Raw genomic sequence first — 57,671 nt, forward strand, 5'->3', positions numbered from 1 at the left:
AACGCCCCCTTCACCGAGGTCCAGAAGGTCCTCTCCGTCTTCTCAACCGTCACCGCACCGGTCACCGCCGGCGCCTCGGTCTACGCGACGGCCCGGTAAGGTGTGCGCCCCGATGCGGACGTGCCGCGTCTGCGACTCACGCCCGCGCCGAAGGTCCCCCTTGCGTTCTGGCGCGGCATCGCGCACGGGTCGCCCAGGCCCGAGCGATGCCGGGAGGCACCGGGCCGTGGACCCGGTGCACGCGCCGAACCTTGGCGGCTGGCCGATCCGCCTCTATCTGTAAGCGAGGTCGACCGAGGCGTGAGACGGGGCGGGATGAGGTTCAGACGCGCGGCCCGGCGCTTTGGGCGCGCCGGCGGCTTGGCTGGCAGCCTGGTCCTCGCCGCCGCGATCCTCGGCGCCGCACCGGCCCGGGCCGACGTGGTGATCGGCGTCGCCGTCCCGCGCTCGGGCGCCTACGTGGCCGTCGGCGAGCAGGTCCTGCGCGGGGTCCAGGCCGCGGCCCGCGATGCCAATGCCAAGGGCGGGCTCGACGGTCAGACCATCGTGCTCGACGTGCAGGACGATGCCTGCGATTCCAACAAGGCCGTGGCGGTGGCCAACCACTACGCGACCCAGGGCGTGCGGCTCGTGGTCGGCCACGTCTGCTCGAACGCATCGCTGGCGGCCTCCGAGGTCTACGCCGCCAACGGCACGGTGATGATCACCGCCGCCTCCGTGGCCGCCAAGCTCACCGATCGGGGTCTGCCGACGATCTTCCGGGTCTGCGGGCGCGACGACGATCAGGCCAAGCTCTCGGCCACCGTACTGGCCGAGCGATTCCGCGAGAAGAAGATCGCCATCCTCAACGACCTGACGCCGGGTTCGCGCAACCTCGCCGCCGCCACGAAGGAAAACCTCAACCGGATCGGCATCAACGAGGCCATCGCCACCGCCTTCGCGGCGGGCGATGCCGATGATGCGGCCCTCGCCGACCGGCTGAAGGAGGCCGGGATCGCGGTGGCGTATTACGGCGGGGACGCCCGCGAGATGGGCCGCCTCGTGCGGATCTCCGCGGAGCGTGGCTTCAAGCCGCAATGGTTCGGGACCTCGGCCATCGCCACCCAGGAATTCGCCACCATCGCCGGGCCGGCCAGCAACGGCGTGCTGATGACCTTCTACCTCGATCCCCGCCGCAAGCCGGAGGCCGCTGCCGTGGTCGCGGCCTTCAAGGCCGAGGGGGTCGAGCCCGAAGGATCGACGATCTACGGCTACGCCGCCCTCCAGGCCCTCGTGGCGGCCGGCAACTTCGCGCACACGGCGGACTCGAAGCGGATCGCCGCCACCCTGCACGCGGAGCGCTTCGATCTCGTGCTCGGCCCGGTGGGGTTCGACGGCAAGGGGGACGTCACCGCTCAGGGCTATGTCCTCTACGTCTGGAACGACGGCGCCTTCACGTACGCCAAGTAACGGGCGCCCGATCGGGCGCAGCCCCCCTGGGCTTGCGCGCCGTCCGGTCCGCCGGCGCGGGGCCTCCGCCCGTTTCGGGATCGTTTCCGGCCCTTCGCCGTTCGTGAACGGCGGACCTTCGGGCCGCGGGTCGGCCGCGACGCGCCGCAACAGGACGATTCGAGATCTCTCAGCGAGGCGTCATGCCCCCATCCTCCGCGCGCCCGACCACCGGGCGCCGTGCTCTCCTCTCCGCGGGCCTCGGTGGCGCGGCGACCCTCCTGGCGCGCCCCGCCCGGGCCGAGGCGACGCCTGATCTGCGCTGGCGACTGGCTTGCGCCTTCCCCAAGAACCTCGACATCCTGTTCGGCGCGACCGACCAGCTCGCCCGCATCGTCGCGGAGGCCACCGACGGCCGTTTCCAGATCCAGCCCTCGGGGCCCGGCGAGCCGGTGCCCGCCGAGGGCCTCCTCGATGCCGTGGCCGCCGGCACCGTCGAGATGGGCTACGGACCGGCGACCCTGGGGCTCGCCAAGGATCCGACCTTCGCCCTGGCCACCGCCCTGCCCTTCGGCCTGAACGCGCGCGGCCAGAGTGCCTGGTGGCTCCAGGGCGGTGCCGCCGACCTGTTCGGGGAGATCTTCGCCAGGCACGGGCTCGTCGCCCTGCCGGCCGGCAATACCGGCGCGCAGATGGGCGGCTGGTTCCGTCGCGAGATCAAGGCGCAGGCGGACCTCCAGGGCCTGAAGATGCGGATCGGTGGCCTCGGCGGGCAGGTTCTGGCCAAGCTCGGGGTGGTACCGCAGGCCACCCCGGGACCGGACCTCTACGCCGCCCTCGAGGCCAAGGCGATCGACGCCGCCGAGTGGATCGGCCCCTACGACGACGAGAAGCTCGGGCTGCAGAAGGTGGCCCCGACGTATCACTACCCCGGCTTCTGGGAGGGCGCCTCGACGCTGCACCTCTGGATCCAGGCCGAGGCCTGGAAGGGACTGCCCAAGAGCTACCGGGCAGTCCTCCAGGCGGCCGCCGCCCAGGTCCATGCCGACGTGCAGGCCAAGTACGATGCGCGCAACCCCCGCGCCCTGCGCCGCCTCGTGGCGGCCGGTGCGCAGCTGCGTCCGTTCCCGCAGGAGGTGATGGAGCTGGCCCTGAAGGCCGCCAACGACGTCTATGCCGAGATCGGCGCCAAGAACGCCGACTTCAAGCGCATCCACGAGGCGATGAAGACGTTCCGGAACGAGGAATACCTCTGGTTCCAGGTGGCGGAGTACACCTACGACAACTTCATGATCCGGGCCCGTGCGCGTGGCTAGGACGGTCGGGACAGAAAAAAGGCCGCTCCGAAGAGCGGCCCGAAGTCTAGGGAGGAAACGCCCAAGGAGGGCAGCGGGACCGCGACGCCATCGCGGTCCCGCAATGCACAATCTGATCCTCCCACGCGGAATTGCAAGGCGGATAGGGCAGTATCCGTGTCGCTTTTCGTGCTCCGGAACACATTGCCCGATTTCTGTATCCAAAATGACGCACCCGAGACGCCGCAAATTCTCATGACCCCGGGAGGGGGAAGACTCAAGTGAAGCGACATTAAAGGGCTGTTCGAATTCAGTTTTCGCACGGCCCTATGCCGCATTCTCCGGGGTCGATTCGGTCGGGGCGGCCCTTTCTGCCTGGGGCGTCGCGATGGGCGGCGGCCCGATCTTTCGTGACGAGCACCAGGAGGCGATGAGCGACGATGGCGATTCAGGCGGGACGGATTCGGATCCTGAAGGAGGCCGAGCCTCGGGCGGCGGGGCGCTACGTGCTCTACCTGCTGCAGCAGGCGAATCGGGCCCACGGGAATCCGGCGCTCGAGCTTGCGATCGAGGAGGCCAACCGGCTCGGCCTGCCGGTGCTCGCCGGCTTCGGGCTGCTCGACGGCAAGAACGGCTTTCCGGAAGCCAATGCCCGGCACTACGCCTTCCTGCTCCAGGGACTCGCCGATGCGGCGTCCGGTCTCGAGGCCCGTGGCATCGGCTTCTGCCTGCGCAAGGCCTCCCCCGCCCGGGTCGCCATCGATCTGGCCAGGGACGCCGCCCTCCTGGTCCTCGACCGGGGCTACCTCGCGATCCAGAAGCGCTGGTACGACGAGATCGTCGCGGCCGTCGACACCCGGATCGTGCAGGTGGAGGGGGACGTCGTGGTGCCGGTGGAGGTCACCTCGCCCAAGCACGAATACGCCGCCCGCACCCTGCGCCCGAAGCTGCACAAGCACCTCGACGACTACGTCGCGCCCCTGACCGCCCGGAGGGTGAAGCATCCGGCCGGGCGCGGCCTGCCGACATCGGAGGTCGACATCGCCGACCCGGCCAAGGTGCTGGCCGGCATGAGCCTCGACCGTGCGGTCGGACCGGTGCGGCGCTTCACCGGGGGGGAGACCGAGGCGCGCCGGCGCCTCAAGGCCTATCTCGCGGGCCCGTTCGCCGATTACGGCAGCGACCGCAACCGGCCGGAGGCCGGGGCGGCCTCCCACATGAGCCCCTACCTGCATTTCGGGCAGATCTCGCCGGTGGAGATCGTGCTGGCGGTTCGGGCCGCCAAGGCGGGCGGGGCCGAGGACAAGGCGTCCTACGTCGAGGAGGTCGTCATCCGCCGGGAACTGGCGATGAACCACGTCCACTACACGGACGGCTACGACCGCTACGAGCGCGCCGTTCCCGAATGGGCCCGCAAGGTCCTGGCCGAACATGCCGACGACGCCCGGCCGAAGACCTATACCGAGACCGAGCTCGCGGAGGGACGGACGCACGACGTCTACTGGAACGCCGCCCAGGCCGAGATGCGCGAGACCGGCTACATGCACAATCACCTGCGCATGTACTGGGGCAAGAAGATCCTCGAATGGTCGCCCACCCCCGAGGAGGGCTTCGCTCGCACGTTGCGGCTCAACAACCGCTACTTCCTCGACGGACGCGACCCGAACTCCTTCACCAACGTCGCCTGGGTCTACGGCCTGCACGACCGGCCCTGGGCCCGTCGCAAGATCTTCGGGACGGTGCGCTACCAGAGCGAGAATTCCCTGCGGAAATTCGACGCCAAGGCCTATCTCCGGACCGTCGAAGACCTCTGCCGGGCGGAGGCGGGGGACAAGGCTTAGGGCCCCGCGGGGTACGCGCCTTGCCTGAGCTCCTCCCGACCCCCCGCCCCTGACCCGCCCGCCCGCCCGAGCCCCGGATCGCATGCCCCGAACCCGTCCTGCCCAGGTGCTGCGCGTGAAGGTGCTGCACGCCAAGGTCCGGTCCGGGGTGGCCCCGCGCATGCGGCGCCTGCGCGGGGCCACCCGCGACGCGTTCGGGCTGTGGCGCCACCGCCTCCTGTTCCTCGTCGGCGGCATCGGCGTCGGGCTCGCCGCCGTCCTGATGGCGGGTCTCGCCGATGCCGCCCAGGGCGCGTTCCGGCAGGTGCTAAGCGTCTCGCCCCTGGTGGCCCTCGCCCTGACGCCCTTCGGCTTCGCCCTCTGCGCCTGGCTCGCCCGCGAGGTCTTCCCGAACGCCCAGGGATCCGGCATCCCCCAGGTGATCGCGGCGCGCCAGACCGGCCATCTCGCCCTGCGCCGGGCCCTCGTCTCCCTCCGGGTCGCGGCGGGCAAGATCGTGGTGATGAGCCTCGGCCTGCTGTTCGGCGCCTCCACCGGGCGCGAGGGGCCGACGGTGCAGGTCGGGGCCGCGATCATGGCGGCCGCCGGCCACCTCACGCCGGAACGCGTGCCGGGGCTGATCCTCGCCGGCGGTGCGGCCGGGGTGGCGGCGGCCTTCAACACGCCGCTCGCCGGCATCGTGTTCGGGATCGAGGAACTCGGCCGGGCCTACGAGGCCCGCACCGGCGGACTGATCGTCGCCGCCATCGTGGCGGCCGGGCTCACCGCCATGGCGCTCACCGGCAACTACACCTATTTCGGCACGTCGAGCGCCACCCTGCCGTTCGGGCCGGGCTGGATCGCCGTGCCGGTGATCGGGGCGCTGGGGGGGCTGGCCGGCGGCGGGTTCGCCCGTATCGTGATCCTGTTCGCCCGCGGCCTGCCCGGGCGTCTCGGGGCCGCCATCGCCGCCCGTCCCGTCGCCTTCGCGGCGGCCTGCGGCCTCGGGGTCGCCCTGTGCGGCCTCGCCTCGGGCGGAACGATCTACGGCACCGGCTACGAGGAGGCGCGCGCCCTCCTGCACGGCACCGCGGCGTCCCATCCGGACTTCGCGCCCCTCAAGTTCGCCGCGTCGCTGCTCTCGGCGATCAGCGGCATTCCCGGCGGCCTGTTCGCGCCCTCCCTCAGCGTCGGGGCCGGCCTCGGCGCCGCCCTGCAGGGCTGGTTCTCCGGCGTGCCGGTGGCCGCCCTCGTGCTCCTCGGCATGGTCGCCTACCTGACGGGAGCCCTGCAGGCACCGATCACCGCCTTCGTCATCGTCACCGAGATGACCCAGGACCACGCCCTGATGATCCCCCTCATGGTGGCGGCGCTCATCGCCGACGCCGTCTCGAAGGCGGTCTGCCGCGAGGGGCTCTATCATGCCCTGGCGCACATCCTCCTGGAGCGTGCCGTAACCGAGGCCCGCCCGGCCGGGCCGGCGCCCCCCGGACACGCCGCGCAAAACAGCCGAGCTTGAGCGGAACGCTTGCGTCCCCAGGTGGTTATCGGTCGGTTCCGCGAGCTGGAGTGTTGCGCATGACCCTGTTGAAATGGGCCCTCATCTGTTTCGTGATCTCCCTCATCGCGGGCGGCCTCGGCTTCACCGGAATCGCTTCGGGCGCCGGCTCCCTGGCCCGGATCCTGTTCGGCCTGTTCTTGGTTGTGGCCATCGTCATCGTGGTCGTCGCCTTCGCCATCGGGCAGGCGGTGTTCTAGGGCGGCGTCCGTGACCGGCCGGATCGCCCTCGTCACCGGCGCCACCTCCGGGATCGGCACCGAGACAGCGCTCGGGCTGGCCCGGGCGGGGTTCCGGGTCGGGCTCGTGGGCCGGGATGCCGGCCGCACCGGCCGCACGGCCGAGCAGATCCGTGGAGCGGTGCCGGGAGCCCGGGTCGACGGCTTCGTCGCCGACCTGTCGAGCCAGGCCGAGATCCGCCGCCTCGCCGCGGAGGTCCGGGCGCTCTATCCGCGCCTCGACGTGCTGGTGAACAACGCCGGGGCGATCTTCGACCGCTACGCCACCACGACGGATGGCATCGAGCGGACCTGGGCGCTGGATCACCTCGCCTATCTCCAGCTCAGCCTCGCCCTCCTCGATCACCTGAAGGCCGGTGCGCCGGCCCGCATCGTCAACGTGGCCTCGACGGCGCATCGGCGTGGTCGCATCGCCTTCGACGATATCGGCCATGCGCGGCGCTACAGCGCGATCGCCGCCTATTCCCAGGCCAAACTCGGCAACGTGCTGTTCAGTGCGGCCCTGGCACGGCGGCTCGCAGGCACCGGCGTCACCAGCAACGCTCTCCATCCCGGCGTCATCGCCAGCGGCTTCGCGTCGGAGACCGGCGGTTGGTTCGGCCTCGGCTGGCGTCTGATCCGCCCGTTCATGACGAAGCCCGCGGACGGCGCGGCGACTTCCCTGTACCTCGCCACCGCGCCCGCGGTCGAAGGCCGCACGGGTCTCTATTTCGACCGGTGCGCGCCGGTGGCGCCCTCGGCCCGAGGCCGGGACACGGCGCTTCAGGAACAGGTCTGGGCCTTCAGCCTGGCGCAGCTCGGCCTGGAGGATCCGACCGGCAGCTGACGGCGAAGGCCGCCCTCACTCCCGACGACAGGAGTGTCTGAAATCGTTTTCATGCACTGGGCGCATGCCCGCTCCCTCACGGAAGCAATTGCATGGTGCGGTGCGAGATGGCATCTGATCGCCATGCACCGCGGCGATGGCGTCGCCGCGGTGTGCCCTTCTTGGGCGTTTCCTCCCTAGACTTCGGGCCGCTCCCTCACCGGGGCGGCCTTTTTTTCTGTCCAGTGGAAGGGCGTTCTATCCGCCCCGGGACGCGCCGACAAGCACAATTGTGCGCAATCGCACCTCGAGACGCAGACATTATTCTGCGCCGCTCCCGGGAGACGACGCAGGATCGTCCGCGTCAGGCGGCCGGGGCGTCTGCCAGGAAGGCGCCGGACAGGGCCTGGGCGATCAGCGCCCGCGTCTCGGCGACTCCGTAGAGGGCGATGAACGAGCCGAATCGCGGGCCGCGCGCCTCACCGAACAGCACGTTGTAGATCGTGGTGAACCAGGCCTGCGACACGCCGGGGCGCCCGTCCGGGCTCTTGGCCTTGCCCGACAGGTCGGGAAAGTGTCGGCGCCCGACCTCGTAGACCACCGCCTGCAGGCCCTCCGGATCGACGGAGCCCTCGTGCGCCGCGAGGGTCTGCGCGAGATCCTCCAGGGCCGCCCGCTCCGCCTCGGTGGCCGCCCGGTAGGTCTTGGCCGGGCGCACCAGGTCCCGGAAGTAGGCCAGCGCGTGGCCGACGAGGCGGGCGAGGACGGGGTGGGTCTCCGGCCCCACATCCGGGTCGTAGCGGCGGATGAAGCCCCACAGCACGGCCGGGTCCTCGGTGTTGGCCACCGCCGCGAGGTTGAGGAGCATGGCGAAGGTGAGGGCCCCCCCCTTGCCGACCGCCTCGGCCGCCGGCGGATGCCCGGCATGCAGGTGCCAGACCGGGTTGCCGAGCTTCTGGGCCGGCTCCTGGCCCGGGAACTTCTCCAGGAAGCTCAGATAGTCGTCGACTTGGCGCGGGATCATCTCGACGAACAGGCGCTTGGCCTCGCGCGGCTTGTTGTACATGAACAGCGCCAGGCTGTCGGCCGTGCCGTAGACGAGCCACTCGTCGATCGAGAGGCCGTTGCCCTTCGACTTCGAGATCTTCTTGCCGTCCTTGTCGAGGAAGAGTTCGTAGTTGAACCCCTCCGGCGGTTCGCCGCCCAACGCCCTGGCGATCTCGCCGGAGAGCTTGACGGAATCGATCAGGTCCTTGCCGGCCATCTCGTAGTCGATGCCGAGGGCCACCCACCGCATCGCCCAGTCGGGCTTCCACTGCAGCTTGGCGTGCCCGCCGGTCACCGGAGTCTCGTACCCCTCGCCGGTCTTGGGGTCGCGCCAGACCAGGGTCCCGGCCGAGACCCGGACCTCGTCGATGGCCACCTGCATCACCTCCCCCGTCACCGGGTGGATGGGCAGGAACGGCGAGTAGCTCGCGGAGCGCTCGGCCCGCAGCGACGGCAGCATGATCGCCATCACGGCGTCGTAGCGCTCCAGCACCGTGAGGAGGGCCGTGTCGAACACGCCCGAACGGTAGCATTCGGTCGCCGAGCGGAACTCGTAGTCGAAGCCGAAGGCGTCGAGGAAGCGGCGCAACTCGGCGTTGTTGTGCGCGCCGAAGCTGTCATGGGTGCCGAACGGGTCCGGGACGCGGGTCAGGGGCTGGTTCAGGGCACCGATCAGCAGGGGCTTGTTCGGCACGTTGTCCGGCACCTTCCGCAGGCCGTCCATGTCGTCCGAGAAGGCGATCAGCCGGGTCGGCACGCTGTCGTTGGTGAGGACCCGGAAGGCGTGGCGCACCATCGAGGTCCGCGCGACCTCACCGAAGGTGCCGATATGCGGCAGGCCCGAGGGTCCGTAGCCGGTCTCGAAGAGGACTTCCGATTTCGGGCGGCGTTCCAGCCGCGCCACGAGCTTGCGCGCCTCCTCGAAGGGCCAGGCCGCGGCGGTGGCGGCCGCCGCGATGAGATCGGGGTCGGAGGGAAGCGGGGACGGCATGGGGACAGCGTCAGTTCTGCAAGGATGGGGGAACGGAAGATCGCGAAGGCCGGCACCGTAGGGAGGGCGACCCGGAGGGTCAACGCGGATCGATCGACTGGCATCCGGCCCTGGAAACGTGGTCGAAACCGTGTGCGGTCTGACGGCGCTCCGCCGGATTCCGGTCCCGAGCGTCTCATGCCGCGCCCGTGTCCCCTCGGGCTTGCCGTGCTGTCGCACCTGACGCCCTCCCCCCTCCCGGCCGGAGCTGCGTCGACGCGAACCTCGATGCCGGCAGCGGCATTCCGACGGACTCGAGACGGGCACCCGACGGCGGGCGCTGACGACCGCGGTGGCGACAGGATCCCGCAGGTCCTGCGCCTTCGTTCCCGCCGGGCCGCGCAACGGCGGTGGCGGGCGCAGCGGCCGATGCACCGGCCGCGGGTCTGACGTGTTCCCGGCGCCGTCCGGCTTCACACCATCGCCGCGGGTGTCTGCGAGACACCGTCCCGTTCCGTTGCACGGCCCCGTCCGGCGCACCCGAAAGGCTCCATGTCGGTCCGCTCCATGCCCGCGCGCTCCATGTCTCCCCGTTCCCTGTCCGCACGCTCCGTCCCGGCGAGATCGAAGATCACGCGGGCCGCACCCGCCGCGCTTCGCGCGATCGCGCGGGCGGCCCGCCCCGCCGAGACGCGCGCCACCCGGCTCCTGTTCCTCATCGTCGGCTTCGGCGTCGCGGCCTGGGCGCCCCTGGTGCCCCTCGTGAAGGCGCGAGCGAGCCTCGATGACGGTACGCTGGGCCTGCTCCTCCTCTGCCTCGGCATCGGCTCCCTGGCCACCATGCCGGTGGCGGGCGCCCTGGCGGGTCGCTTCGGCACCCGCCCCGTGCTGGCGGTCGCTGTGTTCGTCACCGGAACGGCCCTGATGGTGCTCTCCCGCGCCCCCGGCCTGCCTGTCCTCGCCGCCGCCCTCACCGGCCTCGGCATCGGCCTCGGCCTGCTCGACTGCCTCATGAACCTTCAGGCGGTGGCGGTGGAGCGCCGGGCGGAGCGCCCGATGATGTCGGGCTTCCACGGCCTCTACAGCCTCGGCTGCATCCTGGGGGCCGCCGGCTTCAGCGCGCTCTTGAGCCTCGGCCTGACGCCGGCGGCCGCGACCCTGGGGGTGGTCACCGGCATCGCGGCCGCCTTCCTCGTGGCCCTGCCCGGCATCCTGCCGGCGGTGGCGGAGGGGCCCGGCGGCCCGGCCTTCGCCCTGCCGCGCGGCCCCGTGCTCGGCATCGGGCTCCTGTGCTTCGTGGTCTTCCTCACGGAGGGCTCGGCCCTCGACTGGAGCGGCGTCTTCCTGATCCAGGAGCGCGGCCTCGATCCGGCCTGGGCCGGCCTCGGCTACGCGGCCTTCTCGCTGACCATGACGGCGGGCCGCCTCACCGGCGACGCCCTCGTGCGCCGGATCGGCCGCCGCCGCATCGTCGTCCTGGGCGCGCTCCTAGCCGCCGCCGGGCTCGGCCTCGCGACGGCGGTGCCGCTCTGGCCGGCGACGCTCCTCGGCTACGCCCTGGTGGGGGCGGGCTGCGCCAACATCGTGCCGGTGCTGTTCACCGCCGCCGGCCGGCAGGAGACCGTGCCCGCCGCCCTCGCGATCCCGGCCGTGACCACGCTGGGCTATGCCGGGGTGCTCGCCGGCCCCGCCGCGATCGGGCTCCTCGCCCATGCCACCAGCCTGACCCTGGCCTTCCTCGCGGTGGCCGCCCTCCTGCTCGCGGTCGCGGCCGGTGCCGGGCGCCTGCGCCTCTGAGGGGCGATCACCCGGGGACGGGTTCGGCCAGGGGGGCCGGCCAGGAGAAGCGGACGTTGCCGTCGCGCAGGCCGGCGAGCACGACCTCGATGCCGCCCGACCGGATCATCCAATCGAGGCGATGGTCGCGGTATTCGCGGCGGCGTCCGCCGGAAGTGTAGATGTCGGGGGCCTCGGCCATCTGGGCGGCGGCCGCGTCGAACTCGGCGAAGGTCGCCGCCACCGCGGGGCGCGCACTCACCCGGGCGTGCCAGCGGGCGAGCGGGGTCCCCGGCGCCGGCCCGAGGCCGTAATGCACCGAGCGGTTGACCATCGGGGCCGCCGCCGCGTCGGCCCAGCCGAAGCCCGCACCGCCGAACCACGCGGCCGCGCCGAGGCGCTCCGACAGCCAGCCCTGGAGCACCGCCGTCTGCGCCGCCGCCTGGGCGCGCAGGTGCGCGGCGAGGTCTCCGGTGGCCCGGCGGAACCACAGCACCTCGCCGAACCCCCAGTTCACCGCCTCGTACTGGGTGTCGCAGACCTCCTCGGTGAGCCGTGCGAAGGCCCGCGCCGCGGGCTCGGCCGGCAGCAGGGGCGGCTCCGGCCAGCGCTCCTCGACGTATTCGAGGATCACCGTGGATTCGAACAGCGTCACGTCCCCGTCGAGGAGCACCGGCACCTCGGTGCGGGGATTGGCGGCCGCGAAGGGCCCCGCGTCCCGTCCCGTGCCGAAGCTCTCGGGAAGCTCCGCCGTGAACGGCACGCCCTTCTCGCGCAGCGCGATCTTGATCTTCTGGGCGTAGGACGAGAGCGGGTGCTCGTAGAGCAGCATGGTGGAAGGCTCCTCGGTGCGCGGGATGCGGCCCGCCTCAACGCCCGGTCGCCTCGGGCAGAGGGCCGGGCTGCGGGATCGGCGCGCCGGTTCCTAGAACGGGCTCACCGGGAAGAACCGCAGGTACAGCTCGGCGTATTTCCCCTCGTCCCAGAGGCGCTGGAGCGCGTCGTCGAGCGCCCGCGACAGGGCCGGGTCGTCGGAGCGGGTGACGAGGCCGATGCCCTCGCCGAAGTAGCGGTTCTCGAGGTAGTCGCCGCCCGTGAAGGCGCAGCAGCCCGCGGCCTCGACGCCGCCGATCCAGAGGGCGAGGTTGAGGCCGTCGGCGAAGACGTAGTCGACCTCGCCCCGGCGCAGGGCGCCCTCGGCGGTGGCGAGGTCGGTGAAGTCCTTGGCGGCGGCCTTGGGGAAGAACGCCTTCAGATAGGCCGCGTGGGCGGTGCCGCCGACCACGCCGACGCTCCGATCCGCCAGGGCGGTCGCCGAGGGGGCGGGGAGGCCCTTGTCGGTGCGGGCGGCGAAGCGGGCCGGCCAGCGGAAATAGGGTCGCGTGGCGAGGAAGCGGGCGCGCAGGGCCGGCGTCAGGGGGATCGCCGCGGCGACCACGTCCCCCTGCCGTTCGGCCAGGGCGTCGAGGAGGGTGTCGAAGCGCCGGGCCTGAACCGTGCAGGTCATGGCCAGGCGCTCGCAGACCGCGCGGGCGAGCTCCACCACGAAGCCGGTGGGCGTGCCGTCGGGGCCGGCGAAGTGCAGGGGCGGGAAGTCGTCGTCGGTGAGGAAGCGGACCGTGCGCGCGCTCGGCTGGGTTTCCATGCGCTCCTGGCGGGCGCGCGGGTTCCAGAAGTTGGGGATCGTCACGCCCTCGGCACGGGCCGCCGGAGCGGAGCCGAGGCCGTACACGGCCGCCGCCAGTGCACAAGCCGCCGCCCGGCCCCGACGCCGCCTTGCCTTTCGGCCGGCAAACGCGGAAGTTGCAATCGTGGCGCGTGGGTTGCGCGTGGAAACGGACTGGCTCACGGCCCTCCCCTAGCACATCCACGGGCCGCCGGGAGGTCGCGCACGGTGTCGCTTCGCGGTTTCAGCACCCCCGACGGCCGGACCGCGCCCCTGCTGTCTGACCCCTTGCCGCCCGAACCCCTGCCGCCCGAGATCGCGTTCCTCGCGCGCCAGGGCTTCGATGCGGGCCGCCTGGCGCGGGCCGCCGCTCTGGCGCGGACCTGCGGCACCGATGCCGCCGCGGCCCTGATTCACGCCGACCTGATCACCGAGGAGGCCTATTACCGCGGCCTCGCAGCCGCCCTCGGCGTCCCGTTCCTGGCCGGCGACCTGCGCCTCGGCGAGGGCACCCGCTATCCCGACAGCCTCGTGGCCGGGGTCGCGCCCCTGATGGCCCCGGGTCCCGCCACGGTCCGCGCCCCGCGCGGGGCCGCCATCGCTGCGCTGCTGCGGACGGGTACGCGCGCGGCCATCACCACGCCGCGGGCCCTGCAGGCGGCGGCGTTCGCCGCCAACCCGGTGGGCATCGCGGCCGCCGCCGCCGATACGCTCCAGCGCCACCGGCCCGACTGGGCGCTGGGGGCGGACACGCAGGGGCCGCACCTCGCCATCGCGGGCCTCGTTCTCGGGGCCGTCGGCATCGCCGCGGCGTTCCTCCCCGCCCCCGTGCTGGTCGGCGCCTGGACCCTGATGCAGCTCGGCTTCCTCGTCATGGTCACGGTCCGCATCGCCGCCGTCAGCGTCGAGGCGGACCGGCCGCCCGAGGCGGCGCTGCCGGACACTGCCCTGCCGGTCTACACGGTGCTGGTGGCGCTGCACCGCGAGGCTCCGGTCGTGCCATGGCTCGTGGCGGCCCTGTCGCGCTTCGACTACCCGGCGGCCAAGCTCGACATCAAGCTGGTGATCGAGGCCGACGACCGCGAGACCGACGCGGCCCTAGCGACGGCGGCGCTTCCGGCCCGGTTCGAGATCGTCCGGGTGCCGGCGGGCCTGCCTCGGACCAAGCCGCGCGCCCTCAACGCCGCCCTGCCCCTGGCCCGCGGGGCCTGCCTCGTGGTCTACGACGCCGAGGACGTGCCCGACCCGGGTCAGCTCCGCGCGGCGGCCACCCGCTTCGCCCGCGCCTCCCGCATCACGGCCTGCCTCCAGGGCCGCCTCGTCATCGACAACATGGACGACGGACGCCTGACGCGCTGCTTCGCCATCGAGTACGCCGCCCTCTTCGACGTCCTGATCCCGGCCCTCGCCTCCTGGCGCGTGCCGATTCCCCTCGGGGGCACCTCGACGCATTTTCGCACCGGCGTCCTGCGCGAACTCCACGGCTGGGACGCGTGGAACGTCACCGAGGATGCCGACCTCGGCATCCGCCTGGCGCGGGCGGGCTACCGCGTGGGCGACCTGCGCAGCGACACCCTGGAGGAGGCGCCGCGCGCGGTCCGGCCCTGGCTCCACCAGCGCACCCGCTGGATGAAGGGATTCCTGCAGACCAGCCTCACCCATGCCCGCGCGCCCCGCCGGACGCTTCGGCAGCTGGGCCCCCTCGGCACCCTCTGCGCCGTCGCTCTGGTGCCCGGGACGGTGATCTCCGCCCTCGCCTACCCGTTCCTGATGGGCCGGGCGGCCTACGACTTCGCGGCCTTCGCGTGGAACGGGTCCCCGGCCCAGGGCGGGTTCTGGGCGAACCTCCCCACCGGCGCCTCCGTCACCCTGTTCGTCGCCGGATTGCTCGCCATGCTGCTGCCGGCGGCCCTCGGCTGCGTCCGGCGCGGCTGGTTCGACCTCCTGACCACCGTGCCGGGGATGCCGGTCTACTTCCTGCTCATCAGCCTCGCCGCCTGGTCGGGGCTGTACGAGCTCGTCCGCGCACCGAACCGCTGGAACAAGACCGAGCACGGCCTCGCCCGCACCTCCCGCACCGGCGCGCTGCGCCCGCAGTGAGGGCGGTCCGGCTCAGCCGAGCTCCAGCGCCGCGAGGGTGTCGGCCACCCGCCGGCGCGCCTCCCCCTCCAACGGCAGGATCGGCCGGGGCGGGGCCGCGCGACAGAGGCCGAGGAGATCGGCGCAGGCATAGATCACCCGCAGGCTCGAATGGGTCCGGAACAGCGCCCAGAGCGGCTCGAGCCGGGCGTTCAGGCGCTGCGCCTCGGCGGTGTCGCCGGCCTCGACGGCCCGGACGATCGCCAGGGCGGGCCGCGGGAACAGCCCGGCGACGACGCTGTACCAGGCCTCGCCCCCCGCCAGCAGGGCCGCGAGCGCGTTCCAGTCGCCGCTGTAGCCGAGAGAGAACCCGGCCGGCACCACCGCGCGCAGCGCGCCGAGATGCTCCGCCGCCCCGCCCGGCTCCGGCGCCGGGCTCTTGATCGCGACGATGCCCGGAACCCGGGCGAGGCGGCCGACGAGGGCCGGGGTGAACCGGAAATGGGTGGTGCCCGGATTGTCGTAGAGGCAGAGCGGCAGGCCGGATTCCCGCGCCACCGTCTCGCAATGCACGAAGACCTCATCCTCGGTGAGCGGCGTGTAGGACATCGCCGCCAGGAGCCCGCCCTCGGCCCCGGCGCCCTTGGCGTCCTGGGCCATCCGCACCGCCTCGTCGGTGCGCAGGGCGCCGACCCCGACGAGGACCGGTACGCGGCCCGCCACCGCCGCGACGGCGGCCTCCACGGCCCGGCGGCGCTGGTGGCGCGCCAGGAACGGATAGGTGCCGGTACTGCCCAGCAGGCCGATCGAGCCGACCCCGGCCGCGACCAGGGGTTGCAGGAGAGCCTGCAAGGCGCCGAGGTCCACCTGGCCGTCGGCGTTCGAGGGTGTGATCGGGAAGGCCGACAGGACGGTCATGGTCGCTCCGGGGCGGACGCTTCGGGGAGGCACCGGCCCCCGTCGTCGTCAGGGTCGACGGCCCGGCGCCCCGCGGCGCCACGCGATCCTGACAGCCTCGTGCCTACAGCACCTGCGTACCTAAAGCATCTTGGCGAGCTCGGCCGCCGCCTCCTGGGGCGGGCGGGCGAGATTGAGCGCGTTGAGGAAGCGGTTCTGGCCGTTCATCACGTAGACCAGGGCGGTGTGCTCCATCGTGTAGTCGCCGTCCTTGGTCGGCACCTTGCGGACATAGGCCCGGTAGGCCTTCACCGCCGCGCTCACCTCCTCCGGCGAGCCGGTCAGGCCGACGATGCGCGGGTCGAAGCTCGCCAGGTAGGTCTTCAGGGCCGCGGGCGTGTCGCGCTCGGGATCGACGGCGATGAACAGGGCGCGCACGTCCTGGCCCTTCGGTCCGAGGGCCTGGAGCACGTCGCCGATCTGCTGCAGCGTGGTCGGGCACACGTCGGGGCAGTGGGTGAAGCCGAAGAACACGAGATGCGTCCGGCCCGCATAATCGCGCTCGGTGACGCGCTGCCCGTCCTGGTTGGTCAGGATGAAGGGGCCGCCGACACTGCTCGTCCCGCCCTCCTGGGTCTTGGGCGCCAGCACCACGAAGGCCGCGACGCAGAGCCCCACGAGGCCGATCGCGAAGGCGAGGAGGGGCAGGAGCGTGCGACGCATGGGAACGGCCTTGCGATCCAGGGATGTGGCGGCTTCAGACCACAGGCGCCGCCCCCGGGCAATCCACCAAACCGTCGCCACCAAACGTCGCCCGGCTGGGCCTGCCTCAGATGGCGAGCTTGTCCGGTTCGATCGCGGCGATCGCCGCCTCGGCGTCCCCGCGGCGCAGGGCGTCGCCCACCATGAGAAGCGCCGGACCGTCGAGGCCGGCGGCCTCGACCCGGGTCGCGAGATCCTGGGCCGTGCCCTCCACCACCTGCTGGTTCGGGCGGGTGGCGTTGAAGACGAGAAGGGCCGGAGTCGCGGGGGCGAGGCCCTCGGCGATCGCCCGCTCCAGCAGCACCCCGAGGGTCTTCTTGGGCATGTAGACCACGGTGGTGACGCTCGGATCGGCCAGCGCGCCCCAGTTCAGGTCCTCGGGCAGGGCCCCGCGCCGGTCGTGACCGGTGACGTATTGCAGCCGTCGCGCCGCGTCGCGGTGGGTGAGCGAGACGCAGAGCGAGGCCGCCGCCCCTTGCGCCGCGGAGACGCCCGGCACCACGCTGACGGGAATGCCGGCGGCCCGGCAGGCATCGATCTCCTCACCGGCCCGGCCGAACACCAGGGGGTCGCCGGATTTCAGGCGGACCACCTGCTTGCCGGACTTGGCGAGCTGCACCATCAGCGCGTTGATGTCGTCCTGCCGGCAGGACGGGCCGTGCCCGGTCTTGCCCACCAGCATGGTGCGGGCCTCGCGGCGGGCATAGTCGAGGATCTCCGGCGCCACGAGATCGTCGTACAGGATGACGTCGGCGTTGCGCAAAGCGCGCAGGGCCTTGAGGGTGAGGAGCTCGGCGTCCCCCGGGCCGGCGCCGACGAGGGTCACGGCCCCGCCCTTCGGCGCGGCCTCGGTCTGCCCCAGGAGCTCGGCGAGGTCCCGGTCCGTCGGCACCCGGTCGGGCTCCGCGAAGGCCCGATCCGTGAAACGCTCCCAGAAGGCGCGGCGGTCCGAGAAGCCGTGGAAGCGGCTCGTGACCTCCTCGCGCCAGTCGCGGGCGGCGCCGATCCAGGCCTTGAACCCGCGCGGCAGCATGCCCTCGATCCGGGCCCGCACGGTCTGGCCGAAGACCGGGGCGGCGCCCTCTGTCGAGATGCCCACCACCATGGGCGAGCGGTTGACGATGGCGCCGAACTTCACGTCGCAGAGATGCGGCCGGTCGACCGCGTTGACGATGGCGCCGGTCGCCCGGGCGGCGGCCACGAAGGCGATACAGTCGTCCTCGTCCTCCATGGCGCCGATGCAGAAGGCGGACCCCGCAAGGTCGTCGGCGTGCCACTGGCGCTCGTGCAGGGTGACGGAGCCCGCGACGATCTCGCCCGGCACCGCGCGCAGCTCGTCGCTGGGCTCGGGCGCATAGACGTCCACGTGGGCCCCGGCGGCGGCGAGCAGCTTCACCTTCCAGGGCGCACCGCCATTGGAGCCGGCCAGCACCGCGCGCTTGCCCTGCAGCGGCACGAAGACCGGCAGGACGGCCAAGGGCTCCAGGCCGGCCGGGGCTCCGCCGCGCGTTGATTCGGTGCCGGCGGGCCGGGTTTCACGGGGGATGCGGGGCGTGCTCATGAGGCTCGGAGATGGGTGTCGATTCGGCCGAAAGTGAGCCTATGCGGCGTTGCGCGCAAGCGCCTCGGGCAGCAGCTTGCGGATCTCGGGGATGCACGAGCCGCAATTCGTGCCGGCCTTGCAGGCGGCGCCCACCGCCTCGACGGTGCCGGCCCCCGCGGCGATGGCCCCCGTGATGACGTCGAGGCCGACCCCGTGGCAGGCACAGACGGTGGGACCGGCCGAGGCCGTCTCGGCGCGGCCCGTCAGGAGGGCGCGTCGGGCCGAGGGCGCGGGCTCCGGGTCCGCGAACAGCGCCTTGGCCTCGTCCCAGCCCGGGCGGGCCTCGGCGGGGCCCAGCGCCAGGCAGGCGACGAGGCGGCCGGCCTCGTAGACGGCGCAGCGGTAGCGTCCGCGGGCGTGGTCGGCGTATTCGGCGAGCTCGTGGCCCTGGAACAGGCCGCGCATCATCAGCGCCACGGCGCGGGAGCTCTCCTGCGTGGCGAATTGCAGCCCCGAGCCGCCGGCGATCGTGGCCCGCGCCCACCACCAGCCCCCCGGCAGGGTGTGCTCGCCGCGGGTCAGCAGGAAGCCCCGGTTGCGATAGGGCACCGGCGCGAGGCCGACCGGGGTCGCCTTCAGCTCGGGCTGGCCCGAGACCGGATCGGGCACGCCGCGCACCAGGGCGCCGACGCGGGCATCCGAGGCGGTGGCGGCGCTCCAGTGGAAGGCGGCGAACAGGTCGCCCGGCCGCACCGCGTCGGTGACCATCGCCTCCAGGGTCGCGCTGCCGTGCGGCGTGCTGAGGCGGGCGAGGTCCCCGTCCTTCAGGCCGAGGGCGGCGGCATCGTCCGGGTGGATCTCCACGAAGGGCACCGCGCGGTGGGCCGAGAGGCGCGGGCTCTTTCCCGTCCGCGTCATCGTGTGCCAGTGGTCGCGGACCCGGCCGGTGTTGAGGACGAGGGGATAGGCCTCGCTCACGCCTTCGGCGAGCGTCGGGGTCTGCACGGCCACGAAGCGGGCGCGCTTGTCGAAGGTGTAGAACTGGCCGTCGGCGAAGAGCCGGGCGCGCGCCTTGCCGCGCTTCGGCAGCGGCCATTGCAGCGGGGCGGTCGTGGCGTAGGCCGCGTCGGCCAGGTCGCTGACGGCCCCGAGGTCGAAGTCGCGGGTGCCGTTGTTCTCGAAGGCCGAGAGGCCGGCGTGCTCCCGGAAGATCGCGGCGGTGCCCGAATAGGCGAAAGCCTCGCCGTGGCCGAGGCGCTTGGCGACGTCGCAGATGATCTGCCAGTCGGCCCGGGCCTCGCCGGGCGGTGTCAGGAAGCTGCGCTGGCGCGAGATCCGGCGCTCGGAATTCGTCACCGTGCCGTCCTTCTCGCCCCAGGCCAGGGCCGGGAGCAGCACGGTCCGGCGTCCCGTCGCCCGGGCGCTGTCGCTGTCGGCCACCGCCTCCGAGACGACGTAGAGGTCGAGGGCCTTCAGGCTCGCGCGGATGCGGTCGGCGCGGGGCATCGACACGATCGGGTTGGTGCCCATCACCCAGAGGGCCTTGATCTTGCCGCGCTCGATCGCCTCGAACAGGGCGACCGCCTTCATGCCCTCGCCCGTGATGATGTTGGGCGCCGACCAGAAGCGGCGGACCCGGTCCACCTCCTCGGGGGTGAAGTGCATGTGGGCGGCCAGCATGTTGGCCAGGCCCCCGACCTCGCGCCCGCCCATGGCGTTGGGCTGGCCGGTCAGCGAGAACGGCCCCGCGCCGGGCAGGCCGATGCGGCCTGTGGCGAGGTGGCAGTTGATGATCGCGTTGCCCTTGTCGGTGCCCTGGGCCGACTGGTTCACCCCCTGCGAGAAGGCGGTGACGACGCGCTTCGTCCGCGCGAAGAGCTCGAAGAACCGAGCCACGTCGGCTTCCGACAGGCCCGTGGCGGCGGCGGTGGCGGGAATCGTCGGCGCGATGGCGCGCGCCCGCTCCAGGGCGCCGTCGAAGCCGCTCGTGTGGTCGAGGACGAAACGGTAGTCCAGGGAGCCGGTGCTGGCGAGGTGCACCAGCAGGCCGGAGAACAGGGCCGTGTCGGTGCCGGCCTTCAGGCCGAGGAAGAGGTCGGCCTCCGCGCCGGTCTGGGTGCGGCGGGGGTCGATCACCACCAGCTTGGTGCCGCGTTTCGCCCGCGCGTCGATCATGCGGCGGAACAGGATCGGGTGGCACCAGGCGGTGTTCGAGCCCACCAGGACGATGAGGTCGGCCTCCTCCAGGTCCTCGTAGCAGCCCGGCACGGTGTCCGAGCCGAAGGCACGCCGGTGGGCGGCCACCGCGCTCGACATGCACAGGCGCGAGTTGGTGTCGACGTGCGGGGTGCCGAGGAAGCCCTTCGCGAGCTTGTTGGCGACGTAGTAGTCCTCGGTCAGCAACTGGCCCGAGAGGTAGAACGCGATCGCGTCCGGCCCGTGCTCTTCGGCGATCCGGCGCAGGGACCCCGCCACGGTGCCGAGCGCCGATTCCCAGCTCGCCCGGACGCCGTCCACCTGCGGGTGAAGCAGGCGGTTGTCGAGGGAGAGCGTCTCGCCCAGCGCCGAGCCCTTGGAGCAGAGCCGGCCGAAATTGGCCGGGTGCGCGGTGTCGCCGGCGATGCCCGCGCCGCCCTGCCCGTCCGGCGTGGCGACCACCCCGCAGCCGACGCCGCAATAGGGGCAGGTGGTCTTGACGGAGGCGGGCGGTGCCTGGACGTGCGCGGTCATGGCGGAATCCTCGGCGGAGAGCGGGGTCGTGGCGTGGAGCAAGGGTCGGGGGGCGCGGGGCGGGGCCTCGTCCACCCCCCTCCGCGGCCGTCCTCCCGCGAGGGGGAGGGGCTGCGCCTCAGTACACGTCGGCCTGGTAGCGGCCGGTCTTCTTGAGGTGGGCGAGGTAGGCCACGGCCTCGTCGGGGTTCTTGCCCCCGAACTGGCCGGCGACGTCGATGATCGCCCGCTCCACGTCCTTGGCCATGCGCTTGGCATCGCCGCAGACGTAGAAATGCGCGCCGCCCTCGAGCCACGTCCACAGCTCCGCGCCGGTCTCGCGCATGCGGTCCTGGACGTAGGTCTTCTCGGCGCCGTCGCGGGACCAGGCCAGCGACAGCCGGGTGAGCACCTTGCGGTCCTTCAGGGCGTTGAGCTCGTCCTTGTAGAAGAAGTCGGAGGCTTGGCGCTGGTGGCCGTAGAACAGCCAGTTGCGCCCCGGCGCTGCCGTCGCGTCGCGCTCGCGCAGGAAGGCGCGGAACGGCGCGATGCCGGTGCCGGGCCCGACCATGATGACGTCCTTCGAGAGATCCTCCGGCAGGGCGAAGCCGTGCGCCTTCTGCAGGTAGACCTTGACCCGCATGCCCTCGGGGATGCGCTCGCCGAGATGGGTCGAGGCCACGCCGAGGCGCAGGCGCGAGCGGTGGCTGTAGCGCACCGCGTCGACGGTGAGCGAGACCCGGCCCGGATCGGCCTTCGGCGAGGACGAAATCGAGTAGAGCCGCGGCTGCAGCTCGTCCAGCGCCTCCAGGAACACCTCCGCGTCGGGGCGCGCGCCGGGGAACTTGTGGAGGGCGCCCAGCACGTCGAGATGGGCGGCGTCGCCGTCCGGGTCCTCGCCGGCGGCCAGCGCCTGCGCCTTCCGGCGGGCCTCGCCCGCGGTGAGCAGCGAGAGGAGCTGGTAAAGCCCGTCCGGCGCGCCGCCCAGGGCGTAGTCGGTCAGCAGCCGGTCGCGCAGGGTCTTGGCCCCGATCCGGCGCTCGGGCCGGGCGCCGAGCTCGGCGATAACCGCATCGACCAGGGCCGGGGCGTTGGCGGGGAACAGACCGAGGGAATCGCCGACCACGTAGTCGATCGGGGTGCCGGTGAGGTCGATCTCGACGTGCCAGGTCTCCTTCTCGCCCCCCGGTGCGTTGAGCCGGGTGCGCGAGACGAAGGTCGCCTCCACGGGGTTCTCCCGGCAGTAGCCGAGGGGGCCGAGCGCGGGAGCGGCCTTGGGGGCGGCGTCCTCGGACGTCTTCGGCGCGGCGCCGCCGCCGGCCCCGAACTCCTCCTCGAGCTTCTTCAGCATCCGGAGCGTGTCCTTGCCGCCGGGCTGGCACAGGTTCAGGCGCTCCTCGTTCTTGAGGAAGATCGCGTTGGCGTAGTCGGCGCAGTTGTAGCCGCACTGGCCGCAATCCTGCTGCGCCATGGCGGCCATCAGCTTCTGCGGCTCGGGCCGTTCCTTCGCCATCGCCATCCGCTCGGGCAGCGGCAGCGAGGGATCGTGCCAGGGCGCGTCGTCGTTGTCCGCGAGTTGTTGCGCGCCGCCGGGCGCTTCGCCGGGTGCGAGGGCCGTGGCGCCCTCCACCGCGGGGCCGAGCAGGGCGGCGAAGTAGCCCGAGAGCCAGGCGCGCTGGTCCGGGTCGAACGGGGCGGTCTCGGGGATGAGGACCAGGGGGGGCGTGACGTGCTCGCTCATGCGGCGGCCTTCAGGACGGGTTGCTCTTCGGCGATGTGGCGCAGCGACTCGGGGCCGGTGCGGGCGGTGAAGGCCTGGAAGCTCTCCTCCGGGCCGATGCGCCGGGCGAGGTAGCTGCGCAGCAGCGCCTCGATGCGGGCCGGGCAATCCTCGGCCCGCACGGCCTTCCAGATCTCGGTGCCGATCCTCGGGCTGTCGCCGAAGCCGCCACCGACCACGATGTCGTAGCCCTCGACCGTGTCGCCCTCCTCCGAGACCACGACCTTGGCGCCGATGAGCCCGATGTCGCCGATGTAGTGCTGGGCGCAGGAGTGGTGGCAGCCGGTGAGGTGGACGTTCACCGGAACGTCGAGCTCCGTCAGGTTCGCCTCGATGTGGTCGGCGATGACGAGGGCGTGGCCCTTGGTGTCGGAGGCGGCGAACTTGCAGCCGCGGTTGCCCGTGCAGGCGACGAGGCCGGCACGGATGCTCGACGCTTCGGTGGTGAGGCCGAGGGCCGCCACGCGGGCGCGGACCTCCGCCACCCTGGCGTCGGGCACGCCGGAAAACAGGAAATTCTGCCAGACGGTCATGCGGATGGCGCCGTCGCCGCACTCGGACGCGATCGCCGCCAGGGCGCGCATCTGGTCGGTGGTCATCTTGCCGACGGGCAGGATCACGCCGACCCAGTTCAGGCCGTCCTGGACCTGCCGGTGCACGCCCACATGGGCGAAGCGGTCCATGGGCCCGCGCGGGGCGATGTGGGCCGGGTCGACCCGGTCGAGCGTGGTCCCCAGCACCGCCTCGACGGCGGCGAGGTACTTGTCGAAGCCCCAGGCGTCGAGGACGTACTTCATCCGGCTCTTGTTGCGGTTGGTGCGGTCGCCGTTCTGGATGAAGACGCGCAGGATGGCGTCGGCGACCTTGTTGCAATCCTCCGGCCGCAGCACGACGCCGGTGTCGCGGGCGAGGTCCCGGTGGCCCGAGATGCCGCCCAGTACGAGGCGCATCCAGATGCCCGGCGCGACGCTCGCGCCCTCCCCCACCCGCACGGCCTGGAAGCCGATGTCGTTGGTCTCCTCCAGCACCGGCATCACGCCGCCGCCGTCGAAGGCGACGTTGAACTTGCGCGGCAGGCCGAACAGCGAGCGGTCGTTGAGGATGTGGTTGTGCCAGGACTTGGCGAGCGGCCGCGTGTCGAGGAGTTCCTGCGCATCGATGCCGGCCACCGGCGAGCCGGTGACGTTGCGGATGTTGTCGGCGCCGGCGCCCCGGGCGGTCAACCCGAGGTCGATCAGCCCGTCGAGGAAGGGCTGGCCGTGCTCGGGGGCGATCTCGCGGACCTGCAGGTTGGCCCGGGTGGTGACGTGACTGTACCCGCCACCATGGGCATCGGCCAGATCCGCGATGCCGGCGAACTGCCAGTGGTGCAGGATGCCGTTGGGGATGCGCAGCCGGCACATGTAGGAATTTTGGGCCGGGGCCACCCAGAACAGCCCGTGGTAGCGCCAGCGGAAATTGTCCTCGGGCTTCGGGGCCTTGCCCGTCTGAGCCTCGGCGATGAGGCGGTTGTGGCCGTCGAAGGGGTTCTCGGCGCGCTTCCACTTCTCCTGCTCGCAGAGCTTGCCGCCGGCCTTCACCGTGGCGTCCTGCGCCTTGATGTGAATCGCGTCGGGGCCGGTGGGCTCGGCCGGGGCGGCGGCGCCCGGCGCGAGCGCCAGGCCGCCGGTCATCCGGGCGGCACTGATGCCGGAGGCGAAGCCTTCGAGATAGCGCTTCTGCTCGGCGTTGAATGCATCGGCCATGGGTAGCCTCCTCACGCTGCGAGGGGTTGGGATGCGGGCGCGGGGCGCCCGAACAGGAGGTCGTCGCGGTGCTCGGCGATCGAGGCGCCGGTGCGGATCAGCTCCTTGCACCAGCCCTGCTCGGCGATGTCGCCGACGAAGACCGCGCCCAGCAGCCGGTCCTCGGCGACGACGAGCTTGCGGTAGAGGCCGAGGCCGGGATCCGACATCAGCACGGTCTCGGCCCCCTCCGGCGCCTCGATCTGGCCGGCGGAGAACACGGGCAGGCCCGAGACCTTGAGGCTGGTGGAGAGGGCGGTGCCGAGATAGGCCGCGTCCTCGCCCATGAGGTGGCGGCTCAGGGCCTCGGCCTGCTCGTAGGCGGGCTCCACGAGGCCATAGACCTGGCCCCGGTGCTCGGCGCACTCCCCCAGCGCGGAGATGCGGGCATCCGACGACTGCATCCGATCGTCCACCAGGATGCCGCGCGCGGTCGCGATCCCGGCATTCTGGGCCAGCGCCACGTTGGGCCGCACGCCCACCGACATCACCACGAGGTCGGCCGGCAGCACGGTGCCATCGGACAGGATCAGGCGCTCGACCCGGCCCTCCCCATCGACCGACGCGGTGTCGGCCTTGAGGAGCACCCTGACGCCGCGCGCCTCCATGGCCCGCTTCACCAGGCCGGCGGCGGCGTGGTCGAGCTGGCGCTCCATCAGCCGGTCCATGACGTGCAGGAGCGTGGTGTCGACGCCGAGCCGCGCGAGGCCGACGGCGGCCTCCAGGCCGAGGAGCCCGCCGCCGATCACGATGGCCCGGGCGTGCTCCACCGCCGCCCGGCGGATGGCGGCCACGTCCGCGAGGTCGCGGAAGGTCAGCACGCCGGGCAGGTCCATGCCGGGCTTGGCCAGCCGGATCGGCAGGGAGCCCACCGCGAGCACGAGCCGGTCGAAGGGCAGGACGTGGGTCTCGCCGACGATCACGAGGCCGTTCTCGCGGTCGACCGCGGTCACCGGCGCGCCGGTGATCAGGCGGATGCCGTGATCGGCGTACCAGTCGAGGCCCCGAAAGGCGCAACCGGCCTCGTCGACCTCGCCGCCCAGCAGCGAGGAGAGCAGCACGCGGTTGTAGGCCGCCTGCGGCTCCGCCCCGACGACGGTGACGTCGTACAGGCCCGGCGCCCGCTCGGTCAGGCGCTCCAGGAAGCGCAACGACGCCATGCCGTTGCCGATCACCACCAGCCGTTCCCGCATCGCTCGCGATCCGTCCGTCAGGCCGCGATGGCGGGCTTGGCGTGGCGCGCGTAGAGGAATTCCAGCACCTCGGCGCGGGCGTGGGTGTAGGTCGCGTCCTCCACGAGATCGAGGCGGCGGCGCGGCCGCTCGAGGTCGACGGTCAGGATCTCGCCCACCGTGGCCGAGGGGCCGTTGGTCATCATCACGATGCGGTCGGAGAGGAGCACCGCCTCGTCGACGTCGTGGGTGATCATGATCACGGCGTTCTTCAGCCGGGCATGGATGTCCATCAGCGAGTCCTGGAGATGGGCGCGGGTGAGCGCGTCCAGGGCCCCGAAGGGCTCGTCGAGGAGCAGCACCTTCGGCTCCATGGCGAGGGCGCGGGCGATGCCGACGCGCTGCTTCATGCCGCCCGAGATCTCGCTCGGGCGCCGGTCGGCGGCGTGGGTCATGTTCACGAGCGCCAGGTTGTGGTCGATCCAGGCGTTGCGCTCGGCCTTCGACTTCTTGCCCTTGAAGACCTTGTCGACGGCGAGCGCCACGTTCTCGCGCACGGTGAGCCAGGGCAGGAGCGAGTGGTTCTGGAACACCACGGCCCGGTCCGGGCCGGGGCTGTTCACCTCCTTGCCTTCGAGGAGCACGCCGCCGGTGGAGGCCTTGAGCAGGCCGGCCACGATGTTGAGCACCGTCGACTTGCCGCAGCCCGAATGCCCGATCAGCGAGACGAACTCGCCCTTGTCGATCTTCACGCTGACGTCGCGCAGGACCTCGTTGGTGCGGCCCGCGCGGGTGAAGCTGATGCCGACGTTCTCGATGCTGAGATAGCTCATGGGAATCCCTCCTCAGGCCGTCGCGGTGCCGCGGGTGACCAGGGTGCCGACGAAGGCGACGAAGCGGTCGAGGATGAAGCCGATGATCCCGACATAGACGAGGGCGACGATGATCTCGGAGATGTGGGAGGAGTTCCACGCGTCCCAGATGAAGAAGCCGATGCCGACGCCGCCGATGAGCATCTCGGCCGCCACGATGGCGAGCCAGGACAGGCCGACGCCGATGCGCAGGCCAGTGAAGATGTAGGGGGCCGCCGAGGGCAGCATGATCTTGGCGAAGAACTCCAGCGGGTTCAGGCGCAGCACCGCCGCCACGTTGCGGTAGTCCTGCGGGATGTTCCGGATGCCCACCGCCGTGTTGATGATGATCGGCCAGATCGACGTGATGAAGATCACGAAGATCGCGGAGGGCTGTCCGTCCCGGAACGCGGCGAGCGACAGCGGGAGCCAGGCCAGCGGCGGGATCGTGCGCAGGACCTGGAAGATCGGGTCGAGGCCGCGCATGGCCCATTCCGACTGCCCGATCAGGGTGCCGGTGAGGATGCCCACGACGGTGGCCAGGGCGAAGCCGAGGGCGACGCGCTGGATGCTGGCGGAGATGTGCCAGAACAGACCCTTGTCGGTACCGCCGTTGTCGTAGAACGGGTGGGCGATGATGTCCCAGGCCTCGGTGACGACGCGCGAGGGCGGCGGCAGGCCGGCGCCGGGGCGCGAGCAGAGCATCTCCCAGATCACCAGGAACGCGATCAGCACCACGACCGGCGGGATCAGGTTCTTGGCGATGGTGTTCAGGGTGGCCATCGTGACGAGGGGCGCCCGCTTCGGCTTGGCCGGCGCGGCGGCGGCGCTGGCCGCGAGGGTGGTGGTGTTGGCCATCACGCGATCCTCTTGATGCCGAGGCTGGACAGGTAGGCGGCGGGATCGGCCGGATCGAAGACCTTGCCGTCGAAGAAGGTCTCCTTTCCGCGGGAGGTGGAGGCCGGGATCGCGGTGACGCCGAGGGCCTTGGCCGCCTCGCGCCAGAGGTCTTCGCGGTTCACCTTGGCGATCAGCGCCTTGGTGTCGGTCTGCGCGTCGAACTTGCCCCAGCGGATGTCCTCGGTGAGGAACCAGAGGTCGTGAGACTGGTAGGGATACGAGGCGTTGTCGTTCCAGAACTTCATCACGAAGGGGCTGTTCTCGACCACGCGGCCGTCGCCGTAATCGATCGTGCCCTTGATGCGGCCGGCGACGTCCGAGACCGGGACGTTCATCCACTGGCGCTTGGCCGCGATGGCGGCGACCTCGTCCTTGTTCTCGGGCCGGTCGCACCAGGCCTGCGCTTCCAGCACCGCCATCAGCAAAGCCTTGGTGGCGTTCGGGTACTTCTCCGTGAAGGAGGCCCGCATGGCGAAGGCCTTCTCGGGGTGGTCCTTCCAGAGCTCGCCGGTGGTGAGCGCGGTGTAGCCGAGGCCCTGCTGCACCAGCTGGGCGTTCCACGGCTCGCCGACGCAGAAGCAGTCCATCGTGCCGACCTTCATGTTCGCCACCATCTGGGGCGGCGGCACGACGATGGTCTCGATGTCCTTGTCCGGGTCGATGCCGCCGGCGGCCATCCAGTAGCGGATCCAGAGGTCGTGGGTGCCGCCCGGGAAGGTCATGGCCGCCTTGACCGACTTGCCGGCGGCCTTCTTCTTCTCGATCGCCGCCTTGAACACCTTGGCGTCCAGGGCAACCTTCTGGTCGAGGTATTCCTTGGCGACCGAGATGCACTGGCCGTTGGTGTTGAGCCGAGCCAGGATGTGCATCGGCACGGGCACGTTGTTCTGCGTCACCCGTCCGGCCGAGATCAGGTAGGGCATCGGCGTCAGGATGTGGGCGCCGTCGATGCCGTTGCCTTCGGAGCCGAGGACGAGGTTGTCGCGGGTGGTGCCCCAGCTCGCCTGCTTGAGCACCTCGACGTCGGGCATGCCGTGCTTGGCGAAGAAGCCCTTCTCCTTGGCCACGAAGAGCGGGCTCGCGTCGGTGAGCGCGATGAACCCGAGCTTGGCGCCCTTCACCTCGGGGCCGGCCCCCTGCGCGAAGGCGCCCCCCGGCAGGGCCGTGCGGGCGAGGGCCGCCAGGGACAGCGTCGCGGCGGCCCCCTTCAGGAGGTCACGGCGGTTGTTGCGGACACCGTCAGTCATCGAACCCGAAACCCTCGCAATCATGGACATCCGCCAAAGAAAAAACCGCCGACCAAGCACATCCATCGAACGCACGATCGGCGTTCCGTGGGGGACTCGGGTCAGCGGCTCTGCCGACGGATAAGGCTCGTCATCGTTGGCGAGCCCCCGATGCTCTGCACGGGGCGTGCCAAGTCTGGTGCGGCCGCCGGACCATTGCGATGCCGGGCATCCCGGATGCGCTTCAACCGGTTCCGATCAAAGGTCTTTGTCAGAAACGTCTCAGCGGCCGCCTTCGGTTTCGGAGCCCGTGCGGATGCGAGAAACCAGGCCGGACCGCGAGATCGGCCGCCCGGTCTGCCTGCCTGCGCGCCACGCGCTGCGCTGCACAATCCGCGGGCACCCTGCCGATGCCCGCGGCAGCGGCCTCTCAGCCGGCGGCTGCGTACAGGTCGGGCCGGTAGATCGCCCGGGCACGGGCGGACAGGGCGGGCGTGGGCGTGATCTGACCGGCCTGTCCCATCTGGTCGAGGAGCCAGTTGGCCTGGTCGGGAACCGGCCGCTCGGCCGCGGCGCCGAACACGACGAAGCGCGACGCGGGCCGCTCGGTCCCGTCCGGATCGACCACCACGGTGCCGGCCAGGGCCCAGCGGACGAGGCCCGGATCGATGCCGAGATGGCTCGGATGGGCGAGCAGGCTCGCCAGCTCGCCCCGGTTCTCGGCCGCCGCGCACCAGCGCCCGGCCCGACGCACCGCGCGGACCAGGGCCGCACTCGTCTCCGCCGCATAGGCTGGCAGCGCCAGCACCTTTTCCGGGCAGTCCGGGGCCAGTTCGCAGCCAAGGGCGACGATGCGGCCGTATCCCTCGGCCACCGACACGCTGTTCCAGGGGCTGCCGGCGCAGAACCCGTCGATCTGCCCGGAGCGCAGGGCCTGGGCGATCCAGGGCGGCGGGATCACCACCAGCCGGGTCGCGGCGTCGAGGTCGAGCCCGCCGCGGGCCGCGAACATCCGGAGCTGGTAGGTGTGGCAAGAGAAGGGGTGCACGGTGCCCAGCGTCAGGGGTCGACCCTGTGTGACCCGCACGCGTGCGACACGGGAAAACGCGCGTGCCATCGAGTCGAGATCGTCGGCCTCCGGCGCCATCTCGGCCCAGAGCGGGCGCGAGACCGTGACCGCATTGCCGTTGAGGCTGAGCCCGAGGGGCACCACCAGGTCGGTCTCCGGCCCGCTGATGCCGAGGGCGCTGGCGAGGGCGAGGGGCGCCAGCATGTGCGCGCCGTCGAGGTGCCCGAGCGCCAGCTTGTCCCGGAGCGTCGCCCAGGAGGGCTCACTGACGAGGTCCACCGCCAGGCCTTCGGCGGCGGTGAAGCCCCCCTCCACGGCGGCGATCAGGGGCGCCGCGTCGATGAGCGGCACGTATCCGAGAGCGAGTCTCATCGGGGCAGGCCTCTCATCCCAGGAGATCCGCCGCGGTCACGATGGCGCGGGCGATGTCGGCGATTTTCCGCTTCTCGTTCATGGCCTTGCGCCGCATCGTCCGGTAGGCCTCCTCCTCCGAGAGGCCTTTGGCCGTCATCAGGATACCCTTGGCCCGCTCGATGAGCTTGCGGTCGGCGAGCTCGCCCCGCGCCTCCGACAATTCGCGTTGCAGCCGCGCGAAGGCGTTGAAGCGCAGGATCGCCACGTCGAGGATCGAGCGGATGCGCTGCGGCTGCAATCCGTCGACGACGTAGGCGGAAATGCCCGCATCCATCGCCGCCTGCATCATCGGCACGTCCGAGCGGTCGACGAACATCGCCACCGGCCGCTCCACGTGTCGGGACAGGCCCGACATCTGCTCCAGGATGTCCCGGCTCGGGCTCTCCAGGTGGATCACGACCACGTCCGGGTTCAGGGCCGCCACCCGGGCCGGCAGGTCGGCGGTGTCGGGCAGGACCACGACGCGGGTGAAGCCCGCCGCCATGAGGCCCTCCTCGAGGATCGCGGCGCGGGCACGGCTCGGGTCGATCACGGCGACGGTCAGGGTCGGCTCGGTCATCGGTGTCCGGGGACGCGAATCGGGGTTGGGGCGGTCCCGGCAGGTCGCATGCCGGTCGAGGGGATGACAAGGCACATGACGCGGTGGGCGCGGGCGTGGCGTTCGGAAGGCGGGGAACAGGAGGGTCATCACCGGGAAGGCAAGCCGCATGCCCGGCGAAACATTACCGTTTGGAGAGGAAACAGCCCAGGTTCCGCCGCAAACGGCCCGGCTAATGGCGCTGGCGATCGGACCGGTTGCTGAAACGCACAGCGAGGTGCCCCGGATGTCAGGCTGCACGCCCCCCGATCAGACGGCGTTCGAATCGGGTTCCGCGCGTGGCGTGACGCCGCCCCTCCTGCCGACGCTGGCCATGGCGGTGATCCTCGGGGCAGCCTCCTATCTCTGCCACGAGCCGGCCCCTGTGGCACCGGCCTCAGTTCCGGCGACAGCGGTGGCTGCCGCACCGGAGGCGACGGCGGTGGCGCCCTTCATCCCGGCCCCTCTTGCCTTCCAGTCCCAGTTCCCACTGGTCATCGTCGCCCAGGCCGAGCCCGCCGCCCAAGCCCACAGGACCGTGCCTCGGCCTGCCCGCCTTGCCGCTCAGCGCGGGTTCGAGCATCCCCGCCTTGCAGCCGCCAAGGTCGCGCCGACCACCGACAAGGCGCCGCAGGTTTCCGAGAGGGCACCGCAGGCCCCAGCGAGACCGCCGCAGGTTCGAGAGAAGGCCCTGCCCTCCGCGGCCGAGGCCGAGGTCTCGCATGCCGCCGCCGAGGGGGACGAGGGCGTGCTGCCCGGGATCGGCCTGCCTGACGCGACCTTGCCCGACCTCGCCCTGCCGTTCGCGCCGACGATCCGCGCGGTGACCCAGGCGGGCGCCGCTGCCGGCGCCTTCATGGGCGCTAAGACCGCCGCCGCCGGTACCTTCGTGAGCGACCAGGGCGCGGCCCTCGGCGCGGAGACCGCAACCCTCGGTGCCGCCGTCTCCGGTTGGATCGGGCGCCTCCGCTGAACGCTTTCGAAGCGTTGGCGGGCCAGCAAAAGCGCCCCTGACCCTGGACCCTGCCGCCTTCGAAGACTACGTGGACGCTCAGCGATGCTGCGCGGCCCCGTGACGGTCGACGTCGCGAGGACGAGGACCTGTATGGCCGGACGGATCGAGGATTACGCGCTCGTCGGCGATGGCCGTACCGCTGCGCTGATCGCCCGCGACGGCAGCGTTGACTGGCTCTGTTGGCCCCGCTTCGATTCCGCCGCCTGCTTCGCCGCCCTGCTCGGCACGGAGGATCACGGCTACTGGAAGCTCGGCCCTATGGATGCGGCTGCCACGACGCGCCAGTATCGCGAGGGCAGCCTCGTCCTGGAGACCCGGCACGAGACCGCCGCCGGCGTCGTGCGAGTGACCGACTACATGCCGGCCAACGATGGCGCGCATCTCGTCAGGATCATCGAGGGGCTCGAGGGGACCGTGCCCATGCGGATGCGCCTTCGCGTCCGCTTCGATTACGGATTGGCGGTGCCCTGGGTCTCGCACAACGAACTCGGTGATCTCCGCGCGATCTCCGGACCGCACAAGGTGGTGCTGCGCACCCTAGTGCCGACGTTCGGCCAGGATCAGACCACCGTCTCGGAATTCACGGTGGAAGCCGGTCAGAGCGTGGCCTTCACCCTGAGCTACGGGGCATCCCACGAGGACGACCCCGCGCCGATCCAGCCGCGCAAGGTGCTGTTCGAGACCGATCGCTACTGGCGCGACTGGTCCAGCCGCGCTGCTTCCGGCACACCCTGGGACGCGATCCTGAAGCGCTCGCTGCTCACCCTGAAGGCGCTGATCTACCAGCCGACCGGCGGCATCGTGGCCGCGCCCACCACGTCCCTGCCGGAGGATCTCGGCGGCGTACGCAACTGGGACTACCGGTTCTGCTGGCTGCGCGATTCCACCTTCACGCTGATCGCCCTGATGGATGGCGGCTACCTCGACGAGGCCCGCGCCTGGCGCGACTGGCTGGTGCGCGCCGTGGCTGGGAACCCGGAGCAGGCGCACATCCTCTACGGCATCGCCGGGGAGCGCATGCTGCCCGAGATCGAGCTCGATTGGCTGCCCGGCTACGAGAACTCGAAGCCCGTGCGCATCGGCAACGCGGCGGTGGAGCAGTTCCAGCTCGACGTCTACGGCGAAATCTTCGACGCGCTCTATCAGGCGCACCAACGCGGCCTCCAGGGCGATGCCGACGGCTGGCGCGTCGGCGAAGCGCTGCTGCGCCATCTCGAGAAGGTCTGGTGTACGCCCGACGAGGGCATCTGGGAGGTGCGCGGCGGACGCCGGCACTTCGTTCACTCGAAGGTCATGGCCTGGGTCGCCTTCGATCGGGCCATCCGTTCCTTCGAGGAGGCCGAGACCCGCGAGCAGGATGAGGTTCGGACCACCGGTTTGAGCCACCGGCCCAAGGAGGCTCGTGACGTGCCGGTGGCGCGCTGGCGCGAGATCCGCGAGCAGATTCACGCGGAGGTCTGCGCCAAGGGCTTCGACCCTGAGCTGAACAGCTTCGTGCAGTCCTACGGTTCGAAGCGACTCGACGCGAGCCTGCTGCTCATCGCCCATATGGGCTTCCTGCCCCAGGACGACCCGCGGGTGGTCGGCACCGTGGAGGCCATCGGGCACACCCTGATGCGCGACGGCTTCGTGCTGCGCTACGACACCGAGAACCAGACCACCGACGGTCTGCCCGGCGACGAGGGCGCGTTCCTGCCCTGCTCGTTCTGGTACGCCGACAACCTCATCGGTCTCGGGCGCTGCGACGAGGCGCGTGCGCTGATCGAGAGGCTGATCGGCGTCTGCAACGATGTCGGATTGGTGGCGGAGGAGTATGATGTGAAGGCCCGGCGCCTCGTGGGCAACTTCCCGCAGGCTTTCAGCCACGTCACGCTGGTGAATACCATTCTCAACTACAGCCGGGCCAAGGGGCCGGCCAGGGAGCGGAGCAGCGGCTCTGCGGAAGCCGAATCTCCGGGTGCGACCACGCCTGCACCCCAACGGTGCGACGCCTGAGCGTTTCGGACGCTCCAGGCGAACAAGCCCACAGATGAAGGACGACGAGAGATGAGCGGAGCAGATACCAAGCCGAACGCGGCCCTGAGCGAGATCGACAAGCTCAGCATCGACACGCTCCGGACGCTCGCCATCGACGCGGTGCAGAAGGCCAATTCAGGCCATGCCGGCGCCCCTATGGCGCTGGCACCGGTGGCCTACACCCTATGGAACCGCTACCTGCGCTATGACCCGGCGCACCCGCACTGGCCCAATCGCGACCGCTTCGTGCTCTCGGCCGGTCACGCCTCGATGCTGCTCTACGGCCTGATCCATCTCGCCGGCGTGACCGAGAAGGACGGCGGCAACGCGCCCGCCCTGACCATCGACGACCTCAAGAATTTTCGCCAACTCGACAGCCGGACTCCCGGCCATCCCGAGTACCACTTCACCACCGGCGTCGAGACCACGACCGGTCCCCTCGGTCAGGGCGTGGCGAACTCCGTCGGCATGGCGATGGGCGGCCGCTTTCTGGGCGAGCGCCTGAATCGGCCCGACCTGCCGCTGTTCGACTACAACGTCTACGCCATCTGCTCGGACGGCGATCTGATGGAAGGCGTCGCCTCGGAGGCGGCCTCCATCGCCGGGCACCTGCGTTTGTCGAACCTGTGCTGGATCTACGACAACAACACCATCACGATCGAGGGCCACACCGAACTCGCCTTCTCCGAGGAGGTCGCGGCTCGCTTCCTTGCCTATGGCTGGCAGGTCCTGCGCGTGGCCGATGCCAACGATGTCCACGCGGTCTCGTCGGCTCTGGAGACCTTCCTCCAGTCCAGCGACCGCCCGACGTTGATCGTCGTCAACTCGATCATCGGCTACGGCGCGCCCAAGAAGCAGAACACCGCTAAGGCCCACTCGGACGCGCTCGGCGAGGACGAGGTCAAGGGGGCCAAGCGTGCCTATGGCTGGCCCGAGGACGCGCAGTTCCTGGTGCCCGACGGGGTCTACGACAACTTCCGCAATGGCATCGGCAAGCGCGGTGCCGAACTCTACGCCACCTGGGAGGGCTTCTTCCATGAGGCCAAGGCCGCGGACCCGGTGCATGCCGAGGAACTCGATGCCTATCTCGAGGGCCGGTTGCCGGCCGGCTGGGACAAGGACATTCCGGTCTTCGAAGCGGACGCCAAGGGCCTTGCCACCCGTGAGTCCTCCGGGAAGGTGCTGAACGCCATCGCGCAGCACGTGCCGTTCATGCTGGGCGGCTCGGCCGATCTCGCGCCGTCCAACAAGACCAATCTCACCTTCGAGGGAGCCGGCTCTCTGACACCCTTCGAACCGGGTGGCCGCAACATCCACTTCGGTGTGCGCGAGCACGCGATGGGCTCGATCGTGAACGGCCTCGGCCTCGTCGGTTTGCGCGCCTACGGCGCCACCTTCCTGGTCTTCGCCGACTACATGCGCCCGCCGATCCGTTTGGCGGCCTTGATGGAGGTGCCGGTCTTCCACGTCTTCACGCACGATTCGATCGGCGTCGGCGAGGATGGTCCCACCCACCAGCCGGTGGAGCAACTGCTGACGCTGCGGGCGATCCCGGGGCTCGTCACCCTCCGCCCGGCGGACGCCAACGAGGTCGCGGAATCCTATCGGGTGATCATGAGCCTGAAGGATCAGCCGGCGGTGCTGGCGCTGAGCCGCCAGCCGCTGCCGACCCTGGACCGGTCGACGTACGCCGCGGCGTCCGGCACCGCCAAGGGGGCCTATGTCCTCGCCGATTGCGAGGGAACGCCAGAGGTCATCCTCATCGGCACCGGCTCGGAGGTACAGCTCTGTGTCTCGGTCTACGAGGCGCTGACGGCAGAGGGCGTCAAGGCCCGCGTCGTCTCGATGCCGTCCTGGGACCTGTTCGAGCGTCAGGACGAGGGCTACCGCAACAGCGTGCTGATCCCCGAGGTACTGGCCCGCGTCGCCGTCGAGCAGGGCTCGGTGATCGGCTGGGACCGCTTTGCGGGCTCGGCGGGCACGATCATCGGCATGCACACCTTCGGCTCCTCGGCGCCGATCAAGGACCTGCAGACGAAGTTCGGCTTCACCCCTGAGAAGGTGCTCCAGGCCGCCCGCGATCAGATCGCTCGACACAGGAAGTAGGCGGCGCGAACGTTTTCCCCTTCCCTTCTGGGGGAGGGCCGAGGGCCGAGCCGGCGCCGCCAGCTTCCCCAGCCGGTCAGCGTGACCGGCCCCACCCTACCATCCTCTCCTCCCCTCGTTGGGGGGAGATGCACAGAACCGGTGATGGATGTCGGCGACGGGGCTCCCCGCCCGGCGCCCAGACGACGAGGAGTTTCCCATGAACCCGCTCAAGGCTCTCTTTCCCGAACAGGGGCAGGCCGTGTGGCTCGATTTCGTCGCCCGCGGCTTCGTTGCGCAAGGCAAGCTGAAGGCTTTGGTGGACGAGGACGGCCTGCGTGGCGTCACTTCGAACCCCTCGATCTTCGAGAAGGCCATCGGCGGATCGTCGGAATACGACGACGCCCTGAAATCCGTGATGGATCAAGGCGATGCCCGCGTCATCGACCTCTACGAAGGTTGCGCGGTGGCCGACATCCAGGCCGCCGCCGATGTGCTGCGCCCGGTCTACGACGAGAGCGACGGCGCCGACGGCTACGTCAGTCTTGAGGTGTCGCCTTACTTGGCTCTCGACACCGAGGAAACCTTGGCCGAGGCCCGCCGCCTCCACGCGATGGTGGCCCGCGACAACCTGATGGTGAAGGTGCCGGCGACTCGTGAGGGCATTCCGGCGATCCAGGCCCTGACCGCGGACGGCATCAGCATCAACGTCACCCTTCTGTTCTCGGTCGACACCTACGAGGCGGTGGCCCGCGCCTTCATCGCCGGCCTGCAGGCCTTCGCGGCCAAAGGCGGTGACGTGTCGAAGGTCGCGAGCGTTGCGAGCTTCTTCATCAGCCGGATCGATGTCGCGGTCGACAAGGCCTTGGACGAGGCCGGCGGCTTCGACGACCTCAAGGGCAAGGTCGCCATCGCCAATGCCAAGCTCGCCTACCAGCGCTACAAGGTTATCCACGCCGAGCCGCAATGGCAGGCCCTCGCGCAGAAGGGTGCCAAGGCGCAGCGTCTGCTCTGGGCCTCGACGGGCGTGAAGAACAAGGCTTATTCCGACGTTCTCTACGTCGAGGCGCTGATCGGCCCCGATACCGTCAACACCATGCCGCCGGCCACCATGGACGCGTTCCGCGATCACGGTACCGTCAAGGCCGCCATCGAGAGCGACGTCTCGGGCGCGCAGGCCGTGATGGCGCGCCTCGCCGAGGCCGGCATCCACATCGAGACGGTCGCCGACACCCTGGTCGACGAGGGCGTGCAACTCTTCATCGACGCCGCCGATAAGCTCCTCAGTGCGGTGGCGGCCAAGCGCATCGACTTCCTGGGGCCGAAGCTCGACGCGCAGACTCTCGTGTTGGGCGAGACGCTCGGCGCCGCCGCCAAGAAGGCGGTCGAGGAGTGGCGCGCGTCCGGCAAGATCCGCCGGCTCTGGGCGCACGACAAGACCGTTTGGAGCGGGACGGACGAAGACCGCTGGCTCGGCTGGTTGCGCATCGTCGAGGACGAGCTCGACCATGTCGCCGACTACGAGGCCTTTGCCGAGGACGTGCGGGCGGGCGGCTTCAGCGACGTCGTCGTTCTTGGAATGGGCGGCTCGAGCCTCGGCCCGGAAGTGCTCGCCGAGACTTACGGCAGCCGCGAGGGCTTCCCCCATCTGCGGATTCTCGACTCCACCGATCCGGATCAGGTCCGCGAGACGGAGGCCGCGATCAGCCTGCCGACCACGCTGTTCATCGTGGCGAGCAAGTCGGGCTCGACCCTCGAGCCCAACGTCTTCCGGGATTACTTCCTCGGCCGGATGAAGGAGACGGTGGGGGCCGACAAGGCCGGTGCCCATTTCGTCGCCGTCACCGACCCGGGTTCGGCCATGGAAAAGGCCGCGAAGACGGACAATTTCCGAAAGATCTTCTACGGCGTGCCGCAGATCGGCGGGCGCTACTCGGTCCTGTCGGCGTTCGGCCTCGTCCCGGCGGCGGCTTCAGGTATCGACGTGAGGACCTTCCTCGACACCGCCCGAACCATGGTCCGCTCCTGTGGCCCAGCCGTGCCGCCTGCCCAGAACCCGGGCGTGCTCCTCGGCACCGCCATGGGGGCGGCTGCGCTGAGCGCTGGCCGTGACAAGGTCACGATCGTCGCGTCCCCCGGCATCGACACCTTCGGCGCCTGGGCCGAGCAACTCATCGCCGAATCCACCGGCAAGGCGGGCAAGGGCCTGATCCCCATCGACGGCGAGCCCGTCGACGTACCCGCCGTCTACGGCCGCGACCGCTTCTTCGTCTACCTGCGCCTCGACGGCCGCGCCGATCCTCACCAGGACGAGGCGGTGCGCAACCTCGAGCGAGAAGGCCACCCGGTGGCGCACATCACCCTGGCCAACGAGGAGCAGCTGCCACAGGAATTCTTCCGCTTCGAGATCGCCACGGCGGTCGCGGGCGCGATGCTCGGTATCAATCCCTTCGACCAGCCCGACGTCGAGGCGAGCAAGATCGAGACGAAGAAGCTGTTCGATGCGGCCGAGAAGAGCGGTGCCCTGCCGGGCGAGACACCGATCTTCGCCGACGAGACGATGGCCCTCTACGCGGATCCGTGCAATGCCGGCGCCCTGCCCCGGGCCACCGAAGGGCTCGAGGCGGCCATCGCGGCCCATCTCGCCCGGGCGAAGGACGGCGACTACGTCGCGCTCCTGGCCTATGTGGCCCGCAATCCCGGCCACCACGCGATCCTGCAGGAGGCCCGGGTGGCGCTGCGCGACACGCGCCGCCTCGCCACTTGCCTCGAATTCGGGCCGCGCTTCCTGCACTCCACCGGTCAGGCCTACAAGGGCGGCCCCGATACTGGCGTGTTCCTGCAGATCACGGCCGATCCCTCGGCGGATCTCGCGATTCCCGGTCGCAGCCTCGGTTTCGGCACGGTGGTGGCGGCCCAGGCCCGGGGCGATTTCGCGGTCCTGGCCGAGCGCAGACGCCGGGCCCTGCGCGTCCATATCAAGGGCGGTCAAGTCGAGGCCGGCCTGAAGCGCATCGCCGCGGCGATTCGAGCGGCGCTCTAGCATCGGCTCCAGGGCACCCCCGTCGGGGACCTCGAGAACCGCCCGCTTCCAACAGGGAGCGGGCGGTTCTTTGCCGAGGGAGCTGATCCGAAACGGACGCGGCGGCTCGGGCAGAGACGCGGCCGCGACCTACGACGCGAAGCCGTTGTCCCGTCCCCAGATGATGGCCTCGCCGCGGCGATGAATGCCGAGCTTCCGATAGAGTGCGGCAGCGTGGTTGCGCACGGTGTTGGGGGTCAGCCCCAGGCGCTTGGCGATGGCGCCGTCGCCGAGGCCCTGACAGATCAGGCGGAGCACCTCGCCCTCGCGGCGGGTGAGGTCGGGTCTGACCGGCGCTGGCTCCGAGGAACTCGGATGACGCAGGCTGCCGAGCTTGTCGATCAGACCGCGGCTGAACCACGAGGTGTCGGCCATCACGGTCTCGATCGCATCGAACAATTCACGCTCGGAGCGCTTGCGATCGCTGATGTCCTGCAGCACCGCGAGGAGACAGGGTTCGTCGCCGATGGTGACGCTCTCGGCCGAGACGAGGCAGTCGAGATCGATTCCATCCCGGCTGCGCAGGCAGGCCTCGAAGCCGAGAACGCTGCCTTGCTCGGCAAGGTCATGGCCGAAGCGCTCGCGCTGAGCGCCGTTGGCCCAAAGGCCGATCGCATCGAGTTCGTGCCCCACCACGGCGTCCTCCGCATGACCGAAGGTCCGCGTGAAGGCTTGGTTGATTCCGATCACGGCGAGGCCATCGGCCCGACACAGCAGAGTCGGAACGGGCGTGAGGCGGAACGCCGTCGCGAAGCGCTCCTCGCTGTGGCGCAGGGCTGTCTCGGCCTTCTTGCGCAATTCAAGATCGGCGAAGGTGAAGAGCATGCAGGGCTCGTCGCCCATGTCGATGGGCTGGCCTGCCACGATGACGAACCGGGTACCGCCGTCGGGCAAACGCAGGCAGGCCTCCATCTGCGGGATCGTCTCGCCCGCGTTGAGGCGTGCGATGGCCAAGTCCCGGCTGCGGGCCTCGTTGAGTACGTCGACCTCATAGACGCTGCGCCCGATGATGTCCGCGCTGCGATAGCCCGTCATTTCCAAGAAGCCGAGATTGACCTTCACGTGGCGGAGGTCTGACAGCCGGCAGATCACGGCCGGTGCCGGGTTCGCGTTGAATGTCTTCTCGAAACGTTCTTCGGCTGCGAATTGCGAGGTGACGTCGGCCAGGATCAGCACGAGGCAATCGGGCTTGCCCGCCGCATCCCTGATGATGAGGCTGCGGATGCGCTGCATCACATCGAATTCGGGCCGGTCCGTTCGTCGGACATTGACGATGACCTCATCGAAGGTCTCGCCGGCGAGAACGCGCTCGATCGGCGTGCGCGTGATGACGTGGTTGTTGCGGTAGCGCAGGACAAAGGTCTCGCGAAATGCCGAGACCGTTCCGCCCAGTTCGGCGAGGTCAGCCGCCCCGTGCATCGCGAGGGCGGCCGCATTGGCCCAGGCAATGCGCTGATCGGGCTCGATGAGGATCACGCCCTCGGAGAGCCCGGCGATGATTTGGTGCAGCTGAGAACGGTCGACACCCGTCGTCAAAGGTTTTGGCATCCTGTGTACAGAAGCGGCGCCGACACCGGAGAGGACGCCCGGGTGCGTCGGAGCCCCTCACGCGAACGAATCCGTTCGCCCGAGGAACAAACGCAGGAGCGTCCGACTCGTTGCCGAAATGTTCCGGGCCGGGAAGCGTGGCCGCTGCTTTGCATGCAATATTCCTGCTGAATGGGTTAGGCGGGAGATCGCGATGTGCCAAGGTGACGATCCGAGTTGTAGCCACTTTCCCGAGCACCGGCGGCGCCTGCTGGGCGACCTCGAACCGGAGCGGCGGGCCTTCCTGAAGAGCGGCTTCGTCGCTTCGGGTGGCGCCGCCGCTCTGATGGCCGGTGGCCTCACGTTGCCCGGTGTCGCCCTTGCCCAGGCGAGCGCGCAGCGTGGCCCCAAGCGGACGGCGCATTACCACCTGCCGGCCACGGCCGAGACCGTGCATTGGGGCTATTTCAGCCGCAGCCTGAAACCGCAGATCGAGATCGATTCCGGCGATTACGTCACCATCGAAACCCTGACGCACCATGCCAACGACGACGCCGAGCGCATGGTCAACGGCGATCCCGGTGCAGAGAGCGTCTTTCTCTGGACAAAGGAGAAGAAGGGCGTCGCCCGGCGCGGGGCCGGCCCGGAGGACACCAAATTCGGACCCGGCGGCGGCCTCGGCGTGCATATCTGTACCGGCCCGGTGGCGATCCGTGGAGCCGAGCCCGGCGATGTCCTCGAGGTCCGCATCCTGGACGTGATGCCCCGCCCCTCGGCCAACCCGACCTTCAAGGGCCGCACCTTCGGGAGCAACGCCGCCGCGAACTGGGGTTACCACTACAAGGACATGATCACCGGTGATCGGCCCCGCGAGGTGGTGACGATCTACGAGGTCGATGCCACGGGCGCGCGCGATTGGGCACAGGCGGTCTACAGCTTTCGCTGGCCGGGCGTGACGGACCCGTCCGGTGTCGACCACCCGACCATCGACTATCCGGGCCTGCCGGTGGACCACACCCGCACGCAGCGCAATTTCGATGCGCTCAAGGGCTTCCGCGTGCCAATCCGACCGCATTTCGGGACGATGGGCTTGGCACCCAAGGAAGCCGAGATGGTGAACTCGATCCCGCCGAGCTACACCGGCGGCAACATCGACAACTGGCGCATCGGCAAGGGCGCGACCCTCTACTATCCTGTCGCCGTGCCGGGCGCCCTGTTCTCGGTGGGTGACCCCCATGCGAGCCAGGGCGATTCCGAACTCTGCGGCACCGCCATCGAGTGCTCGCTCACCGGCACCTTCCAGTTCATCCTGCACAAGAAGGCGGACCTTCCGGGCACGGCCCTTGAGACCCTCGATTTCCCGATGATCGAGACGGCCGACGATTGGGTGCTCTCGGGCTTCAGCTACCCGAACTATCTGGCCGATCTCGGGCCCGATGCGCAGACCGCGATCTTCGCCCAATCCTCCATCGACCTCGCCATGCGCGATGCCTTCCGCAAGATGCGCCGGTTCCTGATGCATGGACACGGACTGACCGAGGACGAAGCGATCTCCCTCATGTCCGTCGCGGTGGATTTCGGCATCACCCAGGTGGTGGACGGCAATTGGGGCGTCCACGCCATCGTGAAGAAATCGATCTTCCCGGTGCGGGTAACCTGATCCGCAGCCTTCGCGCCGGTCAGAGTCGACCGGCGCGCACGGACAGGGGCCAACGGATGTCCCGCTGCACGGTGGGGGCGCCCCAGGCCGCGGCCAGGGCATCATGGAATGCCGTGATGAGCGCCCGGCCCAACGCCGTTTCCAATGCCCGGACCGCCGACCAGGTCTCCGTGTAGCCGATCAGCTCGGAGCGTCCCCAGGACAGCCTGATGGCAAGTTCTGGCATCGCAACGGCCGGGAAGGGGAACGGGAGCATGCGATAGCCGTCTTTGACGTGGCGGCGCTCGGGCGGCCAATAGGGGCCGAGGGTTCCGCCATAGAAGCGCTGCGTCACGGCATCGATCGCCGCATCATCGATGTGCAGCACCCAGTATGTGATGAGCGCCAGGATGCGCGACCCGTCGCACCTCGGTGTAGAAGGTCGGAAGTTCGAGCCAGTGGGCTGCCTGCGCGACCGGCACGAGGCCGCGCGCGCCGCCGGCTGACCGCTCCGCTCGGCGGGCGCCACGCTGTAGGCGACGCGGGCATGCGGCCTCGCAGGGGCAACCTGCGCGGCGCTCGCATCCGCGGCGATGACGTGTTCGAATCGATCGGCAAGCAGGACTGAGAGCTGCCCGGTGCCGCAGGCGCAATCGAGGGCCACGGACTGCCCCGGCGCGGCATCCGCGAGCGCATCGGCTAGGGCCCCCTGATTAGGTCCGTCGGTGCGCTGCATACTCGGCCGCATGGGCCGAAAAATGATCCTGGAAACACGTCTTCGCTGTCAGGCCCTTCTGACTCAAGGGGCCGCCCCGAACCGACCGGGGCGGGTCCCGGTCGCGAGCGCCACGTTCCGAGCGAGAGGCTTGAGCCCGCGATCCGGGCGGTCCGGCGGCTCCCGGTCTTTGCTCGGGGATGTCTCGACCGCACAGACAGATTAACCGAGGCGGAGCCACGGCTCTCGCTGCCGCCTCCCAGCTCGTGCCCTCCGAACGAAGTTATACGGAGCCTGGGCTCAGAACCGGGGCCGGCCCCTCGGAGACGTCGCCCCGAGTTGCCGACTTCGATCGCGTGCGTCAGCAGCTCAGGCGCCGACCTTCCCGACGGCCGAAGACCCGATAATGTGCGGCGCCGGATTCCATCTGGCCGCGATTGACGGCCCGGCGGACATCGGGGTTGCAGCGCAGGTATTCGGCCTCGTCGAAGCCATAGTCCCGTCGGCCGGAGCCGCGGCCGCGGTCCCGGAAATCGCCATCGCGATCGCGATATCCGTCGTCCCTACCCCGATATCCGTCGTCGCGGCCGCGATAGCCGTCTTCGTATCCGCGGTAGGGCTGGGCCAGGACAGGGCTCACCGAGCCGAGGACCGTCAGCCCCAGAACCGCCGCTGCACAGAGTGACTTCATGTCCGTAATTCTCCTTGCCGGACGCGGAAAACGGTTCCGCTTGTGTTTTGGTTCAATCCGCTGCGACGATCCGGCCCTCGAGGCCGAACAGGCGACCGAGACCGCGCACCCGGTTGAGGATCCGATCACCGGGAAGGGAACCCAGGTCCGCAGGAAGGGTCAGCGTCACCCGGCCACTCTCGATGGTGACGGGAATCCGCCCGAGGGCTCCCGCCATGCCGGCCGAGAGCGGAAAGGCGAGGCGCAGCAGGGCGCCGAGCAGACGGGCGCGCTCGAACAGGCGGGGGCCCGCCAGGTTGCGCAGCATCGGGCTCGCCTTCTCGGGGGCGATTCCCTCGTGGCGGAAGTAGATGGCCAGTGCCAGATAGGCCCGGCCTGGATGGTCGATCCCGACGAAAGCCGCGTGGGTGATCACGTTGACGCTCTGCTCGCCGCGGTAATCCGGGTGCGCCCGCCAGCCGATATCGGACAGGAGGCAGGCTGCGTGGCGCAGGCGACGCTCGTCGGCAGTCTCCGGTTGATCGAGGCTGGCGATGAAGCGGTCGCTCCAGGTAATGAGGTCCTCCGCATGGCCCGGCGAGCGGGCACGCAAGGTGTTCAATTCGGCCGCCGCCGCCAGCAGCGGGTCGGCAAGGCGTGCGTCGCGGTCGAGCTGCTCGTAGAGCAGGCCCTCGCGCACGCCGCTGGCGGAGACGGCGAGCTCGCGCGGACGTCCGATCCGGATGATCTCTTCCAGCACCACGGCCCCGTAAGCGAGGAGGGGACGGCGCGCTTCGGAGACGCTCTCCACATCCTGCAGCAGGGCCGCGTCGGTGCGCTCCACCACTTCGAGGAAGTTCAGCTCGTCCGACGGCTCGACGCTGTAGCCGTGCATGACGTGCAGCGGGTATCCCCGGGCCGATTGGTGCAGCCGCGCGAGCGCGCGCCACGTCCCCCCGACGGCGTAGAAGCTGCGCCCGCGCAGGGTCTCCAGCTGGGGCGCCGCCTTCTTCAGGTTCTCGCGGACGATCTTGAGGGCCTTCTTGACCGAGCCGCCCGAGAGATCCTGGAGGGCAAGGCCGCCGAGCGGCATCGTCACGCCCATCCCCACCGTGGCCCCGCGCACATCCACCAGTTCCAGGGAGCCCCCGCCGAGGTCGCCCACGACCCCGTCGGGCGCGTGGAAGCCCGAGATGACGCCGAGCGCCGAGAGCTCGGCCTCGCGCCGGCCGGAGAGCAGTTCGATGCGCTGGCCGCAGGCGGCTTCCGCCGCGGCGAGAAATTCCTGGCCGTTCTCGGCGTCGCGCGCGGCGGCGGTGGCCAGCACGAAGGTGCGCGACACGCGCATGGTTTCGCACAGCACGCGGAAGCGCGCGAGCGCGACCAGTGCCCGGCGCACCGCCTCCTCGTTGAGGCGGCCCGTGGAGAGCACGTTGCGGCCGAGGCCGCACAGCACCTTCTCGTTATAGAGCGGAGTGGGCGCCCGGGTCAGGCCGTCATAGGCGACGAGCCGTACCGAGTTCGAGCCGATGTCGATGATCGCCACCGGCTCGATGTGGTCCCCGGCCCCGGACAAGGGGATGCCCTGGACGGGCGCGGGGCGGGCTGGGTCGAGGCCCATGCGGGCTCCTCTGGACGGTCCGTCAGCCACGCTGCGCGCGTCGGCTCAGGGCGCGCGGGCTCGACTTCTTCGACGACTTGCCGCGCCCGGAGAGGCTCGGATTCGTCATGAAATACTTGTGCGCATTGAACGGCTCCTCCCCTTCGGCAGGTTGGATCCGTTCGCTGGCACCAGACGCCAGTACACGCCAGCTTTGGCGGTTGTCGAGGAGATTGGCCAGCATGATCTGGTCTAGCACCTGCTGATGCACCGTTGGATTGGTGATCGGCAGGAGCGCCTCGACGCGGCGATCGAGATTCCGGCTCATCAGGTCGGCTGACGAGATGTAGACGACGGCCTTGGGGTGGGGCAGCCCGACACCGTTGCCGAAGCAGTAGATGCGTCCATGCTCCAGGAAGCGCCCGACGATCGATTTGACGCGGATCGTCTCCGACAGCCCCGGGATTCCTGGGCGCAGACAGCAGATGCCGCGCACCACGCAGTCGATCTGGACCCCCGCCTGGGAGGCGTCGTAGAGCGCATCGATGATCTGCTGGTCGACCAGCGAGTTGCATTTGATCCAGATCGCGGCTGGGCGTCCGGCCTTCGCATGGGCCACCTCCGCCTCGATGTTCTCCAAGAGGCGCGGTTTCAGGGTCAACGGCGAGACCGACATCCGCTCCAGCTCGGCGGGCTCGGCGTAGCCGGTGATGAAGTTGAAGATCCGGCTGACGTCCCGCGCCACGGCGGGATCGGCGGTGAAGAAGGACAGGTCGGTGTAAATGCGCGCGGTGATCGGATGGTAGTTGCCGGTGCCGACGTGGCAGTAGGTGACGAGGCGGTCGCCCTCGCGCCGGACCACCATCGACAGCTTGGCATGGGTTTTGAGCTCGATGAAGCCGAACACGACCTGCGCGCCGGCCTTCTCCAGGTTGCGCGCCCACCGGATGTTGGCCTCCTCGTCAAAGCGGGCCTTCAGCTCGACCAGCGCCGTCACCGACTTGCCGAGCTCGGCGGCCTCCGCCAGGGCCGCGACGATCGGCGAGTTCGAGGAGGTGCGGTAGAGCGTCTGCTTGATCGCCACCACGTTGGGGTCGCGGGCGGCCTGGGCGAGGAACTGCACCACCGCGTCGAAGGATTCGTAGGGGTGGTGGACGATGAAGTCCTTTTGTCGGATCGCCGCGAAGACGTCGCCGCCGCTCTCGCGGATGCGCTCGGGGAAGCGGGGGTTGTAGGACTTGAACTTCAGGTCCGGCCGATCGATGCCGACGATCTGCGACAGCTCGTTGAGGGCGAGCATCCCCTCCACGAAGATCACCGCGTCGCTGCTGATCTCGAGCTCGTCAGCCACGAAGGCACGCAGGTCCTCGGGCATCCCGGCCTCGACCTCCAGCCGGATGACGACGCCGCGGCGGCGCTGCTTGAGGGCCGTCTCGAAATGCAGGACGAGATCCTCGGCCTCCTCCTCGATCTCGAGGTCCGAGTCGCGGATGACGCGGAACGCGCCCTGTCCGCGCAAGGCATAGCCGGGGAAGAGCCGCCCGGTGAACAGCACGATGACCTGCTCGATGGCGATGAAGCGGGCGGTCGAATCGTTCTCGGCATCCGGCAGGCGCACGAAGCGGTCGAGCACCGCCGGCAGACGGATCAGCGCGCGCAGGGTCCGGCCGTCGCGGGGGCGCACCAGCATCAGTGCGATGGTGGAGCCGAGATTCGGGATGAACGGGAACGGGTGCGCCGGATCGATGGCGAGCGGCGTCAGGACCGGAAAGACGTGGTTGAGGAAGTAGTCCTCCAGCCACGCCTTGTGATCCTGGGTCAGGCCCGCGGGCTCCATGAGCTCGATGCCGACGCCGAGGAGTTCACCGCGCAGCTCGCGCCAGCGCGCCTGCTGGTCGAGGGCGAGGCGAGAGACCTCGGTCCCCACCCGCGCCAGCTGCTCGGCCGGGGTCAGGCCGTCCTGCGAGGGCAGGACGAGACCGGCACGAACCTGGTCGTGCAGGCCAGCGACCCGCACCATGAAGAATTCGTCGAGGTTGTTGGCCGAGATTGAGAGGAACCGGACCTGCTCCAGGAGGGGGTGGTTGGCGTTCGAGGCCTCCTCCAGCACCCGGCGATTGAACTGGAGCCAGGACAGTTCGCGGTTGACGAAGCGCTCGGGCGAGTGGCGCAGGGCGAGCCCTGCCTCCCGCACGGAATCACGCGCCTCCGCACCTGGGAGGCCCTCGCCGGGAGGGAGCGGCAGGTCTCCGGGAGGCGGCAGGTCGAGATCGGCATCGGGCAGGGCATTGGATACGGGCGCCTTGGCATCCGCGAGCGCGTCCCGGATCGTCTTCCCCGGCTGAGGTTTGGAGGCTACCGCTGCGGGCTGCCCGGTCCGCCGGGCGGCGGGCCGGGCAGCCCGCGTGCGGCCCTCGGTGACACGCGGGGTTCCGGCATCCGATGCGGTCGTGTCCGAGTCCATGTCCGCCAAGTGTTCGTCTCCTACAGGTCTTCGAGGGTCGGCGTCGTAGCATGGGCCGGGCCGGCGTTTGTGACGGTTGCATGACGATCTTCGGCCGTTGGTCGTGTAGCCAGGCCGCCATCAGATCGGGGCATGATCCCCGGGATCCGTCTCGTCCTCGTCCTCCGGTTCTTCGGCCCCGAAGCCGAGGCGCTCCAGCACTGCCAGCGCCAGTGGCTTGGTGATGCGTCGACCCCGGCTGAGGGCATCCCGGTCCAGGGCGGTGACCACTTCTCGGGCGCGCCCGAGGGAGCGGTCGATCCGCAGGGCCAGAGCCTCCACGATGGCGAGATCCACCACCAGCTGCCGGTCGACGAACAGCTTGACGAGGACCGCGCGCAACAGGGCGTCGTCCGGGGGCAGGATGGTGGCGCCGGGGGCGAGGCGCAGGCGGGAACGCAGGTCCGCCGTCGCCAGGCTCAGCCCCTCCACCGAGGTGGCGGAAGTGACCAGCACCGGGCAGCCCCGTTCGCGCGCGAGGTTGAGGAGGTGGAACAGGGCCGCCTCGTCGCGGGGCGCGCTCCCGTCCGCTCCCACTCGGTCGATGTCCTCGATCACCAGGGCGCCGTTGGAGAGGAAGCGCGGCACCGTAACGGCGGTGATCTCCGAAGCCTGGGCCGTCCAGGCGTGGGAGCGGGTCGCCCAGATCGAGGCGAGATGGCTCTTGCCGCTCCCCGGTGGTCCGGTGAGCAGGCACACCGTGTCGGGCCAGTTGGGCCAAGCCTCGACCAGCGTATAGGCGGCCTCGTTGGCCGGGCCTACGAGGAAGTCCTCGCGGCCGTAGCGCGGGTCGGCCGGCAGGTCGAAGGCCAGCTGCTTCGGGGGGACGGTGTCGCGGGTTGCCATTCAGGGTTCAGGCTTCGACAGGAGCGCGGGTGCGTCCGCGTAGTAGAGCGGACTCTGGAGGTAACGCTCTAGGACGAAGCGGACCAGCACGCCGATGGACGCCGCCACCGGAACGGCCAGCAACAGTCCGAGGAATCCGAACAGCGAGCCGAAGGCGAGGAGTGCGAACATCAGCCAGACCGGGTGAAGACCCACCGATTCGCCCACGAGCTTGGGCGAGATGATGTTGCCTTCGAGGAACTGTCCCACCACGAACACCCCGATGGTCAGGCCGATATGCAGCCAGTCGGAACCTGGCCAGAACTGCGCCAGGGCGACCCCGACCGAGAGCAGGAAGCCGGTCAGCGTCCCCACGTAGGGGATGAAGGTGAGGAAGCCGGCGATCAGGCCGATGAGGACGCCGAAGTTCAATCCGACGAAGAAGAGGCCGACGGCGTAGAAGGTGCCGAGGATGAGGCAGACCAAGGTCTGCCCGCGGACGAACCCCGTCACCGCCCCGTCGATCTCGCGCCCGAGGCGCCGGACCACCGGGCGATGCCGGGGAGGCACCCAGCCGTCGAGGGTCGCGATCATCCGGTCCCAATCGACGAGGAGGTAGAATGCCACCACGGGCGTGACGACGAGGAGCGACGCGATGGAAATCAGCGCTTGGCTGCCCGACCACAAGGATTTCAGGAAGGTCAGGAACCAGGTGCCGCCCTGTCCCACCAAGGTGCCGACCTGCGACTGCAGATCGGTGAGCACGTCGGCGCCTCCCACCCGCTGCAGCAGTGGGCCGGCCCGTTCGGCGAGGATGCCCTGCAGCCGCGAGACCATGCCGGGCAGAGTCGCCACGAGGGCGGAGACCTGGTTGGCGGCGAGCGGCACCACGAGAAGCAGGGCCACCACGAGCCCGACGACGAAGACCGCGAGGATGAGGAGCGAGGCCGAGAGCCGCCCGAACCCGAGGCGCTCGAGTCGGTCCGCGATCGGGTCGAGGAGGTAGGCCAACGCGAGGCCCGCCACGAAGGGCAGCATGACGTCGGCGAGCAGATAGAGCAGGAGGGCGACGCCCACGAGGGCCATCAGCCCGATCATCGCCCTGCCGCGCATCGGCCGTTCCCCGTCCCAATCGTCGTGTGCGCGACGTCGCCGTTCGCGGATCAACAGTGGGAACGGGAGGGGACGCGGTCAAGGCTGCAGGGCGCATGCCGACGTTTCGCGTGCGCCGCTGTCGGAGCCTCGGCTGCGGACCTCGGTGCGAATCCCCGCGACCTGCGATGCGCTCGCTGCGAGGACGGACTCGCGAAGGCGCGCGGGAGCGGTTAGAGGTCGCGGAACATGGACCTTCGGAGAGCGGCGCGGATGACCGGCGAGCCCAGACACGGAATGACCTACGCGGACGCGGGCGTCGACATCGATGCCGGCAACGCCATGGTCGAGACGATCAAGCCGCTGGTGCGCGCCACGCGCCGGCCGGGGGCGGATGCCGAGATCGGCGGGTTCGGCGGCCTGTTCGATCTGAAGGCCGCAGGTTTCAAGGATCCGATCCTGGTGGCGGCCAATGACGGCGTCGGCACCAAGGTGAAGATTGCCATCGAGACGAACCGGCACGACACCATCGGCATCGATCTCGTGGCCATGTGCGTCAACGACATCATCGTACAGGGCGCCGAGCCGCTGTTCTTCCTCGACTATTTCGCTACCGCCAAGCTGGTGCCGGGGGTGGGCGCCGACATCGTGCGCGGCATCGCGGCCGGGTGCCGGCTCGCCGGCTGTGCGCTGATCGGTGGCGAGACTGCCGAGATGCCGGGCCTCTACGACGGCTCCGATTACGATCTGGCCGGCTTCAGCGTCGGGGCGGCCGAGCGCGGGACCCTGCTGCCGCGCGGCAACATCGTGCCCGGCGATGTCGTCCTGGGCCTGCCGTCCTCGGGCGTCCATTCCAACGGCTTTTCGCTGGTGCGCCGCATCGTCGAGAAGAGCGGCCTGTCCTACGACGATCCCGCGCCCTTCGAGCCTGCCCGGACCCTCGGCGAGGCCCTGCTGGAGCCAACCCAGATCTACGTCAAGCCGCTGCTGGCGGCCTTGCGCACCACCGATGGGATCAAGGCCCTCGCCCACATCACCGGCGGCGGTTTCCCTGACAACCTGCCCCGGGTGCTGCCCGACGGCGTCGGCATCAGCATCGACCTCGACGCGATCATCCCGCCCCCGGTCTTCGGCTGGCTGTCGGAGGTCGGCGGAGTCGCCGAATCCGAGATGCTGCGCACCTTCAACTGCGGCATCGGCATGGTCGTGGTGGTGGCACCCGAGAGCGTGAGCGCCGTGTCGAAGGCCCTCGACCTTGGTGGCGCCTCCCCGGTCCGCCTCGGCCGCATCACCCCGCGTGGGGCCGAGCCCGTGACCTTCGAAGGCCGGCTCGCCTTCTGATGGCGGCCGCGCAGACATCATCGGTCGGAGGCAAGACCCGTGTCGCGATCCTCATTTCAGGGCGCGGCTCGAACATGGCTTCGCTGATCGCGGCGGCCGAGGCGCCGGATTATCCCGCCGAGATCCTGCTGGTGGCATCCAACCGGCCCGAAGCGCCCGGCCTGACTTACGCCGCCGAGCGTGGCATCCCGACCCGTGCCCTCGATCACCGGGCCTATTCGAGCCGGGAGGCCTTCGACGCCGCGCTGAACGCCGAATTGGAGGCGGCCGGTATCGACCTCGTGTGTCTCGCCGGATTCATGCGGATCTTCACCGCCGGGTTCGTCGAGACCTGGGCCGGCCGGATGATCAACATCCATCCCTCCCTGCTGCCGTTGTTCAAGGGCGTGCACACCCATGAACAGGCGCTCGCCGCCGGGGTGCGGCTGCATGGCTGCACCGTGCATTACGTCGTGCCCGAGCTCGATGCCGGCCCCATCATCGCGCAGGGGGCCGTGCCGGTCCGGCCCGGCGACGATTCCGACGCCCTCGCCGCTCGGATCCTGGTGCAGGAGCACCGGCTCTATCCCCAAGCCCTGGCTCTCGTCGCGGGCGGAAAGGCCCGACTCGATGGCGCGCGGGTGGTATTCTCGGAGGAGGTGCCGGAGGTGGAGGGGGCGCTGCTCAGCCTGTAGGCGGGCAGACGCCGCAGCCGCCTCACGCGTTCGGCAGATGCGTCGCCAGGGCTTCCAGCACCGCCATGCGAACGGCCACGCCCATCTCGACCTGCTCTCTGATGAGCGACTGTGCCCCGTCGGCGATTTCCGAAGAGATCTCGACGCCGCGGTTCATCGGGCCCGGATGCATCACGAGGGCGTCGGGTGCGGCCAGCCGCAGCTTGTCGGCATCGAGGCCGAAATAGCGGAAATACTCCTTCACGGAGGGCACGAAGGAGCCGTTCATGCGCTCGCGCTGCAGGCGCAGCATCATGACGATGTCGCAGCCCTCCAGGCCCTTGCGCATGTCGGTGAAGACCTCGACACCGAAGCGCTCGATGCCGGTGGGCAGCAGGGTCGAGGGTCCGATCACCCGGACCCGCGCACCGAGGGCCTGCAGCAGGATGAGGTTCGAGCGGGCCACGCGACTGTGCAGGACGTCGCCGCAGATCGCGACCCGCAAACCTTCGATCCGGCCCTTGTTGCGCCGGATCGTCAGCGCGTCGAGGAGCGCCTGCGTCGGGTGCTCGTGGGCACCGTCGCCGGCATTGACCACGGCACAGTCGACCTTGCGGGCCAGGAGGTGCACGGCGCCGGCCGCGTGATGGCGCACCACGATGATATCGGGCCGCATGGCGTTGAGGGTGGCGGCGGTGTCGATGAGGGTCTCACCCTTCTTCACCGAGGACGAGGCCACCGACATGTTCATCACGTCGGCTCCAAGGCGCTTGCCGGCGAGCTCGAAGGAACTCTGCGTCCGCGTCGAGGGCTCGAAGAACAGATTAATCTGGGTGCGGCCGCGCAAGGTGGTGCGCTTCTTCTCGACCTGACGCGAGAGGGCTACGGCGTCCTGCGCCCGGTCGAGGAGGATCTCGATGTCGGGTCGGGTGAGCCCCTCGATCCCGAGCAGGTGCCGGTGGGGGAAGCTGGGAGGGGCGGCTGTCATGGTGGGTCCAGGGCTATAGGCCGCCCCGCAGGGGCCGGCAAGCGCGCGCGGAGCGCCCGCCGGGCTGGCGTCGTCAGACCCCGGGGGCCACCAGCGGCCGTAGGGATTCGGCCAGATCCGTCAGGCTCAGGCCGCCCTTCTGCAGGACCCGATCCGCACGCCCCGCGAGCCGCCTGCGGTCGTCGGCCGTGATGTCCTTGGCGGTGAGGACGACGACCGGGATATCGCGCCACTCGGCCTGCTCGCGCAGGGCTCTCAGAAAGCCGAAGCCGTCCATCTCCGGCATCATCAGGTCGAGGAGGATGAGGCAGGGCTTCTTGGCCGCCGTCGCCTCCAGGCCGGCCACGCCGTTCTCGGCCGAGGCGACGCGCCAGCCCTCGCGGGTCAGCATCGCGGAGAGGCGCTCGCGGGCATCCGGATCGTCATCGATGATCAGCACCGGGCCCTTGTGCTCGGAGGGCTTGAACCGCTCCATGGCCGACTTGAGCTGGCCCCACTCAATCGGCTTCTGCAGGTAGTCGGTGGCGCCCAGCGAGAAGGCGAGGTTCTGCTCGTCGAGCACCGTCACCATGATGATCGGGGTCGCGCCGAGTTCCCGGTCGGCCCGCAGGGTACGCAGCACCGACCAGCCATCCATGCGCGGCATCGTCACGTCGAGGAGGATCACCCGGGGCTTGAGCTCGCGGGCTCGCTCCACGCCCTCGCGCCCGTCACGGGCGGTGGCCACGGTGAAGCCGTCGCGTTCCAGGAAGCGCGCCAGGAGATCGCGCGTCGCGGCGTCGTCGTCGATGATCAGGACATGGCCGCCGGCGATCGGTCGTGCCTCGCCGGTCCGATGCAGAGCGTCGTGGTCCTGATGAGCCGCCGCGATCGGGTTTGGAGGCACGTAGGTCGCCGGCACCGTCAGGGTGAAGGTCGTGCCGGCTCCCTCCTCACTCTCCACCTCGATGCGGCCACCCAGCATCTCGGCGAAGGCGCGGGTTATGGCGAGGCCGAGGCCGGTGCCGCCGAACCGGCGGGTGGTCGAGGCGTCGGCTTGGGTGAAGCGCTGGAACAGCTTGGCCTGCTGCTCGGGGGTCATGCCGATACCGGTGTCCGTCACGCGGAAGGCGAGCCAGTCGGCCCCCTCGCGCGCCGTGCGGGTGACCCACAGGGTGATGCGCCCGGCCTCGGTGAACTTCGCCGCATTGCTCAGGAGGTTGATGAGGCACTGGCGCAGCTTGGTTTGGTCGGTCTGCGCCTCGCCGAGGTCGTCCGCGATCTCGAGGGCCAGGCTGTTGCCCTTCTTGTCGACCAGCGATTCTACGGTGGCGGCGACGTCGCGCACGGTCTCGGCTACCGGGAAGGCCTCGGCATAGATCTCCATGCGCTCGGCCTCGATCTTCGAAAGGTCGAGGACATCGTTGATGAGGCCCAGCAGGTGGCGAGCGTTCGCCTCGATCTTGCGCATGTCGGCGAGGAGTCCCTCCTCGCCGAGATCCTCGATCTCCTCCTGCAGCATCTCGGAATAGCCGATCACCGCCGAGAGCGGGGTCCGCAACTCGTGGCTCATGTTGGCCAGGAACTGGCTCTTGGCGCGGTTGGCCTCCTCGGCCGCCTCCTTGGCGGCCTCCAGGGCGAGTTCCGCTTCCTTGCGGGCGGTGACGTCGGAATGGGTGCCGACCCATTCGCGGATGCTGCCGTTCTCTTCCAGGATCGGGACGGCACGGGCCGACATGATCCGCCACACCCCGTCCTGGCGGCGGACACGGTGCTCGATCTCGTAGGGCGCGAGGGTTTCCAGGGCCTGCAGCCAAGCCGCGTTGGTGCGTTCGCGGTCGTCGGGATGAATCGAGCCCAGCCATCCGGCTCCGGCGGCCTCCTGGGGCGTCTGACCGGTGAAGCGGGTCCATTCGGAGGGGGTCACCTCGAATCCGCCTTCCGGATTGGTCGTCCAGACGATGGCGGTGGTGGCCTCGGTGAGGGAGCGGAAGCGCTCCTCGCTGTGGCGCATGCGCTCCTCGGAGAGCTTGCGCAGGGTTTCGTCCGAGACCACGAGTCCGACGCCGTCGGCCTGGGCGCCGCCGGTGCGTGCGGAGCCGGTCCGTCCGCGCAGGGGATAGAAGCTCATCTGGAAGTGGCGCACCCCGCGTGGTGCGCTCGGGGTGGGCACCGCCACGTCGACGTTGGTGGTCACCAAGCCCTCGTCGCGGGCGGCTTTGAGCTTCGGGATGAGCTGCTCCTGCAGCGTCGGTACGTTCGCCCAGATTGGCGCACCGAGATCGGCGCCGAATCCGCGCTCATTCATGGTGGCGAGCGCCCGGTTCATGTTCTGAATCGTCAGGTCACGGTCGAGGAAGCCGAGGCCGACGGGTGCGTTGGCGAAGACGCCGTCGAGGAGGGCGGCGGTGCGCTGCTCGTCGCGACGGCGCACCAAGGCGAGGCGCCCGAGCAGCCCGACCGCACCCAGGGCCGAGGCGATCGACACCAGCAGCAGCACGAGTGAGAGCACCCGGTCCCGCTCCTCGCTGACGGCGAGGACAGCGGTAGCGTGGTTCTGGACACCCTTGGCGGCCCCCCGCACGCCGTCCATGGTGCGCTTGCCCTCCCCCAGGCGAGCCAGCGAGACGGCCGCGTCGTAGCCCCGGTTCCGGCGCAGGTCGATGACGTGGGCGGCGTAGTTCCGCTTCGCTTCCACGAAACGGCGCAGGTCGCGCATGTGTTCGGGCGCCTGGGCATCGGTCTGCTTCGTCAGGGTCTCGATGGTATCGAGCTGCCCGTCGATGGTGTTCTGGGCCGCCTGATAGGGCTCGAGGTAGGGTTCCTCACCGAACAGCACGTAGCCGCGCATGCCGGTCTCGAGCTCGACCATGTTCGACAGCAGGCGCTCGCTCTCGCTGAGGATCGCGTGCTGGCGCGCCGCTTCGGTGCGGCTGGCCTCGCCGGCCAGATAGTTTCCGATGCCGGCCGCCACCGCGATGCCGATGAGCACCAGGGCGAGGGGGGAACTCGGCAGGCCCGCGAGGATGCGGGGCTTGCGCCAACCGCGATCGGGACGCTTCGGGTAGGCGCTGGTCATGCGATGCGGTTCACGGGGTTAACGCCCGGGCGGGCGGGAGGAAGGGCCGGCGTGGTCGCGGCGGCGATGGTGTTGTGCTCCAGCCCCACCACGACAGGATCGGAGGAACAGGATCACGGGTCAGACGCTCGCAAACGCGCCGGCGCCGTTTCCGTTCATCCCGGGGCTCGCCGCGCCCGGTGCGATGTCCGCTCAATCGGCACCTTCGTCCGGGATGGCGAGACGCGTGCCGCAGGCCTTGCAGTGAACCGCATCGCTGTCGTGGCGCTGCAGGCCGCAGGCCGGGCAGGGAAACCGTACCTTGGGGGGGCGGAACAGCACCTGGGCGAGACGCAGGAACAGCGTCACGCCGAAGATCATGACGACGACCGAGATCAGGCGTCCGGTGGGGCCCGGCAGGGTGATGTCGCCGTAGCCGGTGGTCGTCAGCGAGGTCACGGTAAAATAGAGCGCGTCGATGGCGTTGCCGATCGCCGGGTTGCTGCCGTGCTGCGTGGCGTAGACGATCCCGGTCATCACGAAGACGAAGACCGCGAGATTGGTGGCGGCCAGGATCGCGTCCTCGTTGGCGCGAAAGACGGTGCTGTCGGCGCGGAGGCGATCGAGGAGTTGGTAGGTGCGCAGGAGGCGCAGGGTCCGGAGGATGCGTAGGAAGCCGACCCCCTCCCCCACCACCGGCGCGAGGAACGATACCACCGCGGCGATGTCCGCCCAGGTGGAGAGGTGCAGGAATTCCTGCGCCCGGTTCCGGCTGATGGCGAGGCGCGCCAGGAAGTCGAGGAGGACGACGAGGCCGAGGACGACGTCGATTCCCTCGATCCAGGGCGCGCGCGGCAGGAACGAAGTCACCACGACGTAGGCGACGGTGGTCACGTCCAACACGAGGAGGCCGTAGCGGAAGCGATGCGCCCCGTCGGTATTTCCTTCGTAGAGTCCGGCGAGGCGCGCGGTGAGTGAGGTCATGGCGGCAGAACGGCCGATCGGGGTTGGTCGATCAGCGCCGCAGCCGATTGCCGAGAACGAAGCCGAACAGGCCCATCAGGATGATGCCGGCCGCGCCCTCGATGCCTACAAGCAGGTTGGTGACGCGGCCGACCGGCTTCACGCCGATTTCGGGGGGATTGGCGGTCATCATGTTCAGGGCGCTGTAGCTCACGAGATCCAGGGGATTGTAGGTCGCCCGCCCGTCGCCCCCCTCCGGGATCAGTCCACCGGTCAAGCCGTAGAGAACCGCGAAGACGAAGATCAGGATGACGAAGGCGCGGGCGATGCGCGACAGGCTCTCGCCGTAGTCGCAGAGCCACTCCACGAAGCGGTCGGCAACCCATTGATAGCCGTGGCGGGCGAGGTCCGGGCCCACGCGCTTCTCCCAGGCCGCCCGTGCCTGGGCGCCCGCGTGGAACCGGCCCATCCGGCGGCCCCGCTTGTAGGCCCAGCTCGCCGCATCCTGGCTGCCGATGCTCTTGAAGTTCTGTTCCAGGGCGAGGTAGCTCGCCTGCGCGGCGACGTAGTCCCGGGCGATCTCCTCGCCCACCGCGCCGCCGAGCTGGTCCACCCGCATCCGGGTGCCGTTGAGCCAGGCCCCGGCGAAGCGCGCATGGCGCAGGTCGCAGGTGGAAAGATTGAGCCGCACCAGGCTGGTCTCGGACAGGTCGGCCCCGGACAGGTCGGCCCCATCGAGCTTCACCCCGGTAAGATTGGCCCCTCGCAGGCGTGACCCGCTGAGCTGGGTCTTCTTCAAGCTGGCGCCCTCGAAATCCGCGTAGGTCAGGTTGACGCCCACGAGCTTGACCTCGTCCAGGCGTGCACCGCGGAAATGCGTGTAGTCGGCATCTGCACCGGTGAAGTCGGCCCCCCAGAGGTCTGCGCCGTCGAAATTGGCGCCGTCGAGGAGCGCCCGGCGGAGCTTGGCGAAGCGCATCGCAGCGCCCCCGAAATGCGCATCCTCCAGCATGGCGTCGTCGAAATTGGCTTCGCCGCCGGCAATGCCGGTGAAGCGGGCGCCGCTGAGATCGGCACCGGCGAAATTCGCCTCCTCCACCGTGGCGCCGGCGAAGCCCGCGGAGCGTCCGAGGGCCCCGGCGAGATTGGCCCCCGCGAGGTTGGCGCCGGTGAGATCCGTGTCCTCAAGGTGCGCGTCGCTGAGATCGGCACCGGCGAGGGCGAAGCCGGCCTGCTTCGGGTCCCACCAGGCGGGTGGTTGCGGGGTGTCGCCGAGCCGGGCCGCCAGGGCTTCCCGCCCCAGGGGCAGGCCGCCGAGGTCGCGGGCTTCGTCACCGGAAAAGCCGATGAAGGCTGCGGATTCGAGGCGGGCGAGGAGCGCGTCGACCCGTGCGCGCGCTGCGGCAGTCTCCTCGGCGTCAGGCTCCATGACCGACCTCCCGGTGGGCCATGCGGGCACCATTCCGGCCCTGGGACGTTTCGCAACGCTCGGCCACGGCGTGCCGGCGACGGCACGGGAGGTGAAGTGTGGCGGGGACATGGATGGCACTGGG

General features: G+C 70.3%; 42 protein-coding genes (1 of these 42 running past the window's edge). 16 read left to right on the forward strand and 26 right to left on the reverse strand.

From position 1 onward, the window contains the following. Positions 1 to 315 precede the first annotated feature (315 nt). The 6 genes from ASF20_RS05945 (at position 316) to ASF20_RS05970 (ending at position 7,166) form a co-directional block, all read left to right on the forward strand. Positions 316 to 1,449 carry a branched-chain amino acid ABC transporter substrate-binding protein gene (locus tag ASF20_RS05945; protein ID WP_056213606.1) on the forward strand — a complete coding sequence of 378 codons (1,134 nt, stop codon included), beginning with the start codon at positions 316 to 318 and terminating at the stop codon, positions 1,447 to 1,449. 182 nt (positions 1,450 to 1,631) lie between these two features. Continuing rightward, positions 1,632 to 2,744 carry a TRAP transporter substrate-binding protein gene (locus tag ASF20_RS05950; protein WP_056271979.1) on the forward strand — a complete coding sequence of 371 codons (1,113 nt, stop codon included), beginning with the start codon at positions 1,632 to 1,634 and terminating at the stop codon, positions 2,742 to 2,744. Positions 2,745 to 3,163: 419 nt separating this feature from the next. Continuing rightward, on the forward strand, positions 3,164 to 4,564 hold the full coding sequence (locus ASF20_RS05955; protein WP_056271981.1) for a deoxyribodipyrimidine photo-lyase: 1,401 nt from the start codon (positions 3,164 to 3,166) through the stop codon (positions 4,562 to 4,564). A 160-nt stretch (positions 4,565 to 4,724) separates the two neighbouring features. Then, on the forward strand, positions 4,725 to 6,062 hold the full coding sequence (locus ASF20_RS05960; RefSeq protein WP_056272128.1) for a chloride channel protein: 1,338 nt from the start codon (positions 4,725 to 4,727) through the stop codon (positions 6,060 to 6,062). A 59-nt stretch (positions 6,063 to 6,121) separates the two neighbouring features. Further along, positions 6,122 to 6,301 (forward strand): DUF1328 domain-containing protein, encoded by a 180-nt coding sequence (locus tag ASF20_RS05965; RefSeq protein ID WP_056213599.1) that lies wholly within the window; start codon positions 6,122 to 6,124, stop codon positions 6,299 to 6,301. Positions 6,302 to 6,311: 10 nt separating this feature from the next. Further along, on the forward strand, positions 6,312 to 7,166 hold the full coding sequence (locus ASF20_RS05970) for an SDR family oxidoreductase (RefSeq protein ID WP_056271984.1): 855 nt from the start codon (positions 6,312 to 6,314) through the stop codon (positions 7,164 to 7,166). Positions 7,167 to 7,509: 343 nt separating this feature from the next. On the opposite strand, the gene ASF20_RS05975 is transcribed toward ASF20_RS05970, so the two are convergent. Then, positions 7,510 to 9,183 carry a lysine--tRNA ligase gene (locus tag ASF20_RS05975; protein ID WP_056271987.1) on the reverse strand — a complete coding sequence of 558 codons (1,674 nt, stop codon included), beginning with the start codon at positions 9,181 to 9,183 and terminating at the stop codon, positions 7,510 to 7,512. Positions 9,184 to 9,744: 561 nt separating this feature from the next. Here ASF20_RS05975 and ASF20_RS05980 point away from each other — a divergent pair. Further along, the gene (locus ASF20_RS05980) at positions 9,745 to 10,959 is read left to right on the forward strand and encodes an MFS transporter (RefSeq protein ID WP_156647982.1); all 1,215 of its coding nucleotides are present in this window, start codon (positions 9,745 to 9,747) and stop codon (positions 10,957 to 10,959) included. Between the two features lie 7 nt (positions 10,960 to 10,966). On the opposite strand, the gene ASF20_RS05985 is transcribed toward ASF20_RS05980, so the two are convergent. Together ASF20_RS05985 and ASF20_RS05990 are read right to left on the reverse strand one after the other, a co-directional pair. Further along, on the reverse strand, positions 10,967 to 11,770 hold the full coding sequence (locus tag ASF20_RS05985; protein WP_056271989.1) for a glutathione S-transferase family protein: 804 nt from the start codon (positions 11,768 to 11,770) through the stop codon (positions 10,967 to 10,969). A gap of 93 nt (positions 11,771 to 11,863) precedes the next feature. Further along, positions 11,864 to 12,682, reverse strand: coding sequence for a transporter substrate-binding domain-containing protein (locus tag ASF20_RS05990; protein WP_056272134.1), 819 nt, complete (start codon positions 12,680 to 12,682; stop codon positions 11,864 to 11,866). Positions 12,683 to 12,832: 150 nt separating this feature from the next. On the opposite strand from ASF20_RS05990, the gene ASF20_RS05995 reads away from it, so the two are divergent. Then, a complete protein-coding gene (locus ASF20_RS05995) occupies positions 12,833 to 14,704 on the forward strand; it encodes a glycosyltransferase family 2 protein (RefSeq protein WP_244476340.1) in 1,872 nt (623 codons plus the stop codon). A gap of 12 nt (positions 14,705 to 14,716) precedes the next feature. Here ASF20_RS05995 and ASF20_RS06000 read toward each other — a convergent pair whose 3' ends face one another. The 12 genes from ASF20_RS06000 to ASF20_RS06055 all read right to left on the reverse strand — a co-directional run bounded on the left by ASF20_RS06000 (position 14,717) and on the right by ASF20_RS06055 (position 30,349). Further along, on the reverse strand, positions 14,717 to 15,601 hold the full coding sequence (locus tag ASF20_RS06000; protein ID WP_056271992.1) for a dihydrodipicolinate synthase family protein: 885 nt from the start codon (positions 15,599 to 15,601) through the stop codon (positions 14,717 to 14,719). A gap of 120 nt (positions 15,602 to 15,721) precedes the next feature. Next, entirely contained in the window at positions 15,722 to 16,303 is a 582-nt protein-coding gene (locus ASF20_RS06005) for an SCO family protein (RefSeq protein WP_056271995.1), read from the reverse strand. A 106-nt stretch (positions 16,304 to 16,409) separates the two neighbouring features. Next, positions 16,410 to 17,903, reverse strand: coding sequence for a siroheme synthase CysG (gene cysG / locus ASF20_RS06010; RefSeq protein ID WP_056213575.1), 1,494 nt, complete (start codon positions 17,901 to 17,903; stop codon positions 16,410 to 16,412). A gap of 39 nt (positions 17,904 to 17,942) precedes the next feature. Next, positions 17,943 to 20,615, reverse strand: a complete 2,673-nt coding sequence (locus ASF20_RS06015) for a nitrate reductase (protein WP_056272140.1) — start codon at positions 20,613 to 20,615, stop codon at positions 17,943 to 17,945. Between the two features lie 118 nt (positions 20,616 to 20,733). After that, positions 20,734 to 22,335 carry a sulfite reductase subunit alpha gene (locus tag ASF20_RS06020; protein WP_056271997.1) on the reverse strand — a complete coding sequence of 534 codons (1,602 nt, stop codon included), beginning with the start codon at positions 22,333 to 22,335 and terminating at the stop codon, positions 20,734 to 20,736. Next, on the reverse strand, positions 22,332 to 24,119 hold the full coding sequence (locus ASF20_RS06025) for a NirA family protein (protein WP_056272000.1): 1,788 nt from the start codon (positions 24,117 to 24,119) through the stop codon (positions 22,332 to 22,334). The genes ASF20_RS06020 and ASF20_RS06025 overlap by 4 nt, the downstream gene beginning before the upstream one ends. A gap of 11 nt (positions 24,120 to 24,130) precedes the next feature. Beyond that, positions 24,131 to 25,351 carry an FAD-dependent oxidoreductase gene (locus ASF20_RS06030; RefSeq protein WP_056272003.1) on the reverse strand — a complete coding sequence of 407 codons (1,221 nt, stop codon included), beginning with the start codon at positions 25,349 to 25,351 and terminating at the stop codon, positions 24,131 to 24,133. Positions 25,352 to 25,368: 17 nt separating this feature from the next. Then, positions 25,369 to 26,163: an ABC transporter ATP-binding protein gene (locus ASF20_RS06035; RefSeq protein ID WP_056272007.1), complete on the reverse strand. Its 795-nt coding sequence runs from the start codon at positions 26,161 to 26,163 to the stop codon at positions 25,369 to 25,371. A 12-nt stretch (positions 26,164 to 26,175) separates the two neighbouring features. Continuing rightward, positions 26,176 to 27,039 carry a nitrate ABC transporter permease gene (gene ntrB, locus ASF20_RS06040; protein WP_056213565.1) on the reverse strand — a complete coding sequence of 288 codons (864 nt, stop codon included), beginning with the start codon at positions 27,037 to 27,039 and terminating at the stop codon, positions 26,176 to 26,178. Further along, positions 27,039 to 28,328, reverse strand: a complete 1,290-nt coding sequence (locus ASF20_RS06045) for a CmpA/NrtA family ABC transporter substrate-binding protein (RefSeq protein WP_056272010.1) — start codon at positions 28,326 to 28,328, stop codon at positions 27,039 to 27,041. Before ASF20_RS06045 ends, ntrB begins: the two co-directional genes overlap by 1 nt. 409 nt (positions 28,329 to 28,737) lie before the next feature. Continuing rightward, positions 28,738 to 29,748, reverse strand: coding sequence for a CmpA/NrtA family ABC transporter substrate-binding protein (locus ASF20_RS06050; protein ID WP_056272011.1), 1,011 nt, complete (start codon positions 29,746 to 29,748; stop codon positions 28,738 to 28,740). Between the two features lie 13 nt (positions 29,749 to 29,761). Beyond that, positions 29,762 to 30,349 carry an ANTAR domain-containing protein gene (locus ASF20_RS06055; protein WP_056213559.1) on the reverse strand — a complete coding sequence of 196 codons (588 nt, stop codon included), beginning with the start codon at positions 30,347 to 30,349 and terminating at the stop codon, positions 29,762 to 29,764. A 322-nt stretch (positions 30,350 to 30,671) separates the two neighbouring features. Between ASF20_RS06055 and ASF20_RS23885 the strand changes: the two genes are divergently transcribed. From ASF20_RS23885 to ASF20_RS06075, 4 genes are all read left to right on the forward strand, one after another. Then, the gene (locus tag ASF20_RS23885; RefSeq protein ID WP_156647983.1) at positions 30,672 to 31,340 is read left to right on the forward strand and encodes a hypothetical protein; all 669 of its coding nucleotides are present in this window, start codon (positions 30,672 to 30,674) and stop codon (positions 31,338 to 31,340) included. Positions 31,341 to 31,472: 132 nt separating this feature from the next. Then, positions 31,473 to 33,377 carry a glycoside hydrolase family 15 protein gene (locus ASF20_RS06065; protein WP_056272018.1) on the forward strand — a complete coding sequence of 635 codons (1,905 nt, stop codon included), beginning with the start codon at positions 31,473 to 31,475 and terminating at the stop codon, positions 33,375 to 33,377. Positions 33,378 to 33,428: 51 nt separating this feature from the next. Next, complete coding sequence (gene tkt, locus ASF20_RS06070) at positions 33,429 to 35,504, forward strand: transketolase (protein WP_056272020.1); 2,076 nt, start codon at positions 33,429 to 33,431, stop codon at positions 35,502 to 35,504. A gap of 199 nt (positions 35,505 to 35,703) precedes the next feature. Beyond that, positions 35,704 to 38,526, forward strand: coding sequence for a bifunctional transaldolase/phosoglucose isomerase (locus tag ASF20_RS06075; protein WP_056272022.1), 2,823 nt, complete (start codon positions 35,704 to 35,706; stop codon positions 38,524 to 38,526). Between the two features lie 129 nt (positions 38,527 to 38,655). Here ASF20_RS06075 and ASF20_RS06080 read toward each other — a convergent pair whose 3' ends face one another. Further along, positions 38,656 to 40,101 carry a helix-turn-helix transcriptional regulator gene (locus ASF20_RS06080; protein ID WP_056272025.1) on the reverse strand — a complete coding sequence of 482 codons (1,446 nt, stop codon included), beginning with the start codon at positions 40,099 to 40,101 and terminating at the stop codon, positions 38,656 to 38,658. Between the two features lie 205 nt (positions 40,102 to 40,306). On the opposite strand from ASF20_RS06080, the gene ASF20_RS06085 reads away from it, so the two are divergent. Further along, complete coding sequence (locus ASF20_RS06085) at positions 40,307 to 41,752, forward strand: acetamidase/formamidase family protein (RefSeq protein ID WP_056272028.1); 1,446 nt, start codon at positions 40,307 to 40,309, stop codon at positions 41,750 to 41,752. Positions 41,753 to 41,771: 19 nt separating this feature from the next. Here ASF20_RS06085 and ASF20_RS06090 read toward each other — a convergent pair whose 3' ends face one another. The 6 genes from ASF20_RS06090 to ASF20_RS06115 form a co-directional block, all read right to left on the reverse strand. Further along, a complete protein-coding gene (locus tag ASF20_RS06090) occupies positions 41,772 to 42,479 on the reverse strand; it encodes a methyltransferase domain-containing protein (protein ID WP_244476341.1) in 708 nt (235 codons plus the stop codon). 328 nt (positions 42,480 to 42,807) lie between these two features. Continuing rightward, positions 42,808 to 43,137, reverse strand: coding sequence for a hypothetical protein (locus ASF20_RS06095; RefSeq protein WP_056213546.1), 330 nt, complete (start codon positions 43,135 to 43,137; stop codon positions 42,808 to 42,810). Positions 43,138 to 43,189: 52 nt separating this feature from the next. Next, on the reverse strand, positions 43,190 to 44,737 hold the full coding sequence (ppx, locus tag ASF20_RS06100) for an exopolyphosphatase (protein ID WP_082487221.1): 1,548 nt from the start codon (positions 44,735 to 44,737) through the stop codon (positions 43,190 to 43,192). Positions 44,738 to 44,759: 22 nt separating this feature from the next. Beyond that, a complete protein-coding gene (locus ASF20_RS06105; RefSeq protein WP_056272031.1) occupies positions 44,760 to 47,180 on the reverse strand; it encodes an RNA degradosome polyphosphate kinase in 2,421 nt (806 codons plus the stop codon). A gap of 120 nt (positions 47,181 to 47,300) precedes the next feature. Further along, complete coding sequence (locus tag ASF20_RS06110; RefSeq protein WP_056272034.1) at positions 47,301 to 48,065, reverse strand: hypothetical protein; 765 nt, start codon at positions 48,063 to 48,065, stop codon at positions 47,301 to 47,303. After that, positions 48,066 to 49,157 carry an AI-2E family transporter gene (locus tag ASF20_RS06115; protein ID WP_056272038.1) on the reverse strand — a complete coding sequence of 364 codons (1,092 nt, stop codon included), beginning with the start codon at positions 49,155 to 49,157 and terminating at the stop codon, positions 48,066 to 48,068. A 252-nt stretch (positions 49,158 to 49,409) separates the two neighbouring features. Between ASF20_RS06115 and purM the strand changes: the two genes are divergently transcribed. Then, positions 49,410 to 50,477: a phosphoribosylformylglycinamidine cyclo-ligase gene (gene purM / locus ASF20_RS06120; protein ID WP_056272042.1), complete on the forward strand. Its 1,068-nt coding sequence runs from the start codon at positions 49,410 to 49,412 to the stop codon at positions 50,475 to 50,477. Then, on the forward strand, positions 50,477 to 51,151 hold the full coding sequence (purN, locus tag ASF20_RS06125) for a phosphoribosylglycinamide formyltransferase (protein WP_056272045.1): 675 nt from the start codon (positions 50,477 to 50,479) through the stop codon (positions 51,149 to 51,151). The genes purM and purN overlap by 1 nt, the downstream gene beginning before the upstream one ends. A 22-nt stretch (positions 51,152 to 51,173) precedes the next feature. Here purN and ASF20_RS06130 read toward each other — a convergent pair whose 3' ends face one another. The 4 genes from ASF20_RS06130 to ASF20_RS06145 all read right to left on the reverse strand — a co-directional run bounded on the left by ASF20_RS06130 (position 51,174) and on the right by ASF20_RS06145 (position 57,547). After that, on the reverse strand, positions 51,174 to 52,118 hold the full coding sequence (locus tag ASF20_RS06130) for an aspartate carbamoyltransferase catalytic subunit (protein ID WP_056272048.1): 945 nt from the start codon (positions 52,116 to 52,118) through the stop codon (positions 51,174 to 51,176). Positions 52,119 to 52,191: 73 nt separating this feature from the next. Continuing rightward, a complete protein-coding gene (locus tag ASF20_RS06135; protein ID WP_056272050.1) occupies positions 52,192 to 55,176 on the reverse strand; it encodes a response regulator in 2,985 nt (994 codons plus the stop codon). 192 nt (positions 55,177 to 55,368) lie between these two features. Beyond that, positions 55,369 to 56,139, reverse strand: coding sequence for a potassium channel family protein (locus tag ASF20_RS06140; protein WP_056213524.1), 771 nt, complete (start codon positions 56,137 to 56,139; stop codon positions 55,369 to 55,371). Between the two features lie 31 nt (positions 56,140 to 56,170). Further along, positions 56,171 to 57,547, reverse strand: a complete 1,377-nt coding sequence (locus ASF20_RS06145) for a pentapeptide repeat-containing protein (protein WP_056272053.1) — start codon at positions 57,545 to 57,547, stop codon at positions 56,171 to 56,173. A gap of 113 nt (positions 57,548 to 57,660) precedes the next feature. On the opposite strand from ASF20_RS06145, the gene ASF20_RS06150 reads away from it, so the two are divergent. Further along, positions 57,661 to 57,671 carry the start of an endonuclease/exonuclease/phosphatase family protein gene (locus ASF20_RS06150; RefSeq protein WP_056213520.1) on the forward strand. It continues 1,033 nt past the right edge of the window, so 11 of the gene's 1,044 nt are visible here — the first part of the coding sequence; its start codon is at positions 57,661 to 57,663; its stop codon lies beyond the right edge, outside the window.

The organism is Methylobacterium sp. Leaf88 (assembly GCF_001422795.1).
In the GTDB taxonomy this organism is placed as follows: domain Bacteria; phylum Pseudomonadota; class Alphaproteobacteria; order Rhizobiales; family Beijerinckiaceae; genus Methylobacterium.

Bases quoted from the DNA above. Each gene is read 5' to 3' on its own strand.
- ASF20_RS06065 (WP_056272018.1), top strand. From the start codon at position 31,473: ATGGCCGGACGGATCGAGGATTACGCGCTCGTCGGCGATGGCCGTACC.
- ASF20_RS06050 (WP_056272011.1), bottom strand. From the start codon at position 29,748: ATGAGACTCGCTCTCGGATACGTGCCGCTCATCGACGCGGCGCCCCTG.
- cysG (WP_056213575.1), bottom strand. From the start codon at position 17,903: ATGAGCACGCCCCGCATCCCCCGTGAAACCCGGCCCGCCGGCACCGAA.
- ASF20_RS06130 (WP_056272048.1), bottom strand. From the start codon at position 52,118: ATGACAGCCGCCCCTCCCAGCTTCCCCCACCGGCACCTGCTCGGGATC.
- ASF20_RS06090 (WP_244476341.1), bottom strand. From the start codon at position 42,479: ATGCGGCCGAGTATGCAGCGCACCGACGGACCTAATCAGGGGGCCCTA.
- ASF20_RS06005 (WP_056271995.1), bottom strand. From the start codon at position 16,303: ATGCGTCGCACGCTCCTGCCCCTCCTCGCCTTCGCGATCGGCCTCGTG.
- ASF20_RS06045 (WP_056272010.1), bottom strand. From the start codon at position 28,328: ATGACTGACGGTGTCCGCAACAACCGCCGTGACCTCCTGAAGGGGGCC.
- ASF20_RS06055 (WP_056213559.1), bottom strand. From the start codon at position 30,349: ATGACCGAGCCGACCCTGACCGTCGCCGTGATCGACCCGAGCCGTGCC.
- ASF20_RS05985 (WP_056271989.1), bottom strand. From the start codon at position 11,770: ATGCTGCTCTACGAGCACCCGCTCTCGTCCTACGCCCAGAAGATCAAG.
- ASF20_RS06025 (WP_056272000.1), bottom strand. From the start codon at position 24,119: ATGGCCGATGCATTCAACGCCGAGCAGAAGCGCTATCTCGAAGGCTTC.
- ASF20_RS06085 (WP_056272028.1), top strand. From the start codon at position 40,307: ATGTGCCAAGGTGACGATCCGAGTTGTAGCCACTTTCCCGAGCACCGG.
- ASF20_RS06140 (WP_056213524.1), bottom strand. From the start codon at position 56,139: ATGACCTCACTCACCGCGCGCCTCGCCGGACTCTACGAAGGAAATACC.
- ASF20_RS06110 (WP_056272034.1), bottom strand. From the start codon at position 48,065: ATGGCAACCCGCGACACCGTCCCCCCGAAGCAGCTGGCCTTCGACCTG.
- ppx (WP_082487221.1), bottom strand. From the start codon at position 44,737: ATGGGCCTCGACCCAGCCCGCCCCGCGCCCGTCCAGGGCATCCCCTTG.
- ASF20_RS06115 (WP_056272038.1), bottom strand. From the start codon at position 49,157: ATGCGCGGCAGGGCGATGATCGGGCTGATGGCCCTCGTGGGCGTCGCC.
- ASF20_RS05965 (WP_056213599.1), top strand. From the start codon at position 6,122: ATGACCCTGTTGAAATGGGCCCTCATCTGTTTCGTGATCTCCCTCATC.
- ASF20_RS06135 (WP_056272050.1), bottom strand. From the start codon at position 55,176: ATGACCAGCGCCTACCCGAAGCGTCCCGATCGCGGTTGGCGCAAGCCC.
- ASF20_RS05975 (WP_056271987.1), bottom strand. From the start codon at position 9,183: ATGCCGTCCCCGCTTCCCTCCGACCCCGATCTCATCGCGGCGGCCGCC.
- purN (WP_056272045.1), top strand. From the start codon at position 50,477: ATGGCGGCCGCGCAGACATCATCGGTCGGAGGCAAGACCCGTGTCGCG.
- ASF20_RS06000 (WP_056271992.1), bottom strand. From the start codon at position 15,601: ATGACCGTCCTGTCGGCCTTCCCGATCACACCCTCGAACGCCGACGGC.
- ASF20_RS06030 (WP_056272003.1), bottom strand. From the start codon at position 25,351: ATGCGGGAACGGCTGGTGGTGATCGGCAACGGCATGGCGTCGTTGCGC.
- ASF20_RS05960 (WP_056272128.1), top strand. From the start codon at position 4,725: ATGCGGCGCCTGCGCGGGGCCACCCGCGACGCGTTCGGGCTGTGGCGC.
- ASF20_RS05955 (WP_056271981.1), top strand. From the start codon at position 3,164: ATGGCGATTCAGGCGGGACGGATTCGGATCCTGAAGGAGGCCGAGCCT.
- ASF20_RS06105 (WP_056272031.1), bottom strand. From the start codon at position 47,180: ATGGACTCGGACACGACCGCATCGGATGCCGGAACCCCGCGTGTCACC.
- ASF20_RS06020 (WP_056271997.1), bottom strand. From the start codon at position 22,335: ATGAGCGAGCACGTCACGCCCCCCCTGGTCCTCATCCCCGAGACCGCC.
- ASF20_RS06075 (WP_056272022.1), top strand. From the start codon at position 35,704: ATGAACCCGCTCAAGGCTCTCTTTCCCGAACAGGGGCAGGCCGTGTGG.
- tkt (WP_056272020.1), top strand. From the start codon at position 33,429: ATGAGCGGAGCAGATACCAAGCCGAACGCGGCCCTGAGCGAGATCGAC.
- ASF20_RS06095 (WP_056213546.1), bottom strand. From the start codon at position 43,137: ATGAAGTCACTCTGTGCAGCGGCGGTTCTGGGGCTGACGGTCCTCGGC.
- ASF20_RS05945 (WP_056213606.1), top strand. From the start codon at position 316: ATGAGGTTCAGACGCGCGGCCCGGCGCTTTGGGCGCGCCGGCGGCTTG.
- ASF20_RS06145 (WP_056272053.1), bottom strand. From the start codon at position 57,547: ATGGAGCCTGACGCCGAGGAGACTGCCGCAGCGCGCGCACGGGTCGAC.
- purM (WP_056272042.1), top strand. From the start codon at position 49,410: ATGACCGGCGAGCCCAGACACGGAATGACCTACGCGGACGCGGGCGTC.
- ASF20_RS06035 (WP_056272007.1), bottom strand. From the start codon at position 26,163: ATGAGCTATCTCAGCATCGAGAACGTCGGCATCAGCTTCACCCGCGCG.
- ASF20_RS05950 (WP_056271979.1), top strand. From the start codon at position 1,632: ATGCCCCCATCCTCCGCGCGCCCGACCACCGGGCGCCGTGCTCTCCTC.
- ntrB (WP_056213565.1), bottom strand. From the start codon at position 27,039: ATGGCCAACACCACCACCCTCGCGGCCAGCGCCGCCGCCGCGCCGGCC.
- ASF20_RS05980 (WP_156647982.1), top strand. From the start codon at position 9,745: ATGTCTCCCCGTTCCCTGTCCGCACGCTCCGTCCCGGCGAGATCGAAG.
- ASF20_RS06015 (WP_056272140.1), bottom strand. From the start codon at position 20,615: ATGACCGCGCACGTCCAGGCACCGCCCGCCTCCGTCAAGACCACCTGC.